General features: G+C 53.4%; 47 protein-coding genes, 1 rRNA gene and 1 pseudogene (1 of these 49 cut by a window edge). 16 read left to right on the top strand and 33 right to left on the bottom strand.

All coding sequences use genetic code 11. The features are described 5' to 3' along the window. Together CMR03_RS16975 and gmhB are read right to left on the bottom strand one after the other, a co-directional pair. Window positions 1–1,447 (bottom strand): 16S ribosomal RNA (locus CMR03_RS16975); the annotation flags it as partial. A 406-nt stretch (window positions 1,448–1,853) separates the two neighbouring features. Continuing rightward, entirely contained in the window at window positions 1,854–2,414 is a 561-nt protein-coding gene (gmhB, locus tag CMR03_RS16970) for a D-glycero-beta-D-manno-heptose 1,7-bisphosphate 7-phosphatase (RefSeq protein ID WP_063878497.1), read from the bottom strand. A gap of 188 nt (window positions 2,415–2,602) precedes the next feature. Between gmhB and metN the strand changes: the two genes are divergently transcribed. The 6 genes from metN (at window position 2,603) to proS (ending at window position 8,159) form a co-directional block, all read left to right on the top strand. After that, the gene (gene metN / locus CMR03_RS16965) at window positions 2,603–3,634 is read left to right on the top strand and encodes a methionine ABC transporter ATP-binding protein MetN (RefSeq protein ID WP_063878496.1); all 1,032 of its coding nucleotides are present in this window, start codon (window positions 2,603–2,605) and stop codon (window positions 3,632–3,634) included. Next, window positions 3,627–4,280, top strand: a complete 654-nt coding sequence (locus tag CMR03_RS16960) for a methionine ABC transporter permease MetI (RefSeq protein WP_013024713.1) — start codon at window positions 3,627–3,629, stop codon at window positions 4,278–4,280. Before metN ends, CMR03_RS16960 begins: the two co-directional genes overlap by 8 nt. A gap of 29 nt (window positions 4,281–4,309) precedes the next feature. After that, on the top strand, window positions 4,310–5,125 hold the full coding sequence (locus tag CMR03_RS16955) for a MetQ/NlpA family lipoprotein (protein ID WP_014592975.1): 816 nt from the start codon (window positions 4,310–4,312) through the stop codon (window positions 5,123–5,125). Window positions 5,126–5,251: 126 nt separating this feature from the next. Further along, entirely contained in the window at window positions 5,252–5,650 is a 399-nt protein-coding gene (gene rcsF, locus CMR03_RS16950) for an Rcs stress response system protein RcsF (RefSeq protein WP_063878495.1), read from the top strand. Beyond that, a complete protein-coding gene (gene tsaA / locus CMR03_RS16945; RefSeq protein WP_096012113.1) occupies window positions 5,647–6,351 on the top strand; it encodes a tRNA (N6-threonylcarbamoyladenosine(37)-N6)-methyltransferase TrmO in 705 nt (234 codons plus the stop codon). Before rcsF ends, tsaA begins: the two co-directional genes overlap by 4 nt. Before the next feature lie 89 nt (window positions 6,352–6,440). Further along, a complete protein-coding gene (gene proS / locus CMR03_RS16940; protein ID WP_096012112.1) occupies window positions 6,441–8,159 on the top strand; it encodes a proline--tRNA ligase in 1,719 nt (572 codons plus the stop codon). A gap of 136 nt (window positions 8,160–8,295) precedes the next feature. On the opposite strand, the gene arfB is transcribed toward proS, so the two are convergent. Next, complete coding sequence (gene arfB, locus CMR03_RS16935) at window positions 8,296–8,706, bottom strand: alternative ribosome rescue aminoacyl-tRNA hydrolase ArfB (RefSeq protein WP_063878492.1); 411 nt, start codon at window positions 8,704–8,706, stop codon at window positions 8,296–8,298. Between the two features lie 217 nt (window positions 8,707–8,923). Here arfB and CMR03_RS16930 point away from each other — a divergent pair, with 217 nt between their 5' ends. After that, window positions 8,924–9,124 (top strand): YaeP family protein, encoded by a 201-nt coding sequence (locus CMR03_RS16930; protein ID WP_063878491.1) that lies wholly within the window; start codon window positions 8,924–8,926, stop codon window positions 9,122–9,124. Continuing rightward, the gene (gene rof, locus CMR03_RS16925; RefSeq protein ID WP_063878490.1) at window positions 9,111–9,371 is read left to right on the top strand and encodes a Rho-binding antiterminator; all 261 of its coding nucleotides are present in this window, start codon (window positions 9,111–9,113) and stop codon (window positions 9,369–9,371) included. Before CMR03_RS16930 ends, rof begins: the two co-directional genes overlap by 14 nt. 40 nt (window positions 9,372–9,411) lie before the next feature. Here rof and CMR03_RS16920 read toward each other — a convergent pair whose 3' ends face one another. The 21 genes and pseudogenes from CMR03_RS16920 to rpsB form a co-directional block, all read right to left on the bottom strand. Further along, the gene (locus CMR03_RS16920; RefSeq protein WP_181377171.1) at window positions 9,412–9,720 is read right to left on the bottom strand and encodes a c-type cytochrome; all 309 of its coding nucleotides are present in this window, start codon (window positions 9,718–9,720) and stop codon (window positions 9,412–9,414) included. After that, window positions 9,720–11,024, bottom strand: coding sequence for a tRNA lysidine(34) synthetase TilS (gene tilS, locus CMR03_RS16915; RefSeq protein ID WP_096012111.1), 1,305 nt, complete (start codon window positions 11,022–11,024; stop codon window positions 9,720–9,722). Before tilS ends, CMR03_RS16920 begins: the two co-directional genes overlap by 1 nt. Window positions 11,025–11,072: 48 nt before the next feature. Next, window positions 11,073–11,462 carry a VOC family protein gene (locus CMR03_RS16910; protein WP_096012110.1) on the bottom strand — a complete coding sequence of 130 codons (390 nt, stop codon included), beginning with the start codon at window positions 11,460–11,462 and terminating at the stop codon, window positions 11,073–11,075. A 12-nt stretch (window positions 11,463–11,474) separates the two neighbouring features. Further along, window positions 11,475–13,641: pseudogene (locus tag CMR03_RS16905) on the bottom strand (lysine decarboxylase LdcC). A 121-nt stretch (window positions 13,642–13,762) separates the two neighbouring features. Next, window positions 13,763–14,719: an acetyl-CoA carboxylase carboxyl transferase subunit alpha gene (accA, locus tag CMR03_RS16900; RefSeq protein WP_063878486.1), complete on the bottom strand. Its 957-nt coding sequence runs from the start codon at window positions 14,717–14,719 to the stop codon at window positions 13,763–13,765. Window positions 14,720–14,731: 12 nt separating this feature from the next. Beyond that, window positions 14,732–18,214 (bottom strand): DNA polymerase III subunit alpha, encoded by a 3,483-nt coding sequence (gene dnaE / locus CMR03_RS16895; RefSeq protein WP_063878485.1) that lies wholly within the window; start codon window positions 18,212–18,214, stop codon window positions 14,732–14,734. A gap of 28 nt (window positions 18,215–18,242) precedes the next feature. Beyond that, window positions 18,243–18,869: a ribonuclease HII gene (gene rnhB, locus CMR03_RS16890; protein WP_096012109.1), complete on the bottom strand. Its 627-nt coding sequence runs from the start codon at window positions 18,867–18,869 to the stop codon at window positions 18,243–18,245. After that, window positions 18,862–20,010, bottom strand: a complete 1,149-nt coding sequence (lpxB, locus tag CMR03_RS16885; RefSeq protein ID WP_096012108.1) for a lipid-A-disaccharide synthase — start codon at window positions 20,008–20,010, stop codon at window positions 18,862–18,864. Before lpxB ends, rnhB begins: the two co-directional genes overlap by 8 nt. A 3-nt stretch (window positions 20,011–20,013) precedes the next feature. Continuing rightward, window positions 20,014–20,802 (bottom strand): acyl-ACP--UDP-N-acetylglucosamine O-acyltransferase, encoded by a 789-nt coding sequence (gene lpxA / locus CMR03_RS16880; RefSeq protein WP_063878482.1) that lies wholly within the window; start codon window positions 20,800–20,802, stop codon window positions 20,014–20,016. Window positions 20,803–20,805: 3 nt separating this feature from the next. After that, window positions 20,806–21,261: a 3-hydroxyacyl-ACP dehydratase FabZ gene (fabZ, locus tag CMR03_RS16875; RefSeq protein ID WP_063878481.1), complete on the bottom strand. Its 456-nt coding sequence runs from the start codon at window positions 21,259–21,261 to the stop codon at window positions 20,806–20,808. 153 nt (window positions 21,262–21,414) lie between these two features. Then, window positions 21,415–22,440: a UDP-3-O-(3-hydroxymyristoyl)glucosamine N-acyltransferase gene (lpxD, locus tag CMR03_RS16870; RefSeq protein WP_096012107.1), complete on the bottom strand. Its 1,026-nt coding sequence runs from the start codon at window positions 22,438–22,440 to the stop codon at window positions 21,415–21,417. A 3-nt stretch (window positions 22,441–22,443) separates the two neighbouring features. Further along, window positions 22,444–22,944, bottom strand: coding sequence for an OmpH family outer membrane protein (locus tag CMR03_RS16865; RefSeq protein WP_063878479.1), 501 nt, complete (start codon window positions 22,942–22,944; stop codon window positions 22,444–22,446). A gap of 96 nt (window positions 22,945–23,040) precedes the next feature. Next, window positions 23,041–25,452 (bottom strand): outer membrane protein assembly factor BamA, encoded by a 2,412-nt coding sequence (gene bamA, locus CMR03_RS16860; protein WP_096012106.1) that lies wholly within the window; start codon window positions 25,450–25,452, stop codon window positions 23,041–23,043. 51 nt (window positions 25,453–25,503) lie between these two features. Then, the gene (gene rseP, locus CMR03_RS16855; RefSeq protein ID WP_096012105.1) at window positions 25,504–26,853 is read right to left on the bottom strand and encodes a sigma E protease regulator RseP; all 1,350 of its coding nucleotides are present in this window, start codon (window positions 26,851–26,853) and stop codon (window positions 25,504–25,506) included. Between the two features lie 12 nt (window positions 26,854–26,865). Next, window positions 26,866–27,723, bottom strand: a complete 858-nt coding sequence (gene cdsA / locus CMR03_RS16850; protein ID WP_096012104.1) for a phosphatidate cytidylyltransferase — start codon at window positions 27,721–27,723, stop codon at window positions 26,866–26,868. 18 nt (window positions 27,724–27,741) lie between these two features. Further along, window positions 27,742–28,494, bottom strand: a complete 753-nt coding sequence (gene ispU, locus CMR03_RS16845) for a (2E,6E)-farnesyl-diphosphate-specific ditrans,polycis-undecaprenyl-diphosphate synthase (RefSeq protein WP_013024690.1) — start codon at window positions 28,492–28,494, stop codon at window positions 27,742–27,744. A gap of 177 nt (window positions 28,495–28,671) precedes the next feature. Beyond that, window positions 28,672–29,868, bottom strand: a complete 1,197-nt coding sequence (ispC, locus tag CMR03_RS16840; RefSeq protein WP_208625030.1) for a 1-deoxy-D-xylulose-5-phosphate reductoisomerase — start codon at window positions 29,866–29,868, stop codon at window positions 28,672–28,674. Between the two features lie 109 nt (window positions 29,869–29,977). After that, a complete protein-coding gene (frr, locus tag CMR03_RS16835; RefSeq protein WP_063878474.1) occupies window positions 29,978–30,535 on the bottom strand; it encodes a ribosome recycling factor in 558 nt (185 codons plus the stop codon). 143 nt (window positions 30,536–30,678) lie between these two features. Next, window positions 30,679–31,404 (bottom strand): UMP kinase, encoded by a 726-nt coding sequence (pyrH, locus tag CMR03_RS16830; RefSeq protein WP_063878473.1) that lies wholly within the window; start codon window positions 31,402–31,404, stop codon window positions 30,679–30,681. Between the two features lie 154 nt (window positions 31,405–31,558). Continuing rightward, window positions 31,559–32,410 (bottom strand): translation elongation factor Ts, encoded by an 852-nt coding sequence (gene tsf, locus CMR03_RS16825; RefSeq protein WP_063878472.1) that lies wholly within the window; start codon window positions 32,408–32,410, stop codon window positions 31,559–31,561. 183 nt (window positions 32,411–32,593) lie between these two features. Then, a complete protein-coding gene (gene rpsB, locus CMR03_RS16820; protein WP_014592960.1) occupies window positions 32,594–33,319 on the bottom strand; it encodes a 30S ribosomal protein S2 in 726 nt (241 codons plus the stop codon). Window positions 33,320–33,638: 319 nt separating this feature from the next. Between rpsB and map the strand changes: the two genes are divergently transcribed. The 4 genes from map (at window position 33,639) to CMR03_RS16800 (ending at window position 38,673) form a co-directional block, all read left to right on the top strand. Then, window positions 33,639–34,433 (top strand): type I methionyl aminopeptidase, encoded by a 795-nt coding sequence (gene map, locus CMR03_RS16815; protein ID WP_063878471.1) that lies wholly within the window; start codon window positions 33,639–33,641, stop codon window positions 34,431–34,433. A gap of 65 nt (window positions 34,434–34,498) precedes the next feature. Then, window positions 34,499–37,147, top strand: a complete 2,649-nt coding sequence (gene glnD / locus CMR03_RS16810) for a bifunctional uridylyltransferase/uridylyl-removing protein GlnD (RefSeq protein WP_096012102.1) — start codon at window positions 34,499–34,501, stop codon at window positions 37,145–37,147. 80 nt (window positions 37,148–37,227) lie between these two features. Next, window positions 37,228–38,052, top strand: a complete 825-nt coding sequence (dapD, locus tag CMR03_RS16805) for a 2,3,4,5-tetrahydropyridine-2,6-dicarboxylate N-succinyltransferase (protein ID WP_063878469.1) — start codon at window positions 37,228–37,230, stop codon at window positions 38,050–38,052. 228 nt (window positions 38,053–38,280) lie between these two features. Beyond that, window positions 38,281–38,673 (top strand): DUF3461 family protein, encoded by a 393-nt coding sequence (locus CMR03_RS16800; protein WP_063878468.1) that lies wholly within the window; start codon window positions 38,281–38,283, stop codon window positions 38,671–38,673. Window positions 38,674–38,756: 83 nt separating this feature from the next. On the opposite strand, the gene CMR03_RS16795 is transcribed toward CMR03_RS16800, so the two are convergent. From CMR03_RS16795 to dgt, 4 genes are all read right to left on the bottom strand, one after another. Then, window positions 38,757–39,968 carry an alginate lyase family protein gene (locus tag CMR03_RS16795; protein WP_096012101.1) on the bottom strand — a complete coding sequence of 404 codons (1,212 nt, stop codon included), beginning with the start codon at window positions 39,966–39,968 and terminating at the stop codon, window positions 38,757–38,759. A gap of 31 nt (window positions 39,969–39,999) precedes the next feature. Then, on the bottom strand, window positions 40,000–41,157 hold the full coding sequence (locus CMR03_RS16790; RefSeq protein ID WP_063878466.1) for a CdaR family transcriptional regulator: 1,158 nt from the start codon (window positions 41,155–41,157) through the stop codon (window positions 40,000–40,002). 176 nt (window positions 41,158–41,333) lie between these two features. Then, window positions 41,334–42,788, bottom strand: a complete 1,455-nt coding sequence (gene degP / locus CMR03_RS16785) for a serine endoprotease DegP (protein ID WP_063878465.1) — start codon at window positions 42,786–42,788, stop codon at window positions 41,334–41,336. Between the two features lie 133 nt (window positions 42,789–42,921). Beyond that, window positions 42,922–44,412: a dGTPase gene (gene dgt, locus CMR03_RS16780; protein ID WP_096012100.1), complete on the bottom strand. Its 1,491-nt coding sequence runs from the start codon at window positions 44,410–44,412 to the stop codon at window positions 42,922–42,924. Between the two features lie 92 nt (window positions 44,413–44,504). Between dgt and mtnN the strand changes: the two genes are divergently transcribed. From mtnN to CMR03_RS16765, 3 genes are all read left to right on the top strand, one after another. Continuing rightward, entirely contained in the window at window positions 44,505–45,203 is a 699-nt protein-coding gene (gene mtnN, locus CMR03_RS16775) for a 5'-methylthioadenosine/S-adenosylhomocysteine nucleosidase (protein WP_063878463.1), read from the top strand. After that, window positions 45,196–45,990, top strand: a complete 795-nt coding sequence (btuF, locus tag CMR03_RS16770) for a vitamin B12 ABC transporter substrate-binding protein BtuF (RefSeq protein WP_096012099.1) — start codon at window positions 45,196–45,198, stop codon at window positions 45,988–45,990. The genes mtnN and btuF overlap by 8 nt, the downstream gene beginning before the upstream one ends. A gap of 140 nt (window positions 45,991–46,130) precedes the next feature. Continuing rightward, the gene (locus tag CMR03_RS16765) at window positions 46,131–46,382 is read left to right on the top strand and encodes a hypothetical protein (RefSeq protein ID WP_063878461.1); all 252 of its coding nucleotides are present in this window, start codon (window positions 46,131–46,133) and stop codon (window positions 46,380–46,382) included. Window positions 46,383–46,423: 41 nt separating this feature from the next. Here the strand turns inward: CMR03_RS16765 and erpA are convergent, their stop codons facing one another. After that, window positions 46,424–46,771, bottom strand: a complete 348-nt coding sequence (gene erpA / locus CMR03_RS16760) for an iron-sulfur cluster insertion protein ErpA (protein ID WP_006117744.1) — start codon at window positions 46,769–46,771, stop codon at window positions 46,424–46,426. Window positions 46,772–46,960: 189 nt separating this feature from the next. Here erpA and hemL point away from each other — a divergent pair, with 189 nt between their 5' ends. Further along, window positions 46,961–48,241: a glutamate-1-semialdehyde 2,1-aminomutase gene (gene hemL / locus CMR03_RS16755; protein ID WP_063878460.1), complete on the top strand. Its 1,281-nt coding sequence runs from the start codon at window positions 46,961–46,963 to the stop codon at window positions 48,239–48,241. A gap of 31 nt (window positions 48,242–48,272) precedes the next feature. Here the strand turns inward: hemL and fhuB are convergent, their stop codons facing one another. The 4 genes in view from fhuB to fhuA are tightly spaced (at most 39 nt apart) and all read right to left on the bottom strand, a layout consistent with a single transcriptional unit that may run on beyond the window. Continuing rightward, complete coding sequence (gene fhuB / locus CMR03_RS16750; protein ID WP_096012098.1) at window positions 48,273–50,252, bottom strand: Fe(3+)-hydroxamate ABC transporter permease FhuB; 1,980 nt, start codon at window positions 50,250–50,252, stop codon at window positions 48,273–48,275. Continuing rightward, a complete protein-coding gene (gene fhuD / locus CMR03_RS16745) occupies window positions 50,252–51,136 on the bottom strand; it encodes a Fe(3+)-hydroxamate ABC transporter substrate-binding protein FhuD (RefSeq protein WP_096012097.1) in 885 nt (294 codons plus the stop codon). Before fhuD ends, fhuB begins: the two co-directional genes overlap by 1 nt. A gap of 10 nt (window positions 51,137–51,146) precedes the next feature. Further along, the gene (gene fhuC / locus CMR03_RS16740; protein WP_063878457.1) at window positions 51,147–51,941 is read right to left on the bottom strand and encodes a Fe3+-hydroxamate ABC transporter ATP-binding protein FhuC; all 795 of its coding nucleotides are present in this window, start codon (window positions 51,939–51,941) and stop codon (window positions 51,147–51,149) included. Window positions 51,942–51,980: 39 nt separating this feature from the next. After that, window positions 51,981–52,800 carry the 3' end of a ferrichrome porin FhuA gene (gene fhuA / locus CMR03_RS16735; RefSeq protein ID WP_096012096.1) on the bottom strand. It continues 1,382 nt past the right edge of the window, so 820 of the gene's 2,202 nt are visible here — the last part of the coding sequence; the start codon falls outside the window, past its right edge; its stop codon occupies window positions 51,981–51,983.

Raw genomic sequence — 52,800 nt, 5'->3', positions numbered from 1 at the left:
GGTTAAGCTACCTACTTCTTTTGCAACCCACTCCCATGGTGTGACGGGCGGTGTGTACAAGGCCCGGGAACGTATTCACCGTGGCATTCTGATCCACGATTACTAGCGATTCCGACTTCACGGAGTCGAGTTGCAGACTCCGATCCGGACTACGACGCACTTTATGAGGTCCGCTTGCTCTCGCGAGGTCGCTTCTCTTTGTATGCGCCATTGTAGCACGTGTGTAGCCCTACTCGTAAGGGCCATGATGACTTGACGTCATCCCCACCTTCCTCCGGTTTATCACCGGCAGTCTCCTTTGAGTTCCCGACCGAATCGCTGGCAACAAAGGATAAGGGTTGCGCTCGTTGCGGGACTTAACCCAACATTTCACAACACGAGCTGACGACAGCCATGCAGCACCTGTCTCAGAGTTCCCGAAGGCACCAAAGCATCTCTGCTAAGTTCTCTGGATGTCAAGAGTAGGTAAGGTTCTTCGCGTTGCATCGAATTAAACCACATGCTCCACCGCTTGTGCGGGCCCCCGTCAATTCATTTGAGTTTTAACCTTGCGGCCGTACTCCCCAGGCGGTCGACTTAACGCGTTAGCTCCGGAAGCCACTCCTCAAGGGAACAACCTCCAAGTCGACATCGTTTACGGCGTGGACTACCAGGGTATCTAATCCTGTTTGCTCCCCACGCTTTCGCACCTGAGCGTCAGTCTTCGTCCAGGGGGCCGCCTTCGCCACCGGTATTCCTCCAGATCTCTACGCATTTCACCGCTACACCTGGAATTCTACCCCCCTCTACGAGACTCAAGCCTGCCAGTTTCAAATGCAGTTCCCAGGTTAAGCCCGGGGATTTCACATCTGACTTAACAGACCGCCTGCGTGCGCTTTACGCCCAGTAATTCCGATTAACGCTTGCACCCTCCGTATTACCGCGGCTGCTGGCACGGAGTTAGCCGGTGCTTCTTCTGCGGGTAACGTCAATCACTGCGGTTATTAACCACAATGCCTTCCTCCCCGCTGAAAGTACTTTACAACCCGAAGGCCTTCTTCATACACGCGGCATGGCTGCATCAGGCTTGCGCCCATTGTGCAATATTCCCCACTGCTGCCTCCCGTAGGAGTCTGGACCGTGTCTCAGTTCCAGTGTGGCTGGTCATCCTCTCAGACCAGCTAGGGATCGTCGCCTAGGTGGGCCGTTACCCCGCCTACTAGCTAATCCCATCTGGGTTCATCCGATAGTGAGAGGCCCGAAGGTCCCCCTCTTTGGTCTTGCGACGTTATGCGGTATTAGCCACCGTTTCCAGTGGTTATCCCCCTCTATCGGGCAGATCCCCAGACATTACTCACCCGTCCGCCACTCGTCACCCGAGAGCAAGCTCTCTGTGCTACCGTCCGACTTGCATGTGTTAGGCCTGCCGCCAGCGTTCAATCTGAGCCATGATCAAACTCTTCAATTTAAGTTTGATTTGCTGAAACCAGTTCAGCGGTGCTCATCTGTAAAACGTCATAATGAATTTCATTATGTGTTCACTCGTGAGACTTGATATTTTTTACGTCCGNNGACGCTGATATCAATCCTGCGAGTGCCCACACAGATTGTCTGATAAATTGTTAAAGAGCAGTGCGAACAGCGGGTTAACCGTCTGTCGCGAGGTGGCGTATATTACGCTTCCCTCCTTCAGAGTCAACTTCTTTTTCAGAAGTTTTTCTCCGGCGGCTCAGTTTCCTGAACCTCTCAACACCGCATTCCGTAAGCCGTTGTGCCGTGTCAGTGGAGGCGCATTATAGGGAAGCTTTCACAGAGCGCAAGTGCAAATTTAAACTTTTTTGCTGTTCGTCTGAAATTTGCACAAAAGCGCTGTTTTACGCGTTTTTAATGCGCGAAGGCAGCTCGGCAAGACTCGCGATGACCCAGTCAGCCAGGGCCTCACCTTCAGCCGTAACCGGCTTACCGCTGCGCACTAATACTTTTTTACCTACGCCAGCGGCCTGAGCGGCCTGCATATCTTCCAGTTTGTCACCTACCATATAAGAAGCAGCCATATCGATGTGCAGCTCCTTTTGTGCTGACAGCAACATCCCTGGCTGAGGTTTACGGCAGTCACACTGCTGGCGAAATTCTTCAATCGTCGCATCGGGGAGATGCGGACAGAAATAGATACCATCAAGATCGATATCCCGATCGGCCAAAGACCAGTCCATCCACTCGGTGAGCCGCATAAACTGATCTTCGCTAAACATACCGCGTGCAATGCCGGACTGGTTTGTTACGACCACCAGCGCAAAGCCCATCTTCTTTAACTGCTGTAATGCTTCAATGACGCCATCGATAAACTGGAAATTATCGATTTCATGGACATAGCCGTGATCAACATTGAGGGTGCCATCGCGATCGAGAAAAATGGCCGGGACTTGATTCGTCACGTAAAAACTCCTGCTATAAAAATTGCCGCTTAGTATCGCACGATTGCCATAAAAGGGAGAATGTCAGATTGAATCACTTCCATTGATTTAGACGTCTGGATGCCTTACCATCCATCCAGCTTATGCATGCTTTCATCTATGGAAGCACACCAGACCACGGACAATGCAAGACGATAATAAATAACGTAATGATTAAATTAGAAAATATCACCAAAGTGTTCCAGCAAGGTTCGCGTTCGATACAGGCTTTATCCAATGTCAGCCTGCATGTGCCTGCCGGACAAATCTATGGCGTCATCGGCGCATCCGGTGCCGGAAAAAGTACGCTGATTCGCTGCGTGAATCTGCTTGAACGCCCTACCTCAGGCCGGGTACTGGTTGACGGTGCGGATTTAACGGCGCTGAGTGAACGGCAGTTGACTCAGGCGCGTCGCCAGATTGGCATGATTTTTCAGCATTTTAACCTGATGAACTCCCGCACGGTATCTGGCAACGTTGCGCTGCCGTTAGAGCTGGGCAACCTCACCCGTGACGAGATTAAAAAGCGTGTGGCTGAACTGCTGGACCTGGTCGGTCTGGCTGATAAGCACGATGCCTGGCCGGCCAATCTTTCCGGTGGTCAGAAACAGCGTGTTGCCATTGCCCGTGCGCTGGCGAGCAATCCCAAGGTTCTGCTGTGCGATGAAGCCACCAGCGCGCTCGATCCAGCCACCACGCGTTCGATTCTTGAATTGCTCAAAGATATTAACCGTCGTCTCGGCCTGACCATTCTGTTGATTACGCATGAGATGGATGTCGTAAAGCGCATCTGCGATCAGGTCGCGGTGATCAGCCAAGGTGAGCTAATCGAAAAGGACAGCGTGAGCGAAGTCTTCTCGCATCCTAAAACGCCGCTGGCACAGCAGTTCATCCAGTCAACACTGCATCTGGATATTCCAGACGATTATCAACAGCGCCTTTCGCCTGAAGCTGGTCCTGACAGCATGCCGTTGCTGCGTATGGAATTCACCGGTCAGTCCGTTGATGCACCTTTGCTGTCTGAAGCCGCACGTCGTTTTAATATCAATAACAATATTATCAGTGCGCAGATGGATTACGCCGGCGGTGTGAAGTTCGGCATCATGCTGGCGGAAATTCACGGCAGTGAAAGCGATACACAAGCCGCTATTCAGTGGCTGCAAGAACATCATGTAAAAGTAGAGGTATTAGGTTATGTCTGAAGCGATGATTGCGTTGCTGGGGCGCGGCGTGTGGGAAACGTTGATGATGACCTTTGTCTCTGGCTTTTTCGGTTTCGTGCTGGGTTTACCGGTGGGCGTGCTGTTATACGTTACCCGTCCAGGGCAGATTCTTGAAAACAAAGGCTTGTACCGGGTGCTGTCGGCGCTGGTCAACATCTTCCGCTCTATTCCTTTTATTATCCTGCTGGTATGGATGATTCCGTTTACCCGCATTATTGTCGGCACCTCAATCGGTCTGCAGGCCGCCATCGTGCCGCTGACTGTGGGCGCAGCCCCGTTTATTGCCCGTATGGTTGAAAACGCGCTGTTGGAACTTCCGACCGGATTGATTGAAGCCTCACGCGCAATGGGCGCAACGCCGATGCAAATCGTCCGTAAAGTCCTGCTGCCTGAAGCGCTGCCTGGCCTGGTCAATGCTGCCACCATCACGCTGATTACGCTGGTTGGCTACTCCGCAATGGGCGGCGCAGTAGGCGCGGGCGGCCTGGGCCAGATTGGCTACCAATATGGTTATATCGGATATAACGCGACGGTGATGAATACGGTATTAGTGTTATTAGTCGTTTTGGTGTATCTCATACAATTCTGTGGTGACCGCATCGTGCGTGCTGTGTCCCATAAATAAGCAAGCAATATCACTCTTAAGGAAAGGATATGTCTTTCAAATTTAAAAAAATTGCCGCTGTGGGTGCATTAATTGGCGCGATTGCGCTGGCAGGATGCGATCAAAAAGCTAAAGATCCAAACCACATTAAAGTGGGTGTGATCGTAGGCGCAGAGCAGCAGGTTGCAGAAGCTGCGGCCAAAGTTGCTAAAGACAAGTATGGCCTGGATGTTGAGCTGGTCACGTTTAACGACTACGTGCTGCCTAACGAAGCGTTGAGTAAAGGCGATATTGATGTGAACGCCTTCCAGCACAAACCGTATCTGGATCAACAAATCAAAGATCGCGGTTACAAGCTGGTATCCGTTGGTAACTCTTTTGTTTATCCGATTGCTGGCTACTCGAAAAAAATCAAATCACTTGATCAACTGCAGGATGGCGCACAGGTGGCGATTCCTAATGACCCAACCAACCTGGGTCGCTCGCTGCTTCTGCTGCAGAAAGTTGGCCTGATTAAGCTGAAAGACGGTGTGGGCCTGCTGCCAACCTCACTGGATATCGTTGAGAATCCAAAACACCTGAAAATTGTTGAGCTGGAAGCACCGCAGCTGCCACGTTCACTGGACGATCAGCAAATTGCGCTGGCGGTGATCAATACCACTTACGCCAGCCAGATTGGCCTGACGCCGGCGAAAGATGGCATCTTTGTTGAAGACAAAGACTCACCTTACGTCAACCTGATTGTGGCACGTGAAGACAACAAAGACGCGGAAAACGTGAAGAAATTCGTTCAGGCTTATCAGTCTGACGAAGTTGCGGACGCCGCGAATAAAGTCTTTAACGGCGGCGCGGTTAAAGGCTGGTAATCCCGTCTGACATCTTCCCTCAGGGCGGCTTTTAGCCGCCCTTTCTGTTATTGCGCTTTGCTGACTTGTTATTTATCCGTGTCCTTGTTTCAATAACGCCACTTTTTGAAACTTGAGGATGTTGCCATGCGTTTTTTACCGCTCTGCTTGTTAGCATTGATGCTGACAGGGTGTGTTCGAGAGTACCACCCAATAAGCAGCGCACCTTCTCAGCCGCAGCAACCCAGCGAACCGACACGTAAGCCAACGTATCGACCCGCGCCTGTTAAGGTTTATACCGACGCTGCCGATCTGGTGAGCAAACCCTTCCGCGATCTGGGCGAAGTGTCCGCTGAAGATTGCCAGGTAAGCAACCAGAGTTCGCCCCCCAATATCGCTACCGCACGTAAACGTATGCAAATCAAAGCGTCACAGATGAAAGCCAATGCTGTGCTGCTGCATAAATGTGAAATCGTCAGCAGCACGCCAGGCTGCTACCGTCAGGCTGTTTGTCAGGGATCGGCGCTGAAAGTCACCAGTCAATGAGTGAATTCGCCTTTGCGCAAATCGGCGTGATCCGTTCACCATGGAAAGAGAAGTTCGCCGTGCCGCGCCAGCCGGGGCTGGTTCAGGATGGCGGCGGCGAACTGCATCTTTTGCCGCCTTACAATCAGGCGGATGCGGTGCGCGGCCTGGAAGACTTCAGCCATCTCTGGATACTGTTCGTTTTTCATCAGACCATGGACGGTGGCTGGCGTCCTACTGTGCGGCCGCCGCGCCTGGGCGGTAACGCCCGCATGGGCGTTTTTGCCACACGATCCACCTTTCGCCCCAACCCTGTTGGCATGTCGCTGGTTGAGCTCAAAGGCATTCGCTGCGAGAAACAACAGGTCATTCTGCAGTTGGGCAGTCTGGATTTGGTAGACGGTACACCGGTTGTCGATATCAAACCCTACCTGCCTTTTGCCGAAGCCCTGCCCCAGGCTCGTGCAGGTTTTGCCCAGTCCGCGCCGGAAAGCACCATGCCGGTCCGGTTTTCACCGCACGCCCAGCAGCAAATGCAACAACACGGCCGCTATCCCCATCTGGCAAGATTTATCAGCGAGGTACTCGCTCAGGATCCGCGGCCCGCTTACCGTAAAGGTGAAACCCAGGACCGGGAATATGCCGCCTGGCTACTGGAGTTTAATGTGCGCTGGCGCATTGATGAGGCAGGGACAGAAGTCGTGGCTATCGATCCGCGTTAAAACCCGCTTTTTAGCCAGTGATCTCACTGGTACACTAGCCGCCAGCAAATTTTTGTCTGTGAATTTCCGATCAACTGGAATCGTAATCAATGCGTACTACTCAATATCTGCTCTCTACTCAGAAAGAGACACCTTCTGACGCGGAAGTGATCAGCCATCAGCTGATGCTGCGTGCCGGAATGATCCGTAAACTGGCTTCGGGTTTATATACCTGGCTGCCAACCGGTCTGCGCGTATTAAAAAAAGTCGAAAACATCGTTCGTGAAGAAATGAACAACGCCGGTGCCATTGAGATTTCAATGCCTGTGGTCCAACCCGCAGACCTGTGGCAAGAGAGCGGGCGCTGGGAGCAGTACGGCCCAGAATTACTGCGTGTTGCGGATCGCCACGAGCGTCCGTTTGTGCTCGGCCCGACGCATGAAGAAGTGATTACCGATCTGATTCGCAATGAGCTGAGCTCATATAAGCAGCTGCCGCTGAATCTGTATCAAATCCAGACCAAATTCCGTGATGAAGTGCGCCCGCGCTTTGGCGTGATGCGTTCGCGTGAATTCATCATGAAAGATGCCTACTCTTTCCATACGACCCAGGAATCGCTGCAGGAAACCTATGACGCGATGTACCGCGCCTACAGCCAGATTTTCAGCCGTATGGGCCTGGATTTCCGCGCGGTGCAGGCTGATACCGGTTCGATTGGTGGAAGCGCGTCTCACGAATTCCAGGTACTGGCACAAAGTGGTGAAGATGATGTGATTTTCTCCACGGAGTCTGACTTCGCTGCCAACATTGAACTGGCTGAAGCCGTCGCGCCAGCTGGCGATCGTCCTGCGCCTGCAGAAGAGATGCGCCAGATCGATACGCCGAATGCCAAAACCATCGCAGAACTGGTGAGTCAGTTCCAGCTGCCGATTGAGAAAACCGTGAAAACCCTGATGGTTAAGGGAGCAGAAGAAAGCGGTCACGCATTGGTTGCGTTACTGGTTCGCGGCGATCACGAGCTGAATGAAATCAAGGCAGAAAAATCACCGCTTGTCGCTTCTCCCCTGACGTTCGCGACAGAAGACGAGATCCGCGCAGCGGTCGGTGCCGGTCCAGGCTCGCTCGGTCCGGTCGGGCTGAATATGCCGGTTATTGCCGACCGTACGGTGGCGAAGATGAGCGATTTCAGCGCCGGTGCCAACATTGATGGTAAACATTATTTCGGCATCAACTGGGAACGCGATCTTTCTATGGCGCAGGTGGCCGATATCCGCAACGTTGTGGAAGGCGACCTTAGTCCGGACGGCAAAGGTACATTGCAGATTAAACGCGGTATCGAAGTCGGCCATATTTTCCAGTTGGGCACCAAGTACTCCGAAGCGATGAAAGCCTCTGTACAGGGTGAGGATGGTCGTAACCAGGTCATGACCATGGGCTGTTACGGTATCGGTATTACCCGTGTCGTTGCCGCGGCCATCGAGCAAAACCATGACGATCGCGGCATCATCTGGCCTGCAGCACTGGCACCTTTTGAGGTGGCGATTCTGCCCATGAACATGCAGAAATCGTTCCGCGTGAAAGAGTTAGCAGAAGAGCTGTACAACACGCTGCGCGCCAAAGGCGTAGAAGTGATTCTGGACGATCGTAAAGAGCGTCCGGGTGTGATGTTTGCCGATATGGAACTGATTGGCGTACCGCACACCATCGTGATTGGCGACCGCAATCTTGATAATCACGAGATTGAGTATAAAGCCCGTCGTACCGGTGAGAAACAGATGATCAAGCAGGATGAGATTGTCGGGTTCCTGCTTAACGCACTGAATAAGTAACGCCCTCAAAACGCCCCTTCATGGGGCGTTTTTATTCCCCGCTGAATAACGCCCTGCTCTGTCGCTTATTTACGCTTTCAGAACCCACAGACACGTATTGCGGTTATTAAGTCCCGCGCGCACGAGCATCTAAGCGTTATTGCACCTTGCCGCGCAGCGCTTTGGTACTACTGCGACGCGACTTGCCTTCCAGCCTGCGCTCTTTCGAAGCGCGCGTAGGCCGCGTTGACCGCCGGACTTTCTCTACCGTGGTAAGCTCACGAATCAGGTTGATCAGCCGCTGCAGTGCCGCTTCCCGGTTCATCTCCTGACTACGGTATTCCTGCGCCTTAATGATGACGGTTCCCTCACCCGTAATTAAATGATGGCTGGCATTTAACAGCCGCTCTTTATAGAACGGTGGCAAGGACGAGGCGGCAATGTCAAAACGCAGATGAATGGCGGTGCTGGTTTTATTCACATGCTGACCGCCGGAACCCTGCGCCCGAATGGCCGTCAGCTCAATTTCACTGTCCGGCAGCTCCACGTTACGTGACAGCATAATCATCTGCCACCTGCCTGCGTCCAATTCGTGTGTTTTTGTCCTGGGCTGTTCATCAACTTAACCTTTCGTGCTTTATCCTGAGTCGTCTGATACTGCATAGCCAGCTACTTTAGCAGTGATTTGCGCGTTGTTCCTGCTTTTGCCTGGCTGATTTTCTGGAAATGCCTGTGATATAGTCGCTAATCAACCAGGGTATTTATGCTCTGCTGAGGAGGTGCCTGTGCAAAAATATTGTGAGTTAGTTCGCCAAAAATATGCCGAAATCGGCAGCGGGGATCTGGGATATGTACCCGATGCCATAGGCTGCGCCTTAAAAGCGCTTGATGATATTGCCGCGAATGCTGCGCTAAATGCTTCTCTCAGGGAACAGGCGGCCTATGCCGCCGCAAACTTATTGGTGAGCGACTATGTTGATGAATGAAGCTTATAAACCCATCAATTGCGATGACTACGATAATCTGGAACTCGCCTGCCAAAAAAACTGGATGCTGACGCTGGAGTTGAAAGATGGCGAACAGCTCAAGGCCAAGGCCAGGGATATTCTTTCACGTAAAAACGTTGAGTACCTGGCGATTGATCTTTCCGGTGAAACACGCGAGCTACGTCTCGACCACATTGCCAGCTTTAGCCATCCTGAACTTGGCACCGTTGTTGTCAGCGAAGAGTAATTCACTTCCCGTCGGGCGGGATGCACTCCCGCCCATCTCATCAAGGTTTTAACGCACTGTAGTACGCGGCTAAGTTTGCCATATCGTCATCACTTAAGCCTGCGACAAACGCCTTCATCACTTCAGCCTGACCGCCGCTTCGTTCCCCTTTTTTATAAGCCTGTAGCGCATGATTAAGATAAGCGGCATTTTGCCCGGCCAGATTAGGATAAAGGGGCGCGGTCGCTTTCCCCTGTGCCCCGTGGCAGGCCATGCAGGCGGCCGAACGTTGTTCGCCCGCTTTCACATCGCCTGCGGCGTGGGCCGGTAAGACGGTTAGCAGCAGCAAGGCTGCTAGTCGTTGTATCATCACGGCGCTCCCGTCGTTTTCTGCCAGTTGACTTGCCAGCCATGGGCATCCTGACTTGCACCCTCACGGGTGACAAACAGCCCGGGCGCGCTAATCAGTGTCTGATTAAAGTAAATTAATGGAATGCGCGTACGCTGCCAGGGGGGAATATTCAGCATCTGCCAGATTTTCTTTATGTCACGTCCCCCTGTGCGATTCACAATATGAACATAGCCTGTTGCGTAAAACCGCACGAATACCTGCTCCTCCGGCTGTGGACAGCGAAGCGTACTCACGTTTTTTTCGGACGTGAGTACGCCCAGGTTCTGCGGTAAAACCAGGGGCTGATTGAGGTCAGGCCATGCCATTTCACAGTCGGTTAAGGACGCGCTGAGAGGCAAGCGGTAAAGCTGCTGGCGGTAGCGACGGATCTCGTGGTTCCCTAACGTTAACCGCGGCTGGGCGTCCTCCCGGCAGAGCATGACGTCCTGACGAATACGGCGTAATGCTTCCCGCGAGGGCATCTTCTCACCCTGTCTGGCCAGCCAGCGACGCAACAGGGCATTCCCTTTCGCCTCACTCATGGTCAGTAACGGCGTAAAGCACAGGCTACCGTCGGGTTGTATTAGCTCGCTGAGTTGCCCGGCCAGCAATTCATCCAGGAGTTGCTCCTGCTCACCACACAAGGCGGCACTGCGTGCCGTCGCCTCGGCAAAATGCGGCCAGCGGCTCAGTACCGCAGGTAATAGCTGCTGACGTAAAAAGTTGCGGTCATAACGCAGATCCTGATTACTTTCATCCTCGACCCAGGTCAGTTGGTGCGCGTCGGCATACTGCTCCAGGCTCAGGCGGGAATGGTGTAGCAGTGGTCTTAATAAGGGATGTCCGGCAAGCGTGGTCAGCATCGGCATGGCCGCCAGGCCCGCCGGGCCGCTGCCGCGCTTCAGCGCCAGGAGCAGCGTTTCACACTGATCGTCCAGATGCTGCGCAGTCAGCAGCTTTTCATCCTCGTGGAGTGCCTGGCTCAGTGCCTGATAACGCGCCTGACGCGCCGCCGCTTCGATGCCCTGTCCCTTCTCCGCGATCTGCACACGCAGAACGTCACAGGGGATCTGCCACTGTTCGCACACATTCAGGCAGTGCGCCGCCCAGTCATCGGCATTCCGGCTGAGGCCATGGTGCACATGCAGCGCACGTAGCCGGGATAACGGATGACGTTGCTGCCAGGCCCGAAGCTGATGCAGCAGGACGGTCGAATCCAGGCCACCGCTAAAGGCCACGACCAGCGCGTCACGCTCATTCAGCAGTGCGTCGAAATCAGACATGATGTCAATCCATGAGACGGCTAGCGGTGTAGCCATAAAGTCGCTATTTTACGCTTGATAGAGTTCCAGCGGCAAACCATCCGGATCGGCAAAGAACGTACAGGGTTTACCGGTCAGCGCATCGATGCGAATCGGTTCACATGTTACGCCCTGGCTCGTCAGATAATCTGCCGCGGCCTCGACATCCGGTACGCTAAAGGCCAGATGACGTAAGCCGCAGGCTTCCGGTTGACTGACGCGGGCAGGCGGCGCCGGAAAAGAAAACAGCTCAATCGTATACTGGCCGTTCAATGCCAGATCCCCTTTCCAGGAATCACGCGCTTCACGGTAGTGCTCGCTTTGCAATTCAAAGCCCAGAATGTCGCAGTAAAAAGCTTTACTGCGCGGGTAGTCAGACGCAATGATGGCGATGTGATGGATGTGCGTTAGCTGCAGCATGTTTGCTCCCTGTTAAACATTGATATCCTGGTATTCAGCCTGTTTCAGCACACGAACCCGATACTCACCCTCTTCGGTTAAGGTCGCGCCGTGAATATCTGTCTCAAAGCCGGGATAATGGCGTCCAATGCTACACAGCATTAACAGGAAGTCGAGTACGGCGCGACTTTGTTCTGTGATCATTTCACCGGGCATTACCAGCGGGACACCGGGAGGATAAGGCAGGATCATGTTGGCGGAGATGCGGCCCACCAGCGCATTGATGCTCACCGTTTCAATATTGCCTTTGACCTGCTGCTGAAAAGCCTGATGCGGCGTCATTTTCATTTCGGGTAAGACATCAAACGCTTTCAACATGAGCCTGGGTAGATCATGTTGCTGGATGAGACGATGAATCCCCTGCGCCAGCGTCTGAATACGCATGTTACGGTAAAAATCAGGATCTTCCGCATAGAGATCCGGCAACATATTTTTGACCCGAAGATTGAGATCGTAGGCGCGCTTAAATTCCGTTAATCCCCGCAGCACGCTCATCGCCTTGGTTTTATCGATGCCGATGCTGAAGAGGAACAGCAGATTGTAAGGGCCGGTTTTTTCAACCACAATCCCGCGCTCATCCAAAAATTTTGCCACCAGCGCGGCCGGAATCCCCTCTTCTGCCATCTCGCCCAGCTCGCTCATGCCCGGTGTCAGAATGGTCACTTTGATCGGATCAAGGTACATATGATCGCGATCGGCCTGGGTAAATCCATGCCAGTCTTCTTCCCCCCGGCTGGATCGGCCAGCACTGGGCTTCATCGACGTGTTCAGGCTGCCAGATATCAAAAAACCAGCTGTCGCACTCCTCTCGCAACCGCTGTATCTCGCGACGAAAGTGCAGTGCGCGTTCCACTGAGCGATTGATAAGCCTTTTACCCGGATTCCCCCGCAGCATCGCCGCCGCCGTCTCAATGGATGAAACGATGGCGTAGTTGGGTGAGGTGGTGGTGTGCATCATGTAGGCTTCATTAAACGTCTGCTCGTCATACTCGCCTTTAATATGAATCAGCGACGCCTGAGAAAACGCTGCCAGCAGTTTATGCGTGGACTGGGTTTCATAAAAGACTTTACCCGGCACCCGCTCGCCACTCATGCCGCTTTTTCCCTCATAGATAGGATGGAAATTAGTATAAGGAACCCAGGCAGAATCAAAGTGGATCGATGGCACGTCCAGCGTTTGTTTGATGTATTGCGTGTTGTAGAGCAAACCATCATAGGTCGAGTTGGTGATCACCGCATGGACCGGCCAGCTTGCGCGCGGCGTGGCGGCGACCTTCTGCTCGATGCTGGCACGGGTGAATTCTTTTTGCGGAATCCCGCCCAGAATGCCTAATGCGTTACGTGTCGGTTTCAGCCAGACAGGGATCAAATCGCTCATCATCAACAGGTGGGTGAGCGATTTATGGCAGTTGCGATCCACCAGTATGGTGCTGCCTGCCGGTGCCGCATACATCCCCACGATCTTATTCGAGGTCGAGGTACCGTTAGTCACCATATAACTTTGTTCTGCACCAAAGGTTCTGGCGATGTACTCCTCAGCGTCGAGATGCGGCCCGGTATGATCAAGTAGCGAGCCCAGTTCCGTTACCGAAATGGAGATATCGGACTTCAGCGTATTAGCGCCAAAAAAGTCATAGAACAAACAGCCGACCGGGCTTTTCTGGAAGGCGGTGCCGGCCATATGGCCTGGCGTACAGAAGGTGTACTTCCCCTCTTTCACATAGGTAAACAACGCTTTGGTTAACGGCGGTGTAATGTTGTCGAGGTAGTCATCCGTGTACTGGCGAATGTGTAAGGCGATATCCTCGGCGGCATTCAGCGCGTACTCAAAGAAATGCAGGGGCAAACGCATTTCGTTGATACTGATATCCATCTGAGAATGGGTATTGATAAAGGCATACAGCGGCAGATGTTCATTGAGCTGATTAATTTCGCCGCACAGCTCCGGGCTGTTGTGCTCATCCCAGTCAAAAATGACACCGCTGATTCGGGGATTGTGCTCAATGAGCTTGAGCAAATCGTCATGATTTTTGGGATGGATAAGTTGAAAACCTTGCTGACTCAGTGCGACTTCCAGCTCGCGTAAGGGTTCATCTTTGAAAAACACGCCGTGCGCGCCCATGATCGCCAGAATATTCAATGCACATCTCCCTGATTGTTGAGGCATTGAGTAAGCATAGCGAATCATACCGCTATACTGCAGTCAGATTAGTGGCATAAAAAAAGCGGACCGAAGTCCGCTTTAGCTTGATGAGGCTGAATCAGGCGTAACCGTAGCTCATCAGCCGTTGATAACGGCGATCTAACAGCTCTTCGGTGCTGAGTCCTTCCAGATCGGCCAGATCGGCCAACAGTTGCTTTTTCAGCGACTGTGCCATTTCAACCGGGTGACGATGTGCACCGCCCAGTGGCTCAGGGATAACCGAATCAATCAGCTTTAGCTCTTTCAGACGCGGAGCGGTAATGCCCATCGCTTCTGCAGCCAGCGGCGCTTTATCGGCGCTTTTCCACAGAATTGAGGCACAGCCTTCCGGAGAGATGACAGAATACGTGCTGTACTGGAGCATGTTAACTTTGTCACCAACACCAATCGCCAGCGCGCCACCTGACCCGCCTTCACCGATGACCGTACAAATCACCGGCACTTTCAGACCTGACATTTCCCGCAGATTACGGGCAATCGCTTCAGACTGACCGCGCTCTTCCGCGCCGACACCGGGATAAGCACCCGGCGTATCGATAAAGGTGAGGATAGGCATCTTAAAGCGTTCAGCCATTTCCATCAGGCGCAGCGCTTTGCGATAGCCTTCTGGTGCTGGCATACCAAAATTACGGCGAATCTTCTCTTTGGTTTCACGTCCTTTCTGGTGACCAATGATCATGACCGGGCGACCATCGAGTCGCGCAATCCCGCCCACAATGGCTTTGTCATCCGCATAAGCACGGTCACCCGCCAGCTCATCGAAATCGTCAAAGGCATTGCGCACATAATCAAAGGTATAAGGACGTAATGGATGACGTGCCAGTTGCGCAATCTGCCATGCGCCCAAATCGGCGAAGATTTTACGGGTCAGCTCAACGCTTTTCTCGCGCAGTCGCTTCACTTCTTCGTCGAGATTGACGTGTTTATCGTCCTGACGACCAATCGAGGTAAGCGAATCAATTTTCGCTTCCAGTTCTGCAATTGGCTGTTCAAAATCCAGGTAATTAAGACTCATAATGTTCCTGTTTTAGTCAAACTCCAGTTCCACCTGCTCCGACCCAATTAACGACCGCAAATCGTTGAGTAAACGATCGCTGGGCGAAATTCGCCACGCTGCACCAAAGCGTAGCTTCGCTCGCGCGTCGGCTCTCTGATAGTAGAGATGCACCGGAATTGTCCCTGAACGATGAGGTTCCAGGGACTGACGGAGTCGGTTTAATAGCTGGTCATCAATTTGCCTGTCCGTCAGCGAGATAGCAAGTCCGCGCGCGTATTTTTCGCGCGCTTCGTCGATGTCCATGACTTCCCGGGCGGTCATTTTAAGCCCACCGCTGAAGTCATCAAAGCTGACCTGTCCGCTAACGATCAGGATACGGTCTTTCTCCAGCAGTTGCTGGTATTTATCTAACGCATCGGTAAATAACATGACTTCGAGACGACCAGAGCGATCGTCAAGTGTACAAATACCAATTCGGTTGCCGCGTTTGGTCACCATTACACGCGCCGCAATCACCAGACCTGCCGCGACGGTAATCTTACCACGATCGGTAGGATGCATATCTTTCAAACGCATCCCGCCAACGTAACGCTCAATTTCTTTTAAATACTGGTTAATGGGATGGCCGGTAAGATACAACCCAAGGGTTTCTCGCTCACCATCCAACTGCACCTGTTCTGGCCAGGGCGTAACGCTGGCATAAGACTGTTCGACCTGTTCAGGCTCGTCGGCCAGCACGCCAAACATATCCGCCTGGCCGATGGCTTCGGCTTTCGCATGTTGATCCGCCGCTTTCAGCGCATCGTTCAGCGCACTCATCAAGGCAGCACGATGCGGCCCCAGACGATCAAAGGCACCGGACATGATCAGCTTTTCCATAACCCGACGGTTGATCTTTTTGGTGTCAGTGCGCGCGCACAGATCGAACAGTTCACGGAAGTAACCGCCCTCATTACGCGCATCAATGATCGCTTCGATCGGGCCTTCACCCACGCCTTTAATCGCGCCAATGCCGTAAACGATCTCGCCTTCATCGTTCACGTGGAACTGATACAGCCCTGAGTTAATATCCGGCGGCAAGACTTTCAGCCCCATGCGCCAGCATTCGTCCACCAGGCCAACCACTTTTTCGGTGTTGTCCATATCGGCCGTCATTACCGCCGCCATAAACTCAGCCGGGTAATGCGCTTTCAGCCACAGCGTTTGGTAGGACACCAGCGCATAAGCAGCAGAGTGCGATTTGTTAAAACCATATCCAGCAAATTTCTCTACCAGATCGAAGATTTTCATCGACAGTTCACCGTCGATGCCCATTGTTTCCGCGCCGTCTTTAAATATTGAGCGCTGCTCAGCCATCTCTTCGGGTTTCTTTTTACCCATGGCGCGTCGCAGCATATCCGCCCCGCCAAGCGTATAGCCTGACAGGACCTGGGCGATCTGCATGACCTGTTCCTGGTAAAGGATGATGCCATAGGTTGGCTCAAGTACCGGCTTCAGGCTTTCATGCTGCCACTGGATATCAGGATAGGAGATGGCTTCACGACCATGCTTACGGTCGATAAAGTTATCCACCATGCCCGACTGCAACGGGCCAGGGCGGAACAGCGCCACCAGAGCGATCATATCTTCGAAGCAGTCAGGTTTCAGGCGCTTAATCAGATCTTTCATGCCGCGCGATTCAAGCTGGAAGACCGCCGTGGTCTCCGCGCGCTGCAGCATATCAAAGCTCTTTTTGTCTTCCAGCGGGATGGTGGCGATATCAATCGGCGGCAGACCCTGCTTTTCACGGCGCGGGTTAATCATCTTCAGCGCCCAGTCAATAATGGTGAGCGTGCGTAGTCCCAGGAAGTCGAACTTCACCAGACCGGCATATTCCACATCATTTTTATCGAACTGCGTAACCGGATACTGTCCGTTTTCGTCACAGTAAAGCGGCGCAAAATCGGTGATTTTCGTTGGCGCGATAACCACACCACCCGCATGTTTACCGGCGTTGCGCGTTACCCCTTCCAGCTTGCGCGCCATATCGATCAGCGCTTTGACCTCTTCATCTGCCTCATAGATTTCCGGCAGTTGCGGTTCCGCAGCAAAGGCTTTTTCCAGCGTCATGCCGGGATCGGGCGGCACCAGTTTTGAAATACGATCGACGAAACCATAAGGATGGCCCAGTACGCGACCGACATCCCGAATCACCGCTTTCGCCGCCATCGTTCCGAAGGTAATGATCTGGGACACGGCTTCGCGGCCGTACATGTCGGCAACGTGTTCAATTACCTGGTCGCGTTTTTCCATGCAGAAATCGACGTCGAAGTCGGGCATGGAGACACGTTCCGGGTTCAGGAAGCGTTCGAACAGCAGGTCAAACTCCAGCGGATCAAGATCGGTGATCTTGAGTGCATAGGCCACCAACGATCCCGCACCTGAACCACGTCCCGGACCGACCGGCACGCCATTGTCTTTGGACCACTGGATAAATTCCATCACGATCAGGAAGTAGCCCGGAAAACCCATCTGGTTGATGACGTTAAGCTCGACCTCAAGACGCTCGTCGTATTCTGGACGCTTCTCTGCGCGCTCGGCTTCGTCAGGGAACAGCATCGCCAGACGCTCTTCCAGCCCTTCCCGTGATTTCACCACCAGAAAGTCTTCGGTGGTCATATCGCCGGTAGGGAACTGAGGCAGGAAGTACTCACCCAGTCGTACCGTCACATTACAACGCTTAGCAATCTCTACGCTGTTTTCCAGCGCTTCCGGGATGTCTGCGAACAACTCACACATCTCTTCTTCACTGCGCATATATTGCTGAGGGCTGTAGTTGCGCGGACGCTTAGGATCGTCGAGCGTGTAACCATCATGAATGGCAACCCGGATCTCATGGGCATCGAAATCTTCTTCATTGATGAAGCAGACTTCGTTAGTGGCAACAACCGGGATTCCTTCTGCAATCGCCAGCTCAACCGCCGCATGCAGGTAGCTCTCTTCGTCAGGACGACCGGTACGGATCAACTCCAGGAAGTAGCGATCGGCAAAGTGTTGCTGGTAGAAAGCCAGGCAATCCGACACCAGGGTACTGTTACCGCGCAGCAGACTACGGCCCACATCCCCGCGTCGCCCGCCTGACAGCAGAATCAGTCCTTCCTGCAGTTCAGCCAGCCAGTCGCGATCGATAATGGGGCCGGCAATACCGTATCCCCGTTGGTAAGCACGAGAGATCAGCAGCGTCAGATTTTGATAGCCGGTGTTATTGGTCGCCAGCACGGTAATCTGGGTCAGTTCATCGCCCATTAACTCGCTGGCAACGTTAAAATCTGCCCCGATAATTGGTTTAACCCCTGCGCTATGCGCACCACCGTAAAATTTCACCAGACCGCAAAGGTTGGTGAAGTCGGTAATCGCAATGGCTGGCATACCAAGCGCAGCCGCTTTCTTAACCAACGGCCCGGTTTTCGCCAGACCGTCGACCATTGAATAGTCGCTATGAACGCGCAGATGTATAAAACGAGGTTCGGCCATATCAGTTTCCGGTTAAAACAAGGTCGGATTAGCGCAGCGTGGTCAGGCTGCTCGCCAGCACGTCGGCATCAATCAGCGCATTGCGCACAGGCGCAAAGCTGCGCCGATGATGAGGTGTCGCACCGTACTGCGTTAACTTTTCCCTATGTAACGCCGTAGGATAACCTTTATGTTGCGCGAAACCATACTGGGGAAACAACAAATCCAGTTCTGCCATTTCGCGATCGCGCGTGACTTTGGCAATGATGGACGCGGCACTGATTTCGGCAACCAGGCTATCCCCTTTTACCACGGCCAGAGAAGGCATCGGTAACGCCGGGCAGCGATTGCCATCAATCAGCACAAAGTCTGGCGTGAGCGGCAAGCCAGCCACCGCGCGCTGCATTGCCAGCATGGTGGCATGCAGGATATTAAGACGGTCGATCTCTTCCGGCTCTGCGCGCCCCAGGCTCCAGGCGAGCGCTTTCTCTTTGATCTGATCAAACAGCGCCAGGCGGCGTTTTTCGGACAGTTTTTTGGAGTCCGCCAGACCGGGGATCGGGTTGGCGGGATCGAGGATCACGGCGGCGGTCACCACCGCGCCCACTAATGGCCCGCGGCCCACTTCATCCACACCGGCAATGCACCGGGCAGCAGGATAGATAAAATCAGCCATTGGCGAGCTCCAGCACCGCATCTGCGGCTTGTTCATCGGCGTTCCAGCGAATCTGCTGATGCAGTTCGTAAAAAGTATGCAGCAGCGTTTCACGTTCGCTACTGGCGTGCAGCAACGGGTCCAGCGCGGCTGACAGCGCCTCAGGCTGACATTCATCCTGCAACAGCTCTTTGACCAACTCACGCCCGGCCAACAGGTTTGGCAATGAAACGTAGTCAGTCTTGACCAGTCGCTTAGCCAGCCAGAAGGTGAACGGCTTCATGCGGTAGCCGACAACCATCGGACATTTTGCCAGCATGCACTCAAGCGCGGCCGTGCCGGACGCCAGCAGTGCAGCATCACTGGCCACCATCGCTTCCCGTCCCTGTCCATCCAGCAGATGCATTGGCAGCTCAGGCGCAACCTCCGCTTTGATTTTTTCAAACTGCTCGCGGCGCTTAGCGTTAACCAAGGGCACAACAATTTCCAGCGACGGATAATGTTGGCGCAGCCGTTGCGCCGTTTTGAGGAAGTCTGCACTGAGCATTTCGACTTCGGCACCGCGACTGCCCGGCAGCAACGCGAGGCAGAGCGCATCCTCATCTATGCCCAGATGACGGCGCGCCGCTGATTTGTCGGGCTGTAGCGGCATGGCATCGGCCATCGTGTGTCCAATAAAGCGGCAGGGGACATTAAAACGGTCGTAAAACGCTTTTTCAAAAGGCAGAAACGCCAGCACCAGATCGGTGTTGCGACCAATTTTAAACACACGTTTTTGCCGCCAGGCCCAGACAGAGGGACTGACGTAATGAATGGTGCGAATACCTGCGCGTTTGAGGTTGCCTTCCAGCGTGATGTTAAAATCCGGCGCATCTATCCCAACAAATACGTCAGGTTTGAGCGAGATAAAGCGCTGGGTCAAATCGCGGCGAATCGTCAATAAACGCCGTAACCGCCCCAGCACCTCAACAATGCCCATTACCGCCAGTTCTTCCATCTCGTACCAGGCTTCACAGCCTTCGGCCTGCATCAACGGGCCAGCGACACCGACAAAGCGGGCATCAGGATGACGGGCTTTTAAAGCCCGAATCAGGCCTGCGCCAAGAATGTCGCCAGAGGTTTCTCCGGCGACCAGGGCTATCGTAAGGGGACGCGCTGACATGAATTAGCGAATTAATCCACGTGTTGAGCGGGCAAAGAAATCAAAGAAAGGCTGCACTTCGCTGTGCTGCTGAGCAATCGCTTCGATTTCCGGTTTGACTTCATCCAGCGTTCTGCCGCTGCGATAAAGTAACTTGTAGGCATTGCGGATAGCGTGCAGTGCTTCTTTGCTGAAGCCACGGCGCTTCAGGCCTTCAATGTTGATACCGAATGGCGTGGCATGGTTGCCTTGCGCAATCACATACGGAGGGACATCCTGAACAACGCCTGAACAACCGCCGATCATGACATGTGAACCAATAGTGCACCACTGATGCACCGCCGTCATGCCGCCAATGATAGCGAAATCATCCACAGTGACATGCCCACCCAGGGTCGCGTTATTTGCAAAAATACAGCGGTTACCCACCACGCAGTCATGGGCGATATGGGCATTCACCATAAACAGGTTATCGCTACCAATGGTCGTGGTGTTAATACCCTGCGCCGTACCGCGATGAATCGTCACGCTTTCACGGATGCGATTACGGTCGCCAATATCAACCCGGGTAGGTTCACCCGCGTATTTCAAATCCTGATTCACTTCGCCAATCGATGCGAACTGATAGATCTGATTGTCTTTGCCGATACGCGTATGGCCATTCACCACCACGTGTGACTTGAGTACGGTTCCCTCACCAATCTCGACATTTGCCCCAATAAAACAGAAAGGGCCAATATGCACGCCGGGGCCAATAATTGCCCCGTCTTCGATCACTGAACTGGGATGTATGTTGGCGGTTGGATCAATCACGAATTATGCCTCCCGGCTACGGGCACACATCATGGTCGCTTCACAGACGATTTTACCATCGACAGTCGCTACGCCAGTAAAGCGAGTCAGACCGCGACGGGTTTTCTCGAAGGTCACTTCCATGATCATTTGATCGCCCGGTACAACCGGACGCTTGAAACGGGCATTATCAATGCCAGCAAAATAATAAAGCTCGCCTGGCTCCAGTTTACCTACGCTTTTGAATGCCAGAATGCCGGTGGCCTGAGCCATCGCTTCCAGAATCAGCACGCCGGGAAAAATCGGTTTACCAGGGAAATGTCCCTGGAAAAACGGTTCGTTAAAGGAGACGTTCTTCACGGCGCGCAGATATTTGTTTGCTTCAAAATCCAGCACGCGGTCTACCAGCAGAAACGGATAACGATGCGGCAGCAGCTCTAAAATCTCTTCAATTTGCAGAGTATGAGTTTCAGTAGTCAAAATACTCTTCCTGTCCTAAAAAATCTGATGACATCAATAACACGGCCTGCACCGATCATCATGATCGTTGGCAGGCCGCAAATAGGTTCCGTGGCGCCTGGCTTCCCTGCTTAACACTGTTATTATGAAAGCCGGTCAGTCATGGGATGGCGTTTAGTCGTCTTTACCGACTTTCCGCTCGATTGCTTTTAAGCGTTTGCTTATTTCATCGATATTCATCACCAACGCTGCAGTTTTGCGCCAGGTTTTGTTGGGCTGTAATGGAATCCCTGAGGAGTATACACCAGGTTCTGTTATCGGACGCATAACCATGCCCATGCCGGTTACGGTCACTTTGTCACAGATTTCCATATGGCCATTGATGACGCTGGCACCGCCAATCATACAATAACGACCAATTTTCAAACTACCCGCCATGATCACACCGCCAGCAACCGCAGTATTGTCGCCAATAACCACGTTGTGAGCAATCTGACACTGGTTGTCTATGATAACACCATTGCCGATCAGAGTGTTATCCAGAGCGCCACGATCGATGGTGGTACAGGCACCAATTTCTACCCGATCGCCAATCACCACGGAGCCCAACTGCGGTATTTTCACCCAGTTGCCGCGATCGTTAGCATAACCAAACCCATCCGAACCAATGACGGTACCGGACTGAATCAGACAATCCTGACCAATCTGCACCTCATGGTAAACCGAGACGTTAGCCCATAAACGCGAGCCCTTGCCGATACGGGTTTTTTTGCCGACGAAGCAGCCAGCGCCGATGACAACGTTATCACCGAGCTCAACATCGGACTCAATAACGGCATTCGCACCGACAGAGACATTTTCACCGAGTCTGGCGCTGGAATCGATTACGGCGCTGGGTGCAATATGCTGCGCCGGCTGCGGCGTCGTATCCAGCAACTGCGCCATGCGCGCATAGGTGAGATAAGGGTCTTTGACCACCAGCGCAGCGGTTTTACACCACTCCAGATCCGCTTCCGTCAGCACCACGGCTGATGCCTGAATCAGGGCGAGCTGCTCGCGGTAACGGCTGTTGGCAAGAAATGTGATTTGACCAGAGGTGGCGGATTGCATAGAAGCAATGCCGGAGATGACGATATCGCCATCTCCGTGCAATTCTGCATCCAACTGCTGGGCTAAATCAGCCAGTCGAATTGATGACATCGATTATTTAACCTGCTTTACAACATCATCGGTGATGTCTTTAACATCGGAACCCGAATACAGAACAGCCTGAGAATTCAGCACCAGGTCATAACCGCCGCTTTTGGCAACAGACTGAACAGCGGTCTGGATTTTTTCCAGTAACTTGTTACGTTCCTGAACCTGACGCGTCTGGTTGTCTTTTTCGAACGCATCCGCTTTCACCTGGAATGCATCACGCTCAGCGGTGATCTGCTTCTCTTTCTTGCTGCGCTCGCTGGCTTTCATGGTTGGCGCATTACGCTGCAGATCCTGCATTTCCTGCTGGATTTTATCGTGCTGAGAACGGAGTTCTGCCGCGCGGCCCTGGAACTCACTCTCGAGCTGTTTGGTGATGGTCGCGCGCTGAGGTGATTTCTGGAAAACCTGGCTCAGATCAACAGTTGCGACTTTGTCCGCCGCCTGTGCGCCAGCAGAAGCAGCCAATGCAACACCCAGAGTAACTGCACATAACAACTTTTTCACTATAAACTCCTTACCCTCAACATGTATGTTTGCAGCGTGGAGCATAGCAATGCGCCACGCCTGCAAGCTAATTTTTTCACATCCCTGTGTAGAGCATTACCAGGTTTTACCAATGTTAAACTGGAACTGCTCTGACTTATCTCCATCAACTTTCTTGATCGGCTGGGCGTAAGAGAATACCAACGGCCCCAGCGGCGACATCCACTGTAAAGATACACCGGTCGAAACGCGAATATTGTTCGGATCGCTGTAGTCAGGAATGCCAGCAGCACGCGTTTCCGCCGTGTTCTGCCATTTGGTATCCCAGACCGTACCTGCATCGACAAACAGCGAGGTACGAACTGAGTTAGCATATTTCTCACTCAGGAACGGGGTCGGCGTGATCAGCTCAAGGCTGGCAATCGCCATGGCGTTACCACCGATGGCATCACTCGACTTACAAATACCGTTCGGATCGCTCAGGTTACAGAAGGAAGAGCCATCGTTCAGGTAAGCCGCTTTAGGACCAATGGTGTTGGACTGGAAGCCACGCACGGTACTGGAGCCACCGGCATAGAAGTTCTCATAGAACGGCATCTCTTTACCGCTGAGTCCATCGCCATAACCAACACGACCACGGCCTAAGACAACCCAGGTATGATCTTTATTAATGGGAACATACTGCTGACTGTCTAAGGTCATTTTGTAGAACTGGTTGTCAGAACCCGGAATCGTGACCTTGCCGTTCAGGTTAGTACGGTTACCTGAGGTGGCAAAGAAACCACGGTCCAGCGTGTTGTATGTCCAGCCATAGTTAAAGGTGAAGTCATCAGCCGAGAAGTCACCATTGCTGTTCAACTGCTGTGGCTTACCAACCGAGTCAAGATAGCGCCACATTGCAACCTGCGGACGCATGTCTGACAGGTCGTTATGGACATAGCCCAGACCGACGCGCAGCGAGTTGTTCTCATTGATTGGGAAGCCCAATGTCCCGTCTGTACCATAACTTCTGTTGGTATAGCCGGAGAGATCCGCGTTGCTGGCTTTAAAGTTGTTGTAGAACACCCGGCCGCCCAGACTCACACCGTCAACGGTGAAGTAAGGATCGGTCAGAGAGAATTCTGCATAGGTCTGATAGTCGTTTTTGGTCCCGCTGATACCTACGGTATTACCGGTACCGAGCCAGTTATCCTGAGTTACGCCGACCTGGAAGCTGACGCCGCTTTCCGTACCGTAGCCCACACCAAAGTTAAAGGTACCGGTGTTACGCTCTTTGACTTTATACACCACGTCAACCTGGTCAGGTGAACCTGGTACACGCTGCGTATCGACATCAACGGTTTCGAAATAACCCGTACGGTTCAGACGCTCTTTGCCCTGATCGACCAGGTCGCTGCCCAGCCAGGCACCTTCCATCTGACGCATTTCACGACGCAAGACGGCATCTTTCGATGTGTCATTACCTTCGAAGCGCACTTTACGCACGTAGTAACGGTTGCCCGCATCGACGTTGATATGCAGCTTAACGGTTTTATCGACATCGTTGATTTCAGGCTGCGTCACAACGCGGGGATAAGCGTAGCCATAGCGGCCCAGCAGCTTCTTGATATCATCTTCCATCGACGTGACTTTCGTGCCGTTATACAGCTCGCCCGCCGGTATTTTTGTCAGATGTTCGATTTCAGCCGAATGGCCTGCCATGCTGCCGTTGACGATAACGCCAGCAATCTTGTACTGATCGCCTTCGTTAATATTAACGGTGATGTAGATGCCTTTCTTGTCCGGCGTCAGGCTGACCTGCGTCGAATCGATGTTGAAACGGGCATAACCGCGATCCAGATAGAAGCTGCGCAGGGTTTCAAGGTCACCCGCCAGTTTCTGCTTCTGATATTTACGGTCACCCACGACGTTCCACCACGGCACTTCGTCGCGCAACTGGAAGCGAGAAATCAACTCATCTGAGCTAAACGCTTTGTTACCTACAATGTTGATCTGCTGAATCTTTGCAGAAACACCTTCGGTAAACACCAGTTTCAAATCGACGCGGTTACGCGGCAGCGGCGTGACTACGGCTTTAACGCTGGCGGTATATTTGCCCACGCTGTAGTAGAAGTCCTCCAGTCCCTTCTCGATAGAAGAGATGGTGGTGCGGTCCAGCGCTTCGCCGACGCGCACGCCTGAGGCTTCAAGGTTTTGTTTGAGCTGATCGTCTTTAACCGCTTTGTTACCGCTAAAGGTAATGCTGGCGATGGTGGGACGTTCTTTGACCTGAACAATCAGCGTATTACCATCTCGCAGGACCTGAACATCCTCAAAGTTGCCAGTTGCGAACAGGGAGCGAATGGTATTTCTGACGTCATCGTCATTCACCGTATCGCCAACCCGAACTGGCATGCTCAGCAGAGCCGCGCCAACGGCGACTCGCTGCAGCCCTTCGAAATGAATGTCCTTCACCACGAAATCGTCTGCACCGTAAACGGTGGCGCTGCTAAACAGCAGCGACGCTATGAGCAACTTTTTCATCGCCATCGTTATTATGCGTTTTCCTAACACATCCCACGCAAGCTCGCGTTCCAGCGGTTACAAACGTGAGAAATCATTGAAAAGTGCAAGCCCCATTAACATCACCAGCAGTATTGAACCGATGCGGTAACTAAAGTCTTGAACTCGCTCGGACACCGGTCCACCTTTAATCTTTTCGATCGCAAGGAAGAGCAAGTGCCCACCATCTAAAACCGGTAGCGGGAACAGGTTGATAATTCCTAAGTTGACGCTAATCAACGCCAGGAACATCAGGTAGTAAATCATTCCGTACTCAGCTGACAAACCTGCACCTTGCGCAATCGAAATCGGGCCGCTCAGGTTGTTCAACTTCACATCACCGGTTATTAACTTGCCCAACATGGAAACGGTCAGCTTCATTAATTGCCAGGTTTTTACACTGGCTTCACCAATGGCTGAAAACGCACCATATTGTCTTACCGTTTTGTACTCGTCTGGCAATGGCACAACGCGGGGGATCACCCCTGCGAATCCTTGCGCTGTATTCCCAGGCTTCGCTTCCGGCGTCAGGGTTAACTGCACCGCTTCACCGTTACGATCGACCTCAAGAGCGATGCTTTTTCCAGGGTTATCCCGAACCTGAGTGGCAAAAAGCTGCCATTGCGTTAATAACTGACCATCGACTTTAACGATCCTGTCGCCAGCTTGCAAACCGGCTTCACTGGCTGGCGAATTCTTTTGCACTTCAGCCAGGGTCGTTTCAATCTGCGGCCCACGGGGACGAATCCCCAGCGCCACGACCGGGTCCTGCTTATCAGGCTCGAACTGCCAGTTGCGCAAATCGACCTGCTTCTGCTGCGTCCCCTGCTCGCCAAACTGGCTCACCGTTAGCGTGGTGCTGGCATCACCGATTTTACCGATGAGCGCCATGCGGACAGCTTCCCAATCAGGCGTTTCGATACCGTCAACGGCCTTAAGTTCCGTACCGGGTGTAATTTGCGCTTCTGCCGCCACCGAACCGTTCAGAATTTCACCAACAACCGGTTTTATACCGGGCACGCCATGGATAAACACAACCCAATAGGCAAAGATAGCGAACAGGAAGTTGGCAATCGGGCCCGCAGCAATAATCGAAGCGCGCTGCCAGATGGCTTTATTGTTAAATGCCTGATGCCGAAGCTCAGCGGGCACGCTTTCAACCCGCTCATCCAGCATTTTGACGTAACCGCCAAGAGGAATAAGGGCGATGACAAATTCGGTACCGTGACGGTCGCGTCGTTGCCATAACGCTTTGCCAAACCCGATCGAAAAGCGCTCTACTTTCACACCGCAACGCCGCGCCACCCAAAAGTGACCAAATTCATGCACGGTGATGAGTACGCCCAGTGCAACGATAAATGCGGCAAAACTCCAGATTACGCTTAACATCGTTGTTTGCCCTTAGAGTGTCTGAAACACCAACAGCAATAAACAGGCAAATACCGGCACTGCTGCTGTCAGGCTGTCGATGCGGTCAAGAATACCGCCATGTCCCGGAATCAGGTTGCCGCTGTCTTTGATGCCGGCCTCGCGTTTAAACATGCTTTCAGTGAGATCGCCCAGTACCGATGCAAGGGTCGATATCACAGCACATATCACCAGTGTGCCGGTAGGAACGGAAAGCGGCGCAAAACTGGCAAACAGCACCGCAATCAACGCGGAAGAAACCAGTCCACCCAGAAAGCCTTCCCATGTTTTGCCCGGGGAGACTTTTGGCGCCAGTTTATGTTTGCCAAACAGTTTGCCAAACATATAGGCACCCGAATCGGCGCCCCATACCAGAAACATGACAAACAGCAGCCACCATGCACCGGCAAAGTGATCGGCTTCGTAATGATATTGACGGAGCGCCATCATGCCCCAGAAGAAAGGGATAACCGTTAGCGCGCCAAACAACAGGCGCAATGGCCGGGAGCGACGCCATATTGCGGCAGAGGCAGGATAAAACAGAACCAGTAGTAACGCACCGATCCACCAGGCCAGCGAGGCCCACAGCCAGACAGCCACCTGCGGCAGATGCGCGTTATGTTCGTAAGGAGGAAGGGTCAACAGCATCAGCGTCAGTACCAGGCCGCATATCAGTGCCAGCCAGACACGTTGCTGACGAGATGCCATACCAGACAGCTGCCCCCATTCCCAGGCGGCAAGCATGCAGATAATGATCGTAATAATTGCAAAGCCAACAGGCGGTAACCAGAACAATGCAGCGATCACCAGCGGGATAAGAATCAGCGCGGTGATCAGACGAGACTTCAGCAAAGGTTACCCCCAGATTGCTCAGGCGCCGCCTGGTGCAGCGCCGCCAAAGCGTCGCTCCCGCAGAGAGAATGCATTCAGTGCACCTTCAAAAACGTGTTCATCAAAATCCGGCCAAAGCACATCAGTAAAATAGAATTCCGCATAGGCAATTTGCCACAACAGGAAGTTGCTAATCCGATGCTCTCCCCCGGTCCTTATCACTAAATCCACTGGCGCTAACTGGTTCATGCACAGTTGAGACGTCAGACTCTCTTCGGTTATCTGGTCAGGGCGTAACAAGCCTTCCTGAACCTGCTCAGCCAACTTTTTAACGCCTTCGATAATATCCCAACGCCCGCCATAGTTAGCAGCAATGTTCAGCGTCAGTCGATCGTTATTCTCCGTCAGTGCTTCTGCACGACGGACACGTTCCTGAATACGCGGGCTGAAACGGCTGATATCACCAATGATGCGTAAGCGGACATTGTGCTTGTGCAGGCTTTTCACTTCGCTATCCAGCGCCCAGACAAACAGTTCCATCAAGGCAGTCACTTCCTGCGCTGGACGGCTCCAGTTTTCGCTACTAAAGGCGTAAAGCGTTAACGCTTCCAGATTATTGCTGACGGCAAAGCTTACGGCGCGGCGCACTGATTTCACGCCAGCTTTGTGACCGGAGATACGCAGTTTTCCCTGGTTCTTAGCCCAGCGGCCGTTGCCATCCATGATGATAGCGACGTGGCGTGGACCGGTTCCCTGTTGGTCATCGGTGTTGTTGTGATTTTCAGACGACATAACGCGTAATCAATTCCTTTCATCAGAAATGCTGTGGTTTCTGAATACATTGCGCCCGGTACAAATCCCGACATTGTCTGCCAGGCCACACCGAATTTGGTGACAGACCGTTAAACGCGAGCCAGCGACTATAACATTTTCACCTGAAGCGAACAAATAGCCTCAACGCAATCGTTGTTATACCGTGTAACGTGGCAACATTTCTGTCGCCGCCGCCCGCGCGATACGATCAATTTCGATGACAGCGTCCACAGAGTCCGGTTCCTGACACTGCTGAGCTGACAGCACCGCAGTGTTTAACGCCGCAATATCCGTAAAGCGAATTCGCTGATTCAGGAAAGCCGCCACGGCTATCTCATTGGCCGCATTGAGCGTGGTGGTCGCCGCCTGCCCGGCTTCGCAGGCATCAATCGCCAGTTTCAGACAGGGATAACGGCCAAAATCAGGTTCTGAGAACGTCAGTGCCGACATGCGGGTAAAGTCCAGCGGTGTGACCCCAGCGTGAATTCGCGCTGGCCAGGCCATACTGTGGGCGATAGGTGTTCGCATGTCAGGCGAACCTAACTGTGCCAGCACGCTGCCATCGCAGTAACGCACCATGGAGTGGATCACCGATTGTGGGTGCAAAATCACTTCCATCTGCGCTGCGCTGGCGTTAAACAGCCAACGAGCTTCAATGTATTCAAGACCTTTATTCATCATGGTGGCCGAATCAACAGAGATTTTACGCCCCATTGACCAGTTCGGATGTGCACAGGCCTGATCTGGCGACATGCTGCTCAGATCCGCTAAATTTGTGTCACGAAAAGGGCCACCCGATCCCGTAAGAATAATCGACTCAATGCCGTTATTCTGCAGGTCAGCGTAACCTAACTGATGCTGGATGGTAGCGGGCAAACTCTGAAAAATCGCATTGTGCTCGCTATCTACCGGCAACAGCTGGGCATTGTGCTGGCGCACCGCCTCCATAAATAAACGGCCGCAGGTCACCAGTGATTCTTTGTTAGCCAGCAAGACGGTTTTACCCGCGCGAATCGCTGCCAATGTCGGTAATAACCCTGAGGCACCCACAATCGCCGCCATCACCTGGTCAACGTCATCTAATGCTGCCAGTTCACAGGCTGCCTGAACGCCGGAGAGCACTTCAGTATTGATCTTTAATGCTCTCAGTCGCTCACGTAGCGCGGCGGCGGACTCTTCATCTGCCATTGCCGCATAGCGCGGTTGGAACTGCACGCACTGCTCCGCCATTAGAGCCACATTTTTACCCGCCACCAGCGCCGTGACCTGGTAAAGCGTGGGATTGGCACTGACCACTGCCAGCGTACTGGTGCCTACCGAACCGGTAGAACCGAGCAGAGTTAATCGCTTCATAATGCTGTCCATGTAAAGGTAAAACGTGGGGCACAATGTAAAACGCCGCCAGAGGTGGCCTTCTGTCAGAAGGCCTCTCTGTACGGCGTTTTAATCGGTGATGATGGAATCAGAAGTCCATCAACTCCGTTTCTTTTTCGGCCAATGCCGCATCAACTTTCTTGATGTGCACATCGGTCATTTTCTGGATTTCGTCCTGCGCACGACGTTCGTCGTCTTCGCTGATTTCTTTATCTTTCAGCAACGCTTTGATTTTATCGTTGGCGTCGCGACGGACGTTACGTACGGATACACGTCCCTGCTCTGCTTCACCGCGTACGATTTTAATCAGATCTTTACGACGCTCTTCCGTCAGCGCAGGCAGTGGAACACGAATGTCCGCACCCGCTGAGTTCGGGTTAAGTCCAAGATCGGATGCCATAATCGCTTTTTCTACGGCCGGGCCGAGAGAGCGATCAAACACGTTGATTTTCAGCGTACGGGAGTCTTCAACGGTGACGGAAGCCAGCTGACGCAGTGGCGTCGGCGTACCGTAATATTCAACGATAATGCCGTCGAGCAGTGAAGGTGAAGCACGACCTGTGCGTACCTTGCTGATAGTGGTTTTGAATGCTTCGACGCATTTGTCCATGCGCGTGTCAGCATCTTTTTTAATGTCGTTAATCACGTTAAAACCCTTGGATTCGGTTTGACCTGGCCAGTTCCGGCATCACCGGAAGCGGGATCGATAATCATCGATAATCCTGACTGGTGCACGGTTAAACAATACCGCACTGACAGAATATACCTTATTTTATCTCGCCTCGGGTATTAATGCGTAATCAGGGTACCTTCTTTTTCACCCATCACTACGCGACGCAATGCGCCAGGCTTGTTCATGTTGAAAACGCGGATTGGCAGTTTGTGATCGCGCGCCAGCGTAAACGCGGCGAGATCCATCACTTTAAGCTCTTGATCCAGCACTTCCGCATAAGTCAGTTTTTCGTACAGGGTTGCATCGGGCTGCTTCACGGGGTCGGCCGAGTAAACACCGTCAACTTTGGTGGCTTTCAGCACCACATCCGCTTCGATTTCAATGCCACGCAAACAGGCAGCGGAATCCGTCGTAAAGAACGGGTTGCCGGTACCCGCAGAAAAGATGACAACGCGGTTGTTACGTAACAGGCTGATGGCTTCTGCCCAACTGTAGTTGTCACAAACGCCGTTCAGGGGAATGGCGGACATCAGACGGGCGTTCACGTACGCGCGGTGCAGTGCATCACGCATCGCCAGGCCGTTCATTACCGTCGCAAGCATCCCCATATGGTCGCCCACCACGCGGTTCATGCCTGCCTGTGCCAGACCGGCGCCACGGAACAGGTTACCGCCGCCAATCACAACGCCCACCTGGATACCCAGCTCGACCAGCTCTTTCACTTCCTGAGCCATGCGGTCAAGCACGCTCGCGTCGATACCAAAACCCTCTGCACCCTGGAGTGCTTCGCCGCTGAGTTTGAGCAGGATACGTTGATAAACAGGTTTTGCGTTGGTCGCCATGGTCAATTCTTCCTGGAAGATATGATGAATGAGAAGTAATTCCGATCAATCATCCGCTTAGAGCAAAAGAATTGCTATTGGGATGAAACTGAAAACGTATCTTTTGCCTGAGGCAGACAAAAAAGAACCGCCATCTGGCGGTTCTTTCAGATCATTAAGACTGTTTGGACATTGCTGCAACTTCAGCAGCAAAATCAGTCTCAACTTTTTCGATGCCTTCGCCCACTTCAAAGCGGATGAAGTTAATCACGTCAGCGCCCTGCTCTTTCAGCGCCTGGCCAACGGTTTTGCTTGGGTCGATAACGAATGCCTGACCTGTCAGAGAGACTTCGCCGGTGAATTTCTTCATACGGCCTTCAACCATCTTCTCAGCGATCTCTTTTGGCTTGCCAGACTGCATCGCGATGTCCAGCTGAACCTGGTATTCTTTATCAACGACGTCTGCAGAAACGTCTTCTGGCTTAACAAACTCAGGTTTGCTTGCCGCAACGTGCATGGCGATCTGTTTGATCAGATCGTCGTTAGCGCCTTTGGCAGAAACCAGAACGCCGATACGTGCGCCGTGCAGGTAGCTGCCCAGCTCTTCGCCTTCCAGCAGTGCAACGCGACGAATGTTGATGTTCTCGCCGATTTTAGCTACCAGGGCAACACGCTCTTCTTCGAATTGTGCTTTCAGAACGTCAACGTCGGTGATGCGGTCAGCCGCAGCAGCGTCAAGAACTTTGTCAGCAAACGCCTGGAAACCGCCGTCTTTTGCAACGAAGTCAGTCTGGCAGTTAACTTCCAGAATCACACCGTAGTTACCAACGATTTTGGTTTTGATTACGCCATCAGCAGCAACGTTACCCGCTTTTTTCGCTGCTTTAATTGCGCCAGACTTACGCATGTTTTCAATCGCCAGCTCGATGTCGCCGCTCGCTTCAGTCAGCGCTTTTTTGCAGTCCATCATGCCTGCGCCAGTACGCTCACGCAGTTCTTTTACCAATGCAGCGGTAATTTCAGCCATTCCAGAATCCTCGGTTCGTACCTGAGCACAAGTGCATCAGAAGGTACTTATTTGCGGAAAATTTACTCTGTCCCGCCGACCTGAACAGGGGCGTAACAGACTTGGATAAAATAAAGGGGCCAAGTTTGGCCCCTTACAGATCACATCTGAATGCTAAGGGCTCTTATGCAGAGCAAACCTTAATTAAGCGTTTTCTAAAGACGCTTCTTCAGCCTGCTCAGCCAGATCCTGAGAGCGGCCTTCGCGAACGGTGGTCGCAACGGCAGTCAGGTACAGGTTGATAGCACGGATCGCATCGTCGTTACCTGGGATAACGTAATCAACGCCATCTGGATCGGAGTTAGTATCAACGATAGCAAATACTGGGATACCCAGGTTGTTTGCTTCTTTGATTGCGATGTGTTCGTGGTCAGCATCGACAACAAACAGTGCATCCGGCAAACCGCCCATGTCTTTGATACCGCCCAGGCTGTTTTCCAGCTTGGCCAGCTCACGAGCGCGCATCAGCGCTTCTTTCTTGGTCAGTTTGTCGAAAGTGCCGTCCTGAGACTGAGTCTCAAGCTCTTTCAGACGTTTGATAGACTGACGAACGGTTTTCCAGTTGGTCAGCATGCCACCCAACCAGCGGTGGTTTACGAAGAACTGGTCGCAGCTCAGTGCAGACTCTTTGATCGCTTCGGCAGCAGCGCGCTTAGTACCAACGAACAGAATCTTACCTTTACGGGAAGAGATTTTGGTCAACTCAGCCAGAGCGTCGTTGAACATTGGTACCGTTTTTTCAAGGTTGATGATGTGAACTTTGTTACGCGCACCAAAAATGAATGGCTTCATTTTTGGACACCAGTAACGGGTCTGGTGACCGAAGTGAACACCAGCCTTGAGCATATCGCGCATGGAAACAGTTGCCATGATTACTACCTCTAGTTTAATTGGGGTTGGGCCTCCATGTATCCCATACAACCGACCTCTTTCAAGGCACCCCGGCGTATGTGTCGATACATGTGTGTTTTATTTACACATAGTGAGATTGTTGCGTTTCCCGCTGACCTTAACGGCCATACAGAGAATCGTCGGCGCGCTTTATACCACAATCACGCTTTGGACGCCAATAAATGTTCGCTAACTGGCCGCGAAGCGTTCTCTGTTTGGCAGCCCTTTTGGCTTGCTGTTAACATGAGAGCACAGCTTTCATTATTGCTGAAAATTTCAGCAGCAGCGGAATAATTTAATGGCAATCACAATTAAAACCCCCGAAGAAATCGAAAAAATGCGCGTCGCAGGCCGCCTGGCCGCCGAAGTGCTTGAAATGATCGAACCGCATGTGCAGCCCGGCGTGACCACCGGTGAGCTTGACCGTCTCTGCCATGAACACATTACGCAGCAGCAACAGGCCATATCCGCTTGCCTGGGTTACCACGGTTTTCCCAAATCCGTCTGTATCTCTGTGAATGAAGTGGTTTGTCACGGTATTCCCAGTGACGATCGCCCGTTAAAAGATGGCGACATCGTGAATATCGACGTGACCGTCATTAAAGACGAGTACCACGGCGATACGTCGAAAATGTTTATTGTCGGCAAACCCACTATCCAGGGTGAGCGCCTGTGTCGTGTGACGCAGGAAAGCCTCTATTTGTCCTTACGCCTGGTAAAACCGGGTATTCGCCTGCGTGAGTTAGGCCGCGCTATCCAAAAATATGTCGAAGCGAATGACTTCTCGGTGGTGCGTGAATATTGCGGTCACGGCATTGGCAAAGGTTTCCATGAAGAGCCACAGGTGCTGCACTACGATGCCGATGACAGCGGGGTTATCCTGCAGGCGGGCATGACCTTTACCGTAGAGCCGATGGTGAATGCCGGTGACTACCGCATTCGTACCATGAAAGATGGCTGGACGGTGAAAACCAAAGATCGCAGCTTGTCGGCGCAGTATGAGCATACTATTGTGGTGACGGATAACGGCTGTGAGATTTTAACCCTGCGCAAAGACGACACCCTTCCCGCGGTGTTAGTTAACCAGGATTAATTCCACCACTGATGAAAAAGCCGGCGCTATGCCGGTTTTTTTATGGTTAACGATGAGAGCGTTGCATGAGCCTGTCGCAAGAAGTAAAAAACGGCCTGAAAGATTCGCCTGGCGAGTGGCAGGACGATCAGCTAACACGTGAAATAATCAAGCAGCGCCTTGAGGGCTTCCAGCAGCACCTGGCGGCGGCCTTTGACAGTGGTGAGGCTGTCGAAAGTCTGGTTCATGCCCGAACCCTGTATATCGATCGCCTTTTACGTCGCTTATGGCGTTTTTTTGGCTTCGACAGTATGAAATCCATCGCCCTTGTCGCCGTAGGAGGCTATGGCCGGGGTGAGCTTCATCCGCTCTCCGACATTGACGTCTTAATTCTCAGTCGTCAGCCGCTGAATGAAGCGGCCGCCCAGAGTGCCAGCGCACTGCTGACGCTGATGTGGGATCTCAAGCTGGAAGTGGGCCACAGCGTACGCAGCCTGGAAGAGTGCCTGCTGGAAGGTTTATCCGACCTGACGGTGGCAACCAATCTGATTGAAGCGCGGATGCTGACCGGCGATGTCGCCCTGTTTCTTGAACTGCAAAAAAATGTCTTCAGCGATGGCTTCTGGCCATCATCTCGCTTTTTCGCCGCCAAAATAGACGAACAGCAAGAACGCCATAAGCGCTATCACGGCACCAGCTACAACCTGGAACCGGATATTAAAAGCAGTCCCGGCGGATTACGCGATATTCATACGTTGCAGTGGGTTGCACGGCGTCACTTTGGTGCCACAACACTTGACGAAATGGTGGGATTTGGCTTTCTGACAGAAGCCGAACGCAGCGAACTGAACGAGTGCCAGTCGTTTCTTTGGCGGATTCGTTTCGCGTTGCATTTGTCTCTGCCGCGTTACGATAACCGCCTGCTGTTTGATCGCCAACTGAGCGTTGCTCAGCGCCTTAATTATCAGGGCGAAGGCAACGAACCGGTCGAGCGCATGATGAAGGATTTTTATCGCGTCACGCGTCGTATCAGCGAACTGAACCAGATGCTGTTGCAGTTGTTCGATGAAGCCATTCTGGCGCTCTCCACTAACGAAAAACCCTGTGCCATTGATGATGATTTTCAGCTTCGGGGCAACCTTATCGATCTGCGTGATGAAACCCTGTTTGACCGTGAGCCCCAGGCGATTATGCGCATGTTCTACGTCATGGTGCGCAATCAAAATATCAAAGGCATCTACTCCACCACGCTGCGCCGCCTGCGTCATACTCGCCGTCACCTCAAGCAGCCGCTGTGCCAGTTGCCCGAAGCACGGCGCTTATTTATGTCGATCCTGCGTCATCCCGGTGCGGTCAGTCGCGCCCTGGTGCCCATGCATCGCCACAGTGTGCTCTGGGCTTATACGCCGCTCTGGGGCCAGATCGTCGGACAGATGCAATTTGACCTGTTCCACGCTTATACCGTCGATGAGCACACTATCCGGGTGTTACAGAAGCTGGAGAGTTTTGCCAACGAAGCGACGCGTCCACAGCATCCTTTATGCGTTGAGCTGTGGCCGCGCCTGCCCCAGCAGGAATTACTGCTCATGGCGGCGCTGCTGCACGACATCGCTAAAGGACGTAACGGCGATCACTCTGTTCTTGGTGCCGAGGACGCGCTGGCGTTCGCCGAGATGCACGGCCTTAACTCGCGTGAAACGCAACTTGTCGCCTGGCTGGTGCGCCATCATCTGTTAATGTCCGTGACGGCTCAGCGCCGCGACATTCAGGACCCCACGGTGATTCAGCAGTTCGCCGAGGTCATGCAGAACGAAAACCGACTGCGTTATCTGGTGTGCCTGACGGTCGCTGACATCTGCGCCACCAATGAGAGCTTATGGAACAGCTGGAAACAAAGTCTGCTGCGTGAACTGTTCTTTGCTACCGAAAAACAGCTACGCCGCGGTATGGAGAACAGCCCGGATCTGCGCGAGCGCGTGCGTCATCACCGTCTGCAGGCACTGGCACTGCTGCGGATGGACAACATCGATGAAGAGCGCTTACACCATATCTGGAACCGTTGTCGCGCCGACTACTTCCTGCGCCATACGCCCAATCAGATCGCCTGGCATGCCCGTCATTTACTGGTGCACGATCTTAATCACCCTCTGGTGCTGGTCAGCCCGCAGGCGACGCGCGGCGGCACCGAAATTTTTATCTGGAGTCCGGATCGTCCACACCTGTTTGCCGCCGTGGCAGGCGAACTGGATCGTCGCAATCTCAGCGTGCATGATGCGCAAATTTTTACCAGCCGCGATGGCATGGCGATGGACACGTTCATCGTGCTGGAGCCGGATGGCAGCCCGCTGTCGCCCGATCGTCATGCGCTGATCATTCAGGCGCTGGAACAGGCGATTACCCAGTCAGAATGGGTGCCACCGCGGACCCGTCGCCAGGCCGCCAGGCTGAAACACTTTAACGTGGATACCGAGGTGAATTTCCTGCCAACTCACACCGATCGTCGCAGTTATCTGGAGCTGGTGGCCCTGGATCAGCCGGGGTTACTGGCACGCGTGGGCGAAGTGTTTGCCGATCTTGGCGTCTCTCTGCATGGCGCACGTATCAGCACCATCGGGGAGCGAGTCGAGGATTTGTTCATTTTAGCGAATAGCGAACGCAAGGCACTGGACGAGGAAATGCGTCACACGTTGCAACAACGGTTGACAGAGGCCCTTAATCCAAACGATAAAGTGTGACCCGCTTCAATTTGTGAACATCAACTTTTTACCCGTGCCGGTCACTGGCTGGCACCACAAATGACAGATCAGGAAAAAATATGCAACAGTTACAGAGTGTTATTGAATCTGCCTTCGAACGTCGCGCTGATATCACCCCGACCAGTGTCGATACGGAAACTCGCGAAGCGATTAATCAGGTTATCGCTAAACTGGACAGCGGTGAGCTACGCGTTTCTGAAAAAATCGAGGGTGAATGGGTAACGCATCAGTGGCTGAAAAAGGCCGTTCTGCTCTCTTTCCGCATCAATGACAATCAGGTGATGGAAGGGGCTGAAACCCGTTTTTATGACAAAGTACCGATGAAGTTTGCCGACTGGGATGACGCGCGCTTTAAAGCAGCGGGCTTCCGCGTTGTACCGCCTGCTGCGGTACGCAAAGGTGCCTATATTGCGCGTAACACGGTGTTAATGCCTTCCTATGTAAATATCGGTGCCTATGTTGACGAAGGCACCATGGTGGATACCTGGGCGACCGTTGGCTCCTGTGCGCAGATTGGTAAAAACGTGCATTTATCCGGTGGTGTAGGAATCGGTGGTGTCCTTGAGCCGCTGCAGGCCAACCCAACCATTATCGAAGATAACTGCTTTATTGGTGCACGTTCTGAAATTGTTGAAGGCGTCATCGTTGAAGAAGGCTCCGTCATTTCAATGGGCGTTTACATCGGTCAGAGTACCAAGATTTACGACCGCGAAACCGGAGAGATCCACTATGGTCGCGTACCTGCCGGTTCTGTCGTCGTCTCGGGTAATCTGCCGTCTAAAGATGGTAGCTACAGCCTCTACTGTGCAGTGATCGTGAAAAAGGTCGATGCGAAAACCCTGGCGAAAACCGGTATCAACGAACTGCTGCGCACTATCGACTAATTTGTCGGACTGTCGGACGGGCTGCACCAGACAGCCCGTCATCTTTTGTTTACAGCTGTTACGGGTAATGTTGTTTTTCTACGCGAACCAACAGGTGCGTTTACTTTTCATCCAGGTCATAATTCGCGCCAGTTAAATCCTGTTGCGCACTGATTCATGTTATTTATGTCTATAGTCATTAAGTCATGAACACTTCTGCGCGCTTATTCATTTGGTGGAAAAAACGTTATGTATGACAATATTAAGAGCTTAGGCATTAGTAACCCTGAGGATATCGATCGCTATAGCCTGCGTCAGGAAGCGAATAACGATATTTTGAAAATTTATTTCCGCAAAGATAAAGGTGAATTCTTCGCCAAAAGCGTGAAATTTAAATATCCTCGTCAGCGTAAAACCGTCGTTGCCGATAACGCCTCTCAGGGCTATCGTGAAGTGCAGGAAATCAGCCCGAACCTGCGTTATGTTATTGATGAACTGGATCAAATCTGTCAGCGCGACCAGGTTGAAGTCGATCTGAAACGTAAAATCCTCGATGACCTGCGTCATCTTGAAGGTGTGGTTTCTCATAAGATCGCGGAAATTGAATCCGATCTGGAAAAACTGACCCGCAACGGTCGTTAATTATTTCAGACAACGATAAGGCCAGCCGTATGTGGTGGAATTCACCTCACGCGGCTGGCCTTTTTTGTTGTCACCCTGCCCGGTTAGTGCCTGAGCAACCACACGTCGCGCACCACCTCGGCAGGCGCATCACGCCATACCACGTGATTGATCCAGGATTGGTAACGTTCTGACTTGAGCGTGGTATCCGCCAACAGCAGCAAGGGAATTAACCGTTCGCTGTTACGTTCGCGCGTTTTCCACGGCCAGTGACGTGCCGGATCGCTAAAAGGCGCCATATAGTCCAGCGCAGTCAGCAGTGAGCCGCCCTGTTTATTTTTATAATGCCAGAGATCGCCCTCTCCCCGCTGGGAAGCCAACGCCGCCATTGCGGTTAGTGCCTGTAAATTAAAGAAGCTGTAATGAAAAGAACGGGTTCGGGCCAGTTCAAGCGGTTGAGTTCCCTCACGCTCTATTTGCCCGTCAATCTTGCTTTTGGCCAGGGCAGTCATGTTTGCAATCACCGCACGGTTGTCCAGATAAGCGGCAATGCCGGCAACCTGAACACTGTACCAACTACCGTGGTTATTGGGCGCATTCCGCTCCTGTTGCGCCAGCTTACTGGTCTGCAACCAACTGAGATAGTCGCTGAACCAGCGATGCAACGCCGCCTCGTCGCTATTCCGCCAGCCGGGCGACTGACGCAGCAATATCAGCGCATCAACCATGCGGGTTGCAAAATAGCGCCCGTCCAGAACGCCATCATGACGACCCGCGGTTCGACCCGGAATGCCCTGCGCGTAGTTCAGGTTTGGGTTCATACGACGGGCAGGATCGATAAACCAGTGGCGGATCATGGATTGTGCCTTGCTGGCGTAGCGCGCATCCCCTGAAAAGAACCATGCCAACGCCAGTGCCTGCACGTCTGCGCTAAATCGCGCCAGGCGCACGCCGTCGGTTTGGTCGTTTTTGGTATCAGGATTCACTTCACCATCCCGACGTATCCAGGGTAAACCCGTTTTCTGCCGGGCGTCCGGCCACCAGTAGGCGCTCAGGCTGAGATAGTCATGCCGCGAGCCGCTGGGTGGTATCAGACCTTTGTCCATGACGCTGGGGTCAGGCTGACTGAGCGCCTTATCCGCCTGATGTTGCAACTGACGCCAGGCCTGTTCGGTCAGTGCATCTGCCTGATGCTTCTGGAGTGCCTGTCGGGTTTTCACTAACGCGTCAGCAGACAGAAAAACCAGGTTGTCAGGCCGTGCCTGACAGGTGAACGTGAATATCAGCAGGCAAAGTGTTAAAGACAGTGTACGCATCTGGGGTTCCTCCTGGTTACGGTGAACAGCCTCAGCCCTGCTCATCCAACTGTAATGCAATATACAGCAGTAACCGGTCGTCAAAATGGCCAATGTTCAGTCCCGTCAATTCAGCAATGCGATTGAGGCGGTACTCCAGAGTATTACGGTGGATAAACAGCGCCCGCGACGTGGCACCGGGCTGCACGTTATTGCTGAACCAGGCGCTCAAAGTGCGCCGCAGTAAGCCATTGCTGTCCATACTTTTCAGTTTTTCCAGCGGACGCGCCAGTTCGTTTGCCTGCCAGCCACCGCGCAAACTGTCCAGCAAGACCGGGAGCATCAGGTCCTGATAAAAGTAGCTGCGTACGTCTGGCATACGCTGCTTTCCCACCACCATGGTCGTGTGCGCGGTGCGATAAGAGCGGGCAATGCTGCCCGGGCCGGTAAAGAAGTTGCCCAGTGCAATACGCATACGCAGATGACCGCTTTCGTTCATACGCTGCATGAGCTGTTCAACCCGCCGCCGGTGATCGTACTGGTCGTAACGTCCGTGTGCGTTTAAGGCGGGCTTCAGTACCACCATTTCGGTCAACGACACAATGGCTATCAGGTTATCCCTGACAGGCGTTGTCAGTAACGTTTGCAGCTGTTGTAACTCAGACATGGCGCTGTCCACGCCTAACTGCCCGCTGTCGACTTCGATAACCGCCACAACGCGGGGCTGATTAAGATCGATCCCCAGGCGCTGAGCCCATTCCGTCAGTTGCGGCGTCAGCTCATCACTGCGAATCAGGTTAAGCACCAGCTCTTCACGCAGGCGGCTGTCCTGAGCCAGCATATGTAACAGCCGTGCCTGCTCCAGCATCATCTCTGCCGCCATACAGACCAGCTCACCATAGTGACGGAGTGCACCCGGCTCGCCTGTCAGACCAATTACGCCAACGATCGCCCCGTCAATGCGCAGCGGAAGATTAATGCCCGGCCGCACGCCATGCAGATGCCTTGCCACGGCATCATCAATATCCACGATGCGTCCCTGAGACAACACCAACAGCGCGCCCTCATGCAACTCGCCAATGCGCTCCCTGTCGCCGCTGCCAATGATTCGTCCACGTGCGTCCATGACGTTGACATTACCATCAATGATTTTCATGGTGCGCGCGACAATTTCCTGCGCCAGCCGTGCGTCGAGATGACAGGTAGCCATCCTTTACTCCTGAGTCATATAAGAGGGAGAACAGGATAGCGGTGCGTCACGCGCAGAACATTATGCATTCGCCCATAGCCGCGGCGGCGTTAACAGAAATGCGGCAGGCATCACATTTGTGATTTTTGGCATAAAAAAGGCGGACCGAAGTCCGCCTGCTCAACACAAGACTGTGATTACTGCATCAGCAGATAAAGCGAGGTATCGCCGCGTTGCACATTCAGCGCCAGTACCGGTGGTTTGGTATCCAGAATCTTACGCAGTTCCCCTAAGTTGGTTACCGGCTGCTGGTTGACGCCAAGAATCAGGTCGCCTTTTTTAAGGCCTACTCGTGCCGCAGCACTGCCTGCTTTTACGCTATCGACCCGAACCCCTTTCTCTTTGCCTGCGTTGTTGCTCAGATCCGCACCTTCAATGCCCGTGTAAATCGTCGCGGACTGCACTTTGTCCTGTGTGCTCTGCTGCAACTGCACAGAGACATCCAGTGGTTTACCGTCACGCAGCAGGCCCAGCTTCAGCGTAGTGCCCACCGGTAACGATCCCACTTCGGCACGCAGTGAGGCAAAGCTGGTCAATGGCTTGCCGTTCATGGAAACGATCACGTCTCCGGCTTTAATGCCGCCTTTTGCTGCGGCTGAATTTGGCACCACCTGGCTGACGAACGCGCCGCGTTGCGCATCGACTTTCATCGCTTTAGCCAGTTCAGAATTAAGCTCGGTCCCCATGATACCAAGCTCGCCGCGTTTCACCTGACCATATTCCACCATCTGGGCGGTCAGATTTTTCACCATGTTGCTTGGGATGGCAAAACCGATACCAATGTTGCCTCCGTCCGGAGCCAGAATAGCGGTATTAATACCGATCAGCTCTCCGTTGAGATTGACCAGGGCACCACCCGAGTTACCGCGGTTAATCGCGGCATCGGTCTGAATAAAGTTTTCATAGTTCTCAACGTTCAGACCACTACGTCCTAACGCCGAGACAATGCCCGATGTCACGGTTTCGCCCAGGCCATAGGGGTTACCGATCGCCACGGTATAATCGCCAACGCGTAAATTGTCGGAGTCAGCCATTTTGATCGCGGTCAGATTCTTCGCGCCTTCCAGTTGAATCAGGGCGATATCGGAGCTGGGGTCCTTGCCGATCACCTTAGCATCGTAGCTACGGCCGTCGCTCAGTTTGACCTGGATTTTCGTCGCATCATTGACCACATGGTTATTGGTCACCACATAGCCTTTTTCTGCGTTAATAATGACGCCTGAACCCAACGCTTTAAATTTTTGCTGCTGCGTATCAGGACCGGCAGGCGCACCGCCGCCGCTGCCACCCGCGCCCTGACACAGGGGCGAGCCCATGAACGGCGAACCGTCCTGGCAGAAAGGCGAATTATCGCCAAAAAATTGCTGGAACTGCTGTGGCATCCGCGGCGTTTTGACCGTGGTGCTTCCCTCAACGCTGATGCTTACAACCGAAGGCATCACCTTCTCCAGCATCGGGGCAAGGCTTGGCAACGGCTGGGTCGTGGAGGATGAAACGGAAGATGACGTTTCTGCAGCGAAAGCACTCACAGGGGTCAGTGCCATGCCAAGACTAAGCGCCAGGGCGCTTAACATTAACGAGGTTTTTTTCATTTTGGTATCTCACAATGATGGATATACTGACCATTGCTGTGGTCGAATGTTGAGATAAATGTTTTAGCGCGAAGTTCCTCTAAAAGTTTTAGGCAAAGGTAAAAATTTATTCGCGCTCTTTACAATTCTCGGCTTATTCCACCGCCATCAAACGACGGTACTCATCCCAGGCATAGAGATCGGTCATGCCACTGATGTAGTCCTGAATTAAGCGAAACCGATAATACCGCTCCCATAATAAACGCTCATATTTATGTTCAACAACCAGCGTGCGCATTTTATGCAAATAGGCTTTCCTGTGTTTTCCAGAAAGCTTATGAAACAGGCGCGTTTCAATCGGGTGATTGCGTAAAAAGTCTTCGTTTATCAGCGTGGTGAAAGCTTCATAATTTAATATCATCAGCGGCTGATATATTTCCAGCAAGCCTTTAATAACCCGGTAACCCTGGAGTTCCAACTGTTCAACCTCAGAGTGATTAAACACCTGCTGACGCGCAACGGTTTTAAATATTTGTAGTAAACGGCCCTCTTCACCCTCATCTTCTAATAACGCATGGTTGAATTTTCCATCAAAAATAGCGGGCAGGTTATCAATAAAACGCTTAACGGCATAGGTGACCAGAACATTCTGAACATTAACCCGGAGTGACATGAAGAATTGATCGCTACGGCTGCGGCGTTTTTTACTTCCCGCCTCGCGCCAGGCTTCGCCTACAGTGCGGCTGAACGCATCGTTATTATTTATCGGCCCCCAGGCTTTGCTGAGATATTCATACAAACTGTCTACATTGAAAATGGCTTTTTCGACGGCATCATCCAAATCGGCAATACAATATGAAATGTCATCAGCCGCTTCCATGATATAGGTCAGGGGGAAACGATGATGCTCCGTCAAATTGGTGGCCGCACGGAGGTCGCGGATATATTCCCGTTCAGAGAGATAGAAACCCGGTTTTTTCATTAAGACGCTAAATTCAGCCGGTTTCTCGCCCTGCCACCATGCCGGCGCAGTATATTTTAGAATACAGGCAACCTGGGAATAGCTCAGGTTAAGCTCCAGCAGCGTGTGCACCATGCGAATGGCCTGAGCATTGCCTTCAAAATGGCATAAATCCTGACGAATCATGGCGTTCATCTGGTCAAACGCATGGCGCTGCTCATCAGTTTCTACCCCAGCTACCAGCGGATCGACCAGCTCGGCAGCCAGATTATCTTCAAACCAGTCGTTAATGGCGGCTTCGCCGAAATGGCCAAACGGTGGATTACCCACATCATGTAGCAGGCACGCCATTTCGACCAGGCTTTCAAATGCTCCTTCCATGTCTTCCAGTCCATATTTTGCCAGTCCACCCTGCGTTTTTAGCGTTTGCAGAATCTCTTTACTGATATATCGACCGGTTTGCTGCACTTCAAGCGAATGCGTCAGGCGGGAACGTACTGCGGCGTTACGCTCCAACGGGAATACCTGCGTTTTTTGTTGCAGTCGGCGAATAGCCGCCGAATTAATGATGCGTCCGCGATCGCTTTCAAAATGGCGGGTAATAAAATATTCGCCTTGCGGATCTTTACGGTTGCTATAAGGGCGAGTGAAGCTGATCTTCGTCCTGAAATTGATCGCTGCCATACATGTCCCCGTATTTTTTCGTGAAATAATCCCGTCATTGCCATGATAGACTATGCCCGATTTTTACATTCATTACATTAGCGAGACGCAAAATGAAAGCAGGCATCATTGGCGCAATGGAGCAGGAAGTTACCCTGCTGCGTGACAAAATTGAAAACCGCCAGACACTGTCTCTGGCGGGTTGTGAAATTTACACAGGCACACTCAATGGTGTCGAGGTTGCGTTGCTGAAATCAGGCATCGGTAAAACCTCAGCCGCTCTCGGCACAACGCTGCTGCTGCAATTATGTAAACCCGATCTGGTTATTAACACCGGCTCCGCGGGCGGTTTAGCCCCTACATTAACCGTGGGCGACATCGTGGTGTCTGAAGAAGTGCGCTATCACGATGCTGACGTCACGGCGTTTGGCTATGAACCAGGCCAGATGGCAGGTTGTCCTGCCGCCTTTACGGCTGATAGTAACCTGATTGCCGAGGCGGAAGCCTGCATAAAGCAGCTAAACCTGAACGCCGTGCGCGGTCTGGTGGTCAGCGGCGATGCCTTTATCAATGGTTCAGAACCCCTGGCACGCATCCGTGCGACCTTCCCGCAGGCCATTGCGGTTGAAATGGAAGCGACCGCCATCGGCCACGTCTGCCATCAGTTCCAGGTGCCTTTTGTGGTCGTCAGGGCGATTTCCGACGTTGCCGATCAGGAATCCCACCTGAGCTTTGACGAGTTTCTAAGCGTCGCCGCCAGACAGTCATCATTGATGGTTGAAAATTTGCTGGCCCGTCTGGCTCGTGGCTAAACACCTGCTGTTTTGCTGGCTGCTGCTGTTGAGCAGCAGCCTGTTTGCTGCCCCGTCCCGCGTCATCACCCTTGCCCCACACCTGACTGAACTGGCCTTTGCCGCCGGGATTACTCCGATTGCGGTCAGCGCATGGTCCAGTTATCCCCCTGAGGCGAAAAAAATTGAACAGGTTGCTAACTGGCAGGGTATTAATCTCGAACGTATTTTGCAGCTTAAACCCGATGTGGTACTCGCTTGGCGTGGCGGTAACCCGCAGCGTCAGGTGGATCAGCTGCGGCAGTTCGGTATTAACGTGGAATGGGTCGATGCCTCAACGCTGGATGACATGATTGATGCGCTGGCGGGATTAGCAACGTGGAGTCCGGACCCGCAACGCGCCGCGCAAGCCGCCGGGCAACTGCGAAAGCAGGAAGCCGCACTGCGACAGCGCTATAGCCAACAGCGCCCTGTCCCGGTCTTTCTGCAGTTTGGCTTTTCACCCATGTTTACCGCGGCTAAGGCGTCGCTGCAGAACGACGTCATCAGGCTGTGCGGTGGGCAGAATATCTTTGCTGACAGTGCGGTCAGTTGGCCTCAGGTGAGTCGTGAACAGGTGCTGATGCGCCATCCTCAGGTCATCATTACCACCGGCGATGCCCAACAGGCGAGTCAGACTGCGCAATTCTGGCTGCCACAACTTAGCGTCAGAGTCATTGCCCTTAACGACGACTGGATCAGCCGCCCGGGTCCGCGCATCCTGTTAGCCGCAGACCAGCTTTGTAAAGCCCTGCATCCAGTTGAATAATGCTGCAGACTGGCGTGCGTAACGCTATAAATTAAAGAAATCACCCTTACTGCCGTTAATTTTAGATATGAGACACGTGCCACGTAAGCCCGATGTCCTTTTTAGCGCTCAGCGCTTTTTACTACACCAGGTATTTAAATATGACCAAAGCCCTGCTTCTGGCCATAGGGCTTGTGATCGCGCAACAGGCATTCGCGGGATCGACGACCGGCTCTATTAACGTCAGACTCGTCATCTATTCACGTTGTGAAATTAACACTTCAGTGGGTCAATCTGTGCCGCAGGTTGAGTGTGGTCGTCAAATCAGCGCACAGCCGCGCGTGACGCAAACGGTGCTAAAACGCCAGGGGAGTAGGGGAACCAGCGATCGGCTGGTGACCATTGAATGGTAAACGAGGCCGCCGGGTGATGGCGGCTCGCTAATCAGATGCTATCAGATGCTAAATGACGACCCGCAGCCGCAGGTAGTTTTGGCATTGGGGTTGGTCACGATAAAGCGCGATCCTTCCAGCCCTTCAGTGTAATCCACAGAACCGCCCACCAGATATTGCAGGCTCATGGGATCAACCACCAGCGAAACGCCCTGCTTCTCGATGGTCATATCGCCGTCATTCATTTGATCGTCGAAGGTAAAACCATACTGAAAGCCGCTGCAACCACCACCAGTGATATACACACGCAGCTTCAGCGCCGGGTTATCTTCGTCAGCAATCAGATTCTTAACTTTGTTGGCTGCTGCGTCGGTAAACTGCAACGGCAGTGCTACTACTTCATCACTCATGTGTTACTCCGTAAACGCCCGGGTCAGAAAACGACCTCAATGTTGCTATTATCTGCCAGCGACCCGACGCAATCAAGCTCTCAGCTTCGCACTCTGTGCCGGATTCACCTGGTTAATTATAGCGGCCTTTCGTCTGCCGCCCCTCTTCCGTAGAATAGCCCGATATTTTATGAACTGCTGGAGCCGAAAATGAGTAAGTCTGAAGAACTGTTCGCTGAAGCACAACGCCTGATTCCCGGCGGTGTGAACTCGCCGGTACGTGCGTTTACCGGTGTGGGCGGCGTTCCGCTGTTCATTGAACATGCTGACGGTGCATATCTTTATGACGCCGATGGTAAAAAATACATCGATTATGTCGGTTCATGGGGCCCCATGGTGCTGGGACATAATAACGATGGCATCCGTAATGCCGTGATTGAAGCAGCCCAGCGCGGCCTGAGCTTTGGTGCGCCAACTGAGATGGAAGTCACCATGGCGCAGCTGGTGTGTAAGCTGGTTCCCAGCATGGAAATGGTGCGGATGGTGAACTCCGGTACCGAAGCCACCATGAGCGCGATTCGTCTGGCGCGGGGTTTTACCGGGCGCGACAAAATCATTAAATTTGAAGGTTGCTACCACGGTCATGCCGATCACCTGCTGGTGAAAGCCGGTTCCGGTGCCTTGACGCTGGGGCAACCTAATTCCCCTGGCGTGCCTGCCGATTTTGCAAAGCATACGCTGACCTGCACATACAACGATCTCGATTCGGTTCGCGCGGCGTTTGAACAGTATCCGCAGGCTATCGCTGCCATTATCGTTGAACCCGTTGCCGGGAATATGAACTGTATTCCGCCCCAACCCACGTTTTTACCGGGCCTGCGCGCGCTCTGTGATGAGTTTGGCGCGCTGCTGATTATCGATGAAGTGATGACAGGTTTCCGTGTTGCGCTGGGTGGCGCGCAGGCACATTACAATGTGAAACCGGATCTCACCTGCCTCGGCAAAATCATCGGTGGTGGCATGCCTGTCGGTGCCTTTGGTGGCCGTCGGGAGGTGATGAATGCACTGGCACCGACCGGTCCGGTTTATCAGGCAGGGACGCTGTCCGGTAACCCTGTCGCCATGGCTGCCGGTTATGCCTGCTTAACCCAGATTGCCCAGCCGGGCATGCATGACAAGCTGAACAGCCTGACGTCACAGTTAGCACAGGGACTGGTTGAGGCGGCAAAACAGGAAAATATTCCTGTCGTCGTGAATCAGGTTGGCGGCATGTTTGGCCTGTTCTTCACCGATGCCGCGAGCGTCACCTGCTATAAAGACGTGACGCAGTGCGATGTTGAACGCTTTAAGCGCTTCTTCCATTTGATGCTCGAAGAAGGCGTTTACTTTGCGCCCTCCGCCTTTGAGGCCGGCTTTATGTCGCTGGCGCACAGTGCAGAGGATATTCAGCACACCATCGATGCCGCGCGTCGCTGCTTTGCTAAGCTGTAAGGTGACAGACCGGCAAACGCCGGTCTTTTTTTCAACGTGAACGCCGCAACAACCAGATAAAATAGGGCGCGCCTAAAAAGGTTGCCATCAATCCTGCCGGAATCTGGTTTGGAAAAGCCACCATTCGCCCGCACCAGTCAGCAACCACCATTAAACCTGCCCCGAGCAACCCAGACAGTAACAGCTGCGGTAGCGCCCGCCGGAAGCCCAGCATGCGCGCCATGTGCGGTGCCATCAGTCCCACAAAGCTCAGAGGCCCAATCGTCAGCGTGGCGCAGGCTGTTAAGGCCGCAGCCAGCAGCAGCAGTGCCAGACGCGAGGCGGTGAGCGCCATTCCGGCCGAGCGCGCCGTCGCGCTGCCAAGCGGCAACAGCGTGAGCCAACGGCTGGCCAGCGGCGCTAATGACACCAGCACCACCGCACAGACAGCACTTTGCAGCGCCTGGGTGGCACTGACGTTATAGGTGGAGCCGGAGATCCAGGTCAGTAACCCCGACATCCGGGGATCGCCACTGGCCATCAACAACATCAGGATGGTGACAAAGGCACTGTTTAACGCCATCCCGGCCAGCAGCATGCGTTCAGGGGAAAAACCGCCGCGACTGGCCACCAACATAATAATCGCCAGCGTCACCGCCGCGCCCAGCGCACCCGCGGGTAACAGGAATGCCAGCGCATTGCCGGGCACGAAGAACAACATTACGACTGCGCCGCAGGCCGCGCCGGAACTGATGCCCAAGACTTCAGGGCTGGCCATCGGGTTACCCGTGAGTCGCTGGATCAGGCTGCCGGCAACGCCAAGCATTAAGCCTACCTCCAGGGCCGCCAGCACACGCGGTGCGCGCCAGGGTAGCAGCTGCTGTAGCAGGTCACCGCTGGTCCAGATCCAGCCTTGCGCATCCCGTCCAAACGCCAGACACAGCCATGCCAGCATGCCTAACAGCGCTAAGCCGATCAGGCTCCAGCGCAGAAAGTGATGGCGTTCGACCGGAACCTTGTCGCCCTGATCCAGTGCGGGTGGAACGGAACCGGTTCGCAGACGCGGCAACAGCCACAGCAGAATCGGCACGCCCAGGAGCGCCGTCACCGTGCCGGTTGAAACCTCGCGCCAGTGCGTCGTAAGCCACAGGACGCAGGCATCAGCCAGCCACAGCAGCAATGCGCCAATCAGCGGGGCCAGTAGCATGCGGCTCAGCAAGCGGCGTCCACCGAGCAGCCTTGCCAGCAGCGGCGCGAACAAGCCGATAAAACCAATGATACCGGCGACGCTCACCAACTGTGCGCTAAGCAATATCGCCAGCACCAGAATCGCTAACCGGGTAGCGGACAGGGCCAGCCCGAGGTTTTTTGCCACGCCATCGTCCAGCCCCATGAGCGTCAGCGGCCTCAGCAGCGCCAGTGACAGTAACAGCGCCAGCATCAGTCGCGGCCAGAGCTGGGTAACACTGTCCCAGCTCATCTGGTTCAATGCGCCTGTGCTCCACAGAAACATATTTTGCAGTTGGTCGTGATTGAAGATGGCGAAGATCTGGTTAACAGCACCGCTGTAAAGACTGAGGACCAGCCCGGCCAGGATCAAGGTTACGGGTGACAGGCGTTTGCTCCAGGCCACGCTAAATACCAGCGCCCCCACCAGCAACGCACCACCCGAGGCGGCAAGCTGATGGGTAACGACTCCGCCCGGCAGGTGCCACAACGTGGCGACGGTAATTCCCAGTTGTGCGCCGGATGAAACGCCTAATGTTCCCGGTTCCGCCAGAGGGTTACGCAGAACCTGCTGAAACAGCAGTCCCGCTAATCCCAGACCGGCCCCCACCAACAGCGCCAGCGCCCAGCGCGGCAGCAAACTGTAGTGAAACACCATCTGTTGCACATTCGTGGTATCCGGTGCCCACAGGGCCTGTGTCCATTGTCCCAGGGGCAACGCCTGCTGAAAGTTTATTGCGGTGAGCGCCAGCGCCAGTAAAAACAGTACGCCCAGCACGGTGACTGAGAAAAAACGATAGCGCATCAGACTTTCTCCAGCGCATGTTCCAGCACGCGTACAAAGTGCAAGGCAGAGAGTGTTGCCCCGTAATACCAGACCGCCGGTACGCGTTGAAAATGGCCGCTATGGACAAAAGGCATTGCCTGCCACAACGGGCTGCGTGACAGTTGCTGCATAACAGCCGCATTGTCATGATCGAAGCAGATGGCTTCCACGTCGTGAAACGCCGCCAGCCGTTCCAGGCCAATCACTGAACTTCCCCAGAAATTGGTTTCGCCCTGCCAGGCGTTCTGCAGACCAAGCAACGCCATGACCTCAAGGAATAAGCTGTTTTTACCGAAGGTGATGGCATGGCGACTGTCAAGCAGTGACATCAGCAGGATGGCACGTCCGGCATGCGGTGCCAGACGCTGGCGCGCCGCGGCGATTTCCTCGTCCATGCGTTGCAGGTGCGCGGCTGCCTGGGCTTCCCGCCCCAGCCTGGCGCCGAGGGCCTGCAGAGAGACACGCGCTCGGGAGAGCGGTTTACCGTCGCCGCCGTGCAGGTCAAACCCCATAATGGGCGCAATACGCTGGAGTTTTTCTTTAGGCGGTCCATAACCGTTTGAACAGAGAATCAGTGAGGGATGCATCTGGGTCATCAGTTCAAGGTTAGGCTCGGTACGCAGCCCAACATCCACCACGCCGGCAGGCAAGGCTGGCTGCCCAACCCAGATATTATAATTATGCACATCGGCGACCCCAAAGGGCTTAACGCCTAACGCCAGCAACAGCTCGGTGGGTAACCACTCCAGCGCGATGATGCGATCGGGATCGGGATCGGGCTGCGCCGCCTGGAGTGAAAAGGGGCTCATCAGTGGCGATAACGCCATCGCCATCATCAGGCGACGGCGGAACAAATCGGGCATTATCGGGTCCTTAACACACAAAACTCACCGGCGCACCGCCGCCGGGATGGGGGAAGATCCCCATTGGAATACCGTAAATCGCCTGCAAAACGTCCGCCTGCATAATGTGGTCCGGCCCGCCTTCAGCGATAAGTGCGCCACCGCGTAATGCCACCAGATGGTCACAGTAACGGGCAGCCATATTGATATCGTGTAATACCGTAATAACGGTTAAGCCATGCTCCCGGCTCAGCGTCTGAATCAGGGCCAGCACATCAACCTGATGGGCGATATCCAGGGCGGAAGTGGGTTCATCCAGCAGCAGACAGCGGCTGTTTTGCGCCACCATCATCGCCAGCCAGGCACGTTGCCGTTCGCCGCCCGATAAGCTGTCTACCAGCCGTGAGGCAAAAGGCGTTAACCCCACGCGCGAAATCGCCTGCTCAACGCGGTCGCGGTCCTCCTGAGTGAAACGCCCCAGCGCCCCATGCCAGGGATAGCGCCCAATGGCCACCAGCTCGCGCACCGTCATGCCTTCTGCAGCCGGCAGTTGCTGAGGTAAATAGGCGACCTCACGGGCAAATACTTTGCTGTTCAGGCTCTCCACGGGCCGTTCATTCAGGAGCACCCGGCCTTCGCTGGCCGCGTGATGCCGCCCCAGCATTTTTAACAGCGTGGATTTTCCCGAACCATTGTGACCAATCAGCGCGGTTACTTTGCCTGGTGTAAAAGAGAGAGACAGCGGCTGGAGAAGCGTGCGACCGGGTACACGAAAGCTGGCATTATCCAGTTGGAAGGTCGTCTGTTGGTGCTGCGGAAGCTGCATGTTAATCCCTGTAAACGGGCGCCGAAGCGCCCTCATCGATCAGAACCGGAACGTGGCGGTGCCTACAATCTGCCGTTCTGCGCCCCAGTAGCACGCATATTCACGGTAACAACTGGCAACGTAGTCGCGGTTAAACAGGTTATTAACGTTAACGCCTACCGTTGATCCAGGCAAACCAAAACGTCCTAAATCATATTTCAGCGCAGCATCGACGGTGGTATAACCCGCCACGCTAAAGTTCTGGTTGGCATCAGGACCGGTGCTATACAGCCCCTGACTTTCGCCCACGTAACGGACGCCCGCGCCGACCGTGACGCCTGACAGTGCGGTTTCGTGGAAGGTATAGTCGCTCCACAGTGACGCCATATGTTTGGGCACCTCAACCGGGGTTTTGCCCTGAAGCTGAGTATCTTTCGTATATTCGGCATCGGTATAGGTATAAGAGGCCGTCAGGTTAACGTTGGCGTTCAGCGCCGCTTTCGCTTCGAGTTCAACACCGCGAGAACGGATTTCGCCGCTCTGGATGCTGAAATTAGGACTGTTAGGATCAGCCGTTAAGTTTTTGGTCTTTGTCAGCTCATAAATCGCGGCCGTGACAACGACAGGGCGATCTTTTGGCACAAACTTTACGCCCGTTTCATACTGCTTAGCGCGCGAAGGGTCGAAAGGTTGACCACTTTGAGTCGTTCCGGATGTCGGAATGAAGGATTCGCTATAACTGAAATAAGGCGCGATACCATTATCGAACACATAGTTTAAGCCGCCACGCCAGGTAAACGCCTGGTCATGACTTTTAACTTCGGAACTGCTACTCCGATTAAAAGCAGAAGTCATTGCGTAATCATAGCGACTGCCCAAT

Source organism: Pantoea allii (assembly GCF_002307475.1).
In the GTDB taxonomy this organism is placed as follows: Bacteria; Pseudomonadota; Gammaproteobacteria; order Enterobacterales; family Enterobacteriaceae; genus Pantoea; species Pantoea allii.
The sequence above is the reverse complement of the archived record's forward strand: the minus strand, read 5'-3'. Positions and strand labels throughout refer to the sequence as shown.

Excerpts from the sequence above, each read along its gene's own strand:
- glnD (WP_096012102.1), top strand. The coding sequence starts at position 34,499 with ATGAGCCTGTCGCAAGAAGTAAAAAACGGCCTGAAAGATTCGCCTGGC.
- bamA (WP_096012106.1), bottom strand. The coding sequence starts at position 25,452 with ATGGCGATGAAAAAGTTGCTCATAGCGTCGCTGCTGTTTAGCAGCGCC.
- dgt (WP_096012100.1), bottom strand. The coding sequence starts at position 44,412 with ATGGCAGCGATCAATTTCAGGACGAAGATCAGCTTCACTCGCCCTTAT.
- accA (WP_063878486.1), bottom strand. The coding sequence starts at position 14,719 with ATGAGTCTTAATTACCTGGATTTTGAACAGCCAATTGCAGAACTGGAA.
- CMR03_RS16955 (WP_014592975.1), top strand. The coding sequence starts at position 4,310 with ATGTCTTTCAAATTTAAAAAAATTGCCGCTGTGGGTGCATTAATTGGC.
- map (WP_063878471.1), top strand. The coding sequence starts at position 33,639 with ATGGCAATCACAATTAAAACCCCCGAAGAAATCGAAAAAATGCGCGTC.
- dapD (WP_063878469.1), top strand. The coding sequence starts at position 37,228 with ATGCAACAGTTACAGAGTGTTATTGAATCTGCCTTCGAACGTCGCGCT.
- hemL (WP_063878460.1), top strand. The coding sequence starts at position 46,961 with ATGAGTAAGTCTGAAGAACTGTTCGCTGAAGCACAACGCCTGATTCCC.
- CMR03_RS16920 (WP_181377171.1), bottom strand. The coding sequence starts at position 9,720 with ATGATACAACGACTAGCAGCCTTGCTGCTGCTAACCGTCTTACCGGCC.
- degP (WP_063878465.1), bottom strand. The coding sequence starts at position 42,788 with ATGAAAAAAACCTCGTTAATGTTAAGCGCCCTGGCGCTTAGTCTTGGC.
- CMR03_RS16960 (WP_013024713.1), top strand. The coding sequence starts at position 3,627 with ATGTCTGAAGCGATGATTGCGTTGCTGGGGCGCGGCGTGTGGGAAACG.
- fhuB (WP_096012098.1), bottom strand. The coding sequence starts at position 50,252 with ATGCGCTATCGTTTTTTCTCAGTCACCGTGCTGGGCGTACTGTTTTTA.
- dnaE (WP_063878485.1), bottom strand. The coding sequence starts at position 18,214 with ATGGCCGAACCTCGTTTTATACATCTGCGCGTTCATAGCGACTATTCA.
- rnhB (WP_096012109.1), bottom strand. The coding sequence starts at position 18,869 with ATGGCTGATTTTATCTATCCTGCTGCCCGGTGCATTGCCGGTGTGGAT.
- tsaA (WP_096012113.1), top strand. The coding sequence starts at position 5,647 with ATGAGTGAATTCGCCTTTGCGCAAATCGGCGTGATCCGTTCACCATGG.
- pyrH (WP_063878473.1), bottom strand. The coding sequence starts at position 31,404 with ATGGCGACCAACGCAAAACCTGTTTATCAACGTATCCTGCTCAAACTC.
- fhuD (WP_096012097.1), bottom strand. The coding sequence starts at position 51,136 with ATGCCCGATTTGTTCCGCCGTCGCCTGATGATGGCGATGGCGTTATCG.
- mtnN (WP_063878463.1), top strand. The coding sequence starts at position 44,505 with ATGAAAGCAGGCATCATTGGCGCAATGGAGCAGGAAGTTACCCTGCTG.
- CMR03_RS16800 (WP_063878468.1), top strand. The coding sequence starts at position 38,281 with ATGTATGACAATATTAAGAGCTTAGGCATTAGTAACCCTGAGGATATC.
- rcsF (WP_063878495.1), top strand. The coding sequence starts at position 5,252 with ATGCGTTTTTTACCGCTCTGCTTGTTAGCATTGATGCTGACAGGGTGT.
- tilS (WP_096012111.1), bottom strand. The coding sequence starts at position 11,024 with ATGTCTGATTTCGACGCACTGCTGAATGAGCGTGACGCGCTGGTCGTG.
- lpxD (WP_096012107.1), bottom strand. The coding sequence starts at position 22,440 with ATGTCATCAATTCGACTGGCTGATTTAGCCCAGCAGTTGGATGCAGAA.
- rof (WP_063878490.1), top strand. The coding sequence starts at position 9,111 with ATGTTGATGAATGAAGCTTATAAACCCATCAATTGCGATGACTACGAT.
- rpsB (WP_014592960.1), bottom strand. The coding sequence starts at position 33,319 with ATGGCAACTGTTTCCATGCGCGATATGCTCAAGGCTGGTGTTCACTTC.
- CMR03_RS16795 (WP_096012101.1), bottom strand. The coding sequence starts at position 39,968 with ATGCGTACACTGTCTTTAACACTTTGCCTGCTGATATTCACGTTCACC.
- CMR03_RS16910 (WP_096012110.1), bottom strand. The coding sequence starts at position 11,462 with ATGCTGCAGCTAACGCACATCCATCACATCGCCATCATTGCGTCTGAC.
- CMR03_RS16790 (WP_063878466.1), bottom strand. The coding sequence starts at position 41,157 with ATGGCTACCTGTCATCTCGACGCACGGCTGGCGCAGGAAATTGTCGCG.
- arfB (WP_063878492.1), bottom strand. The coding sequence starts at position 8,706 with ATGATTATGCTGTCACGTAACGTGGAGCTGCCGGACAGTGAAATTGAG.
- CMR03_RS16765 (WP_063878461.1), top strand. The coding sequence starts at position 46,131 with ATGACCAAAGCCCTGCTTCTGGCCATAGGGCTTGTGATCGCGCAACAG.
- erpA (WP_006117744.1), bottom strand. The coding sequence starts at position 46,771 with ATGAGTGATGAAGTAGTAGCACTGCCGTTGCAGTTTACCGACGCAGCA.
- fhuC (WP_063878457.1), bottom strand. The coding sequence starts at position 51,941 with ATGCAGCTTCCGCAGCACCAACAGACGACCTTCCAACTGGATAATGCC.
- proS (WP_096012112.1), top strand. The coding sequence starts at position 6,441 with ATGCGTACTACTCAATATCTGCTCTCTACTCAGAAAGAGACACCTTCT.
- metN (WP_063878496.1), top strand. The coding sequence starts at position 2,603 with ATGATTAAATTAGAAAATATCACCAAAGTGTTCCAGCAAGGTTCGCGT.
- tsf (WP_063878472.1), bottom strand. The coding sequence starts at position 32,410 with ATGGCTGAAATTACCGCTGCATTGGTAAAAGAACTGCGTGAGCGTACT.
- lpxB (WP_096012108.1), bottom strand. The coding sequence starts at position 20,010 with ATGTCAGCGCGTCCCCTTACGATAGCCCTGGTCGCCGGAGAAACCTCT.
- ispU (WP_013024690.1), bottom strand. The coding sequence starts at position 28,494 with ATGTCGTCTGAAAATCACAACAACACCGATGACCAACAGGGAACCGGT.
- ispC (WP_208625030.1), bottom strand. The coding sequence starts at position 29,868 with ATGAAGCGATTAACTCTGCTCGGTTCTACCGGTTCGGTAGGCACCAGT.
- rseP (WP_096012105.1), bottom strand. The coding sequence starts at position 26,853 with ATGTTAAGCGTAATCTGGAGTTTTGCCGCATTTATCGTTGCACTGGGC.